We start from the raw sequence: 57,348 nt of genomic DNA, 5'->3' as shown, positions 1-57,348 counted from the left end.
CCCTCCATCGCGTCACCGAGCCAGGACTGCAGCGGCACCTGCGCGGACTTGCCGCACGCGGCGAGGAGCAGCATCAGCCCGATCGCCGTCAGCATGCCCTCCGACGCCCCGTCGGTCGCGCCGAGCACCGGCCCGAACGTGAACGTCCCGAACGTCGTGAACATCAGCATGATCGCCACGGAGAGGCCGATGTCGCCGACCCGGTTGACGAGGAACGCCTTCTTCGCGGCCGTGGCCGCGGAGGGCTTGTGCTGCCAGAACCCGATGAGCAGGTAGGACGCGAGACCGACGCCCTCCCAGCCGAAGTACAGCAGCAGGTAGTTGTCGGCGACGACGAGGAGCAGCATCGCCGCGAGGAAGAGGTTCAGGTAGCCGAAGAAGCGGCGGCGCCGCTCGTCGTGCTCCATGTACCCGACGGAGTAGACGTGGATCAGCGTGCCCACGCCGGTGATCAGCAGGACGAACGTCATCGACAGCTGGTCGAGCTGGAAGGCGACGTCGGCCTGGAAGCCCTCGACCGGCACCCAGCTGAACAGCCGCTGGTGCAGGGTCCGGTCCTCCGCGCCGCGGCCCAGCATGTCGGCGAAGAGGACCGCGGCGACGGCGAAGGAGGCGGCGGCGAGCAGCGTGCCGAGCCAGTGCCCGGCCCGGTCCAGCCGCCGGCCGCCGCACAACAGGACGGCCGCTCCGAGCAGGGGCGCCGCGACGAGCAGCGCGATCAGGTTCTCTGTTTCCACGGTTGCAGCGACCCCTTACAGCTTCATCAGGCTGGCGTCGTCGACCGAGGCCGAGTGGCGGGCACGGAACAGGGACACGATGATGGCGAGCCCCACCACGACCTCCGCGGCGGCGACGACCATCGTGAAGAACGCGATGATCTGGCCGTCCAGGTTGCCGTGCAGCCGGGAGAAGGCCACCAGCGTGAGGTTGCAGGCGTTGAGCATCAGCTCCACGCACATGAAGACGACGATCGCGTTCCGCCGGACCAGCACGCCGGCGGCGCCGATGGTGAACAACACGGCGGCGAGGTAGAGGTAGTTGACGGGATTCACTTGGCCGCCTCCTCTCCGTCCCGATCGCGGCCCAGCCGCTCCTCGGCGCGCCGCTCCAGCGCCCGCAGGTCCGCCAGCGCCTGCGGCGACACGTCGCGGACCTGGCCGCGCTTGCGCAGCGTGCGGCTGACGGTCAGCTCCGACGGGGTGCCGTCGGGCAGGAGGCCGGGGACGTCCACGGCGTTGTGCCGGGCGTACACACCGGGGGCGGGGAGCGGCGGGAGCTGCTTGCCCTCGCGCACCCGCTGCTGTGCCAGCTCCCGCTGGGTCCGGGCCCGTTCGATGCGCTCGCGGTGCGTGAGCACCATCGCGCCGACCGTCGCGGTGATGAGGAGCGCGCCGGTGATCTCGAAGGCGAAGACGTACTTGGTGAAGATGAGCGCCGCCAGCCCCTCGACGTTCCCCCCGGCGTTCGCCGTGCCGAGGCCGGTGAACGTGTCCAGGGAGGCGCGGCCGAGACCGGCGACCAGCAGCGCCCCGAAGCCGAGGCCGCAGAGCGCGGCCAGCCAGCGCTGGCCCTTCAGGGTCTCCGTCAGCGAGTCGGCGGCGGTGACGCCGACGAGCATCACGACGAAGAGGAACAGCATCATGATCGCGCCGGTGTACACGATGATCTGGACGACGCCCAGGAAGTAGGCGCCGTTGGCCAGGTAGAAGACGGCCAGGATCACCATCGTCCCGGCCAGGCACAGGGCGCTGTGCACGGCCCTGCGCATCAGGACGGTGCACAGCGCGCCGACCACCGCGACCGTGCCCAGCAGCCAGAACTGCACGGCCTCGCCGGTCGAGGTGGTGTAGGCGGCGGCCAGGGTGCTCGCGGTCATGCCCCGACCACCTTCCCGGACGCGGGCTCGGTCGGGCCGAAGTCCGTCGCCGCCTCCTGCGGCTCCTCGCCCTTGCTCACCGCGACCTGCCGGACCGTGTCCGGCGCGGCCCCGTGGACCAGGCCCCGGTAGTAGTCCTGCTCGTCCGTCCCCGGGTACATGGCGTGCGGCGTGTCGACCATGTCGTCGTCGAGACCCGCGAGGAGCTGCTCCTTGGTGTAGATGAGGTTCTCGCGGGAGCTGTCGGCGAGCTCGAACTCGTTGGTCATCGTCAGCGCCCGGGTCGGGCACGCCTCGATGCACAGGCCGCACAGGATGCAGCGGGCGTAGTTGATCTGGTAGACGCGGCCGTACCGCTCGCCGGGCGAGTAGCGCTCCTCGTCGGTGTTGTCCGCGCCCTCCACGTAGATCGCGTCGGCGGGGCAGGCCCAGGCGCACAGCTCGCAGCCGATGCACTTCTCCAGCCCGTCCGGGTGGCGGTTGAGCTGGTGCCGGCCGTGGAAGCGGGGCGCCGTCGTCTTCGGCTGCTCCGGGTACTGCTCCGTCAGCCGCTTCTTGAACATGGCCTTGAAGGTCACGCCGAAGCCGGCCACCGGGTTCTGGAAGGGGGTCCGTGGGGTGTCCCCCCGGGATGACTCAGTAGACACCGTCCGTCTCCTTTCCGTCACTCGCAGTGTCCCTCGGGCCACTGGCGATCAATTCGCGCTCACCGCGCGGCCGTCGGCGCGGGACCGGCGGCAGGGTCTGGCCGGGCAGCGGCGGCACCGGGAAGCCGCCCGCCATCGGGTCGAACCCGCCGTCCTCGTCCGCCTGCTCCGCCTCGGCCGCCGCCCCGGCCCTGCGTTCGCGGAACATGTCCGCGACGAAGGAGAGCAGCAGCACCGCGAGGACGCCGCCGGCGACGTACAGCACGATCGACTGGAAGGCGACGTTCTCGTTCCGCAGGGCGCGGACGGTGGCGACGAGCATCAGCCACACGACGGAGACGGGGATCAGGACCTTCCAGCCGAGCTTCATCAGCTGGTCGTAGCGGACGCGGGGCAGCGTGCCGCGCAGCCACACGAAGAGGAAGAGCAGCAGCACGACCTTGCCGACGAACCAGAGCATCGGCCACCAGCCGTGGTTCGCGCCCTCCCAGAACCCGGAGATCGGGTACGGGGCGCGCCAGCCACCCAGGAAGAGGGTGACCGACACGACCGAGACGGTGACCATGTTGACGTACTCGGCCAGCATGAACATCGCGAACTTGATGGAGCTGTACTCGGTGTTGAAACCGCCGACCAGGTCGCCCTCGGACTCCGGCATGTCGAACGGGGCGCGGTTCACCTCGCCGACCATCGTCACCATGTAGATGAGGAACGACACCGGCAGCAGCACCACGAACCAGCGGTCCGCCTGCGCCTCGACGATCGTCGAGGTGGACATGGAACCGGAGTAGAGGAAGACGGACGCGAAGGCCGCGCCCATCGCGATCTCGTACGAGATCATCTGCGCGCAGGCCCGCAGCCCGCCCAGCAGGGGGTAGGTCGAGCCGGAGGACCAGCCGGCGAGGACGATGCCGTAGATGCCGACCGAGGCGACCGCGAGGATGTACAGCATCGCGATCGGCAGGTCCGTCAGCTGCATCGTGGTGCGGTGGCCGAAGATCGAGACCTCGTTGCCTGCCGGCCCGAAGGGGATCACCGCGATCGCCATGAAGGCGGGGACGGCGGAGATGATCGGGGCGAGGACGTAGACGACCTTGTCCGCCCGCTTGACGATCACGTCCTCCTTGAGCATCAGCTTGACGCCGTCCGCGAGGGACTGCAGGAGGCCCCACGGGCCGTGCCGGTTGGGGCCGATGCGCAGCTGCATCCAGGCGACGACCTTGCGCTCCATCACGATGGAGATCAGCACGGTCACCATCAGGAAGGCGAAGCAGAAGACCGCCTTGACGGCCACGAGCCACCAGGGGTCCCGGCCGAACACGGAGAGGTCCTCGGCCGCGAGGAGGACCGGGTTCATGCGCGCACCTCCGACGAGTCGGTCGGGTCCGTCGAGTCCGTCGACGCCGGTGGGGAGGAGGGCGCCGGCGCGCCGGCGGCCGGGGCGAGGCGGACGAGCCCGCCGGGAACCGCGCCCAGGTCGGAGAGGACACCGCCGCCGGTCGACCGCAGCGGCAACCACACCACCCGGTCGGGCATCTCGGTCACCCGCAGCGGCAGCCGCACCGACCCGGCGGGGCCGGTGACCTGGAGGAGTCCGCCGTCCGCGACCCCGGTCTCCCGCGCGGTGGCGGCCGAGAGGCGGGCGGGCGCGGCGTGCCGGGTGCCGGCGAGCGCCTCGTCGCCCTCCTGGAGGCGGCCGAGGTCGAGGAGCATCCGGTGGCCGGCCAGGACGGCCTCGCCCGCACCGGCCCGCGGCAGCGGCCGGCCGGACTCGGTGGGGTCGCCCGCCGGCGTGCCGTCCCACCGGCCGAGCCGGTCCATCTCGGCGCGCACGGCCCGGACGTCGGGCAGGCCGAACGGCACGTCCATGACGTCGGCCAGCATGTGCAGGACGCGCGCGTCGGTCGGGGGCAGCGCACGGGTGAGCTGCTCCGGCTTCAGCGCCGCCTCGAACATCCGGACGCGGCCCTCCCAGTTGAGGAAGGTGCCGGCCTTCTCGGCGACGGCCGCGACCGGCAGGACCACGTCCGCCCGGTCGGTGACCTCGCCGGGGCGCAGCTCCAGCGACACCACGAACGCCGCGTCGAGCGCCTCCCGGGCGCGCGCCGGGTCGGGCAGGTCGGCGACCTCGACGCCCGCGACGAGCAGCGCGCCGAGCTCCCCGGCGGCCGCGGCCTCCACGATCTGCCCGGTGTCGCGGCCGTAGCGGTGCGGCAGTTCGCTGACGCCCCAGGCGGTCGCCGTCTCCTCGCGGGCGCGGGGGTCGGTGGCGGGCCGCCCGCCGGGCAGCAGCGAGGGGACGGCGCCCGCCCACACCGCGCCGCGCTCGCCGGCCCGGCGCGGGATCCACACCAGCTCGGCGCCGGTGGCGTTCGCGGCCCGGACGGCGGCGGTCAGCGCGCCGGTGACGCCCGCGAGCCGCTCGCCGACGACGATGACGGCGCCCGGTGCGCGCAGCGCCTCCACGGCGGCCGAGCCCGGCGCGTCGAGGCCGGTACCGGAGACCAGCGCGTCCAGCCACTCCGTCTCGGTTCCGGGCGCGGCGGGCAGCAGCGTGCCGCCCGCCTTCCGCAGACCGCGGGTGGCGTACGGGGCGAGGGCGTACGTGCGCTGCCCGTGCTTGCGCCACGCCTTGCGCAGCCGCAGGAAGACGCCGGGCGCCTCCTCCTCGGCCTCCACGCCCACCAGCAGCACCGCGGGCGCCTTCTCCAGCGAGCCGTAGGTGACCCCGCGGCCGTCGAGGTCACGGCCCCGGCCGGCGACACGGGCGGCGAGGAAGTCGGCCTCCTCGCTGCTGTGGACGCGCGCCCGGAAGTCGATGTCGTTGGTGGCGAGGGCGACGCGCGCGAACTTGGCGTACGCGTAGGCGTCCTCGACCGTCAGCCGGCCGCCGGTGAGGACGCCGGTGCGGCCGCGGACCAGGCCGCGCGCCGCCGCCTCCAGCGCCTCCGGCCAGGACGCGGGGGCGAGCGCGCCGTCGGCGCCCCGCACGAGCGGCGTGACGAGCCGGTCGCGGGCCTGCGCGTACCGGAACGCGAAGCGCCCCTTGTCGCACAGCCACTCCTCGTTGACCTCCGGGTCGTTCGCGGCGAGCCGCCGCATGACCTTCCCGCGCCGGTGGTCGGTGCGGGTGGCGCACCCGCCGGCGCAGTGCTCGCACACGCTCGGCGAGGAGACCAGGTCGAAGGGGCGGGAGCGGAACCGGTACGCCGCCGAGGTCAGCGCGCCGACCGGGCAGATCTGGATGGTGTTGCCGGAGAAGTACGACACGAACGGGTCGCCCTCGCCGGTGCCGACCTGCTGGAGGGCGCCGCGCTCGATCAGCTCGATCATCGGGTCGCCCGCGACCTGGTTGGAGAACCGGGTGCAGCGGGCGCACAGCACGCACCGCTCGCGGTCGAGCAGCACCTGCGTGGAGATCGGGACGGGCTTCTCGTAGGTGCGCTTGCGGCCCTCGAAGCGGGACTCCGCCTGCCCGTGGGACATGGCCTGGTTCTGCAGGGGGCACTCGCCGCCCTTGTCGCAGACGGGGCAGTCCAGGGGGTGGTTGATGAGCAGCAGCTCCATCACGCCCACCTGCGCCTTCTCGGCGACCTCCGAGGTGAGCTGCGACTTGACGACCATGCCGTCGGTGCAGGTGATGGTGCAGGAGGCCATCGGCTTGCGCTGGCCCTCGACCTCGACGATGCACTGGCGGCAGGCGCCGGCCGGGTCGAGGAGCGGGTGGTCGCAGAACCGGGGGATCTCGATGCCGAGCTGCTCGGCCGCGCGGATGACCAGCGTCCCCTTGGGGACGGAGGTCTCGATCCCGTCGATGGTCAGCGTGACCAGGTCCTCCGGGGGCACCGGGGCCGCCCCGCCGCCGGCGGGGTTCGACGCCATGACGGTCATGCCGTCACCTCCACGTGGTTGTCCGCCCAGGCCGTCGACCTGGCCGGGTCGAAGGGGCAGCCCTTGCCGGTGATGTGCTCCTCGTACTCCCCGCGGAAGTACTTCAGGGAGGAGAAGATCGGCGAGGCGGCGCCGTCGCCGAGGGCGCAGAACGACTTGCCGTTGATGTTGTCGGCGATGTCGGCGAGCTTGTCGAGGTCGGAGAGCGCGCCCCGGCCGGCCTCGATGTCGCGCAGCAGCTGCACCAGCCAGTAGGTGCCCTCCCGGCAGGGGGTGCACTTGCCGCACGACTCGTGGGCGTAGAACTCGGTCCACCGCGTGACGGCGCGGACGACGCACGTCGTCTCGTCGAAGCACTGCAGGGCCTTGGTGCCGAGCATGGACCCGGCGGCGCCGACCCCCTCGTAGTCGAGGGGCACGTCGAGGTGCTCGTCGGTGAACATCGGCGTCGACGAGCCGCCCGGCGTCCAGAACTTCAGCCGGTGGCCGGGGCGCATGCCGCCGCTCATGTCGAGCAGCTGGCGCAGCGTGATGCCGAGCGGGGCCTCGTACTGGCCGGGGCCGGCGACGTGGCCGCTGAGCGAGTACAGCGTGAAGCCGGGGGACTTCTCGCTGCCCATCGACCGGAACCAGTCCTTGCCCCGGTGCATGATCGCGGGCACGGAGGCGATCGACTCGACGTTGTTCACCACGGTGGGGCAGGCGTACAGACCGGCGACCGCGGGGAACGGGGGACGCAGCCGGGGTTGGCCGCGGCGCCCTTCGAGGGAGTCGAGCAGCGCGGTCTCCTCGCCGCAGATGTACGCGCCGGCCCCGGCGTGGACGGTGAGGTCGACGTCGAGTCCGCTGCCGAGCACGTCCTTGCCGAGGAAGCCCGCGGCGTACGCCTCGCGCACGGCCTCGTGGAGCCGGCGCAGCACGGGGACGACCTCGCCGCGCAGGTAGACGAAGGCGTGCGAGGACCTGATCGCGTAGCAGGCGATCACGATGCCCTCGATGAGCGAGTGCGGGTTGGCGAAGAGGAGCGGGATGTCCTTGCAGGTGCCCGGCTCGGACTCGTCGGCGTTCACCACGAGGTAGTGGGGCTTGCCGTCGCCCTGCGGGATGAACTGCCACTTCATCCCGGTGGGGAAGCCGGCGCCGCCGCGGCCGCGCAGACCGGAGTCCTTGACGTAGGCGATGACCTCGTCCGGTGTCATGGCGAGGGCCTTGCGGAGGCCCTCGTACCCGTCGTGCCGCCGGTAGGTGTCCAGGGTCCAGGAGCGGGGCTCGTCCCAGAAGGCGGACAGGACCGGCGAGAGGAGCTTCTCGGGGCTGGTCTCCCCGATCTCGGTGGCCAAGGTCATCACTCCCCCTCCTCGCTGACCGGCCCGGCCGGGTGCTTCGGGTCGGACGCGGAGGTCTGTTGTGGTGCGTCGTGCGAGCTGAGGTGCCCGGAGCCGGGCTGGGGGCCGCCGTGCGGGGCCTGGTCGCGGGTACCGGCGTCGGCGGACTCGCCGCGCGGGTGGACGACGCGCGGCGGCAGCGCCTCGCCCTTGGCGAGCCGGAGGCCGATGAGGGAGGCGGGGCCCGCCCCGCCGGTCGCCTCGACGGCGCCGGGGCGGGTGTCGGGGAACCCGGCGAGGATGCGGGCCGTCTCCTTGAACGAGCACAGCGGCGCGCCGCGGGTGGGCGCGACGGGGAGGCCGGCGCGCAGGTCGTCGACGAGCCGCTTGGCGCTCTGGGGCGTCTGGTTGTCGAAGAACTCCCAGTTGACCATCACGACGGGTGCGAAGTCGCAGGCGGCGTTGCACTCGATGTGTTCGAGGGTGACCTTGCCGTCGGCGGTGGTCTCCTGGTCGCCGACGCCGAGGTGCTCCTTCAGCTCCTCGTAGATGGCGTCGCCGCCCATGACCGCGCAGAGCGTGTTGGTGCAGACCCCGACCTGGTAGTCGCCGGAGGGCTTGCGCCGGTACATGGTGTAGAAGGTCGCGACGGCGGTGACCTCGGCGGTGGTCAGCCCGAGCACCTCGGCGCAGAACCGCATGCCGGTGCGGGTGACGTGGCCCTCCTCGGCCTGGACGAGGTGCAGCAGCGGCAGCAGCGCGGAGCGGGAGTCGGGGTAGCGGGCGATCACCTCCCGGGCGTCCGTCTCCAGCCGGGCGCGCACGTCGGCGGGGTAGTCGGGGGCGGGGAGTTCGGGCATCCCCAGCTGGACGTCGGTCACCGGTCGACGCCTCCCATCACGGGGTCGATGGACGCGACGGCGACGATGACGTCGGCGACCTGGCCGCCCTCGCACATCGCCGCCATGGCCTGGAGGTTGGTGAAGGACGGGTCGCGGAAGTGGACCCGGTAGGGGCGGGTGCCGCCGTCGGAGACGACATGGGCGCCGAGCTCGCCCTTGGGGGACTCGACCGCGGCGTACGCCTGGCCGGCGGGGACCCGGAAGCCCTCGGTGACCAGCTTGAAGTGGTGGATCAGGGCCTCCATGGAGGTGCCCATGATCTTCTTGATGTGGTCGAGGGAGTTGCCGAGTCCGTCCGGGCCGAGCGCGAGCTGCGCGGGCCAGGCGATCTTCCGGTCGTCGACCATGACGGGCCCGGGGGCGAGCCGGTCGAGGCACTGCTCGATGATCCGCAGCGACTGGTGCATCTCCTCCAGCCGGATCAGGAAGCGGCCGTAGGCGTCGCAGGTGTCGGCGGTCGGCACCTCGAACTCGTACGTCTCGTAGCCGCAGTACGGCTCCGCGCGGCGCAGGTCGTGCGGGAGGCCGGCGGCGCGCAGGATCGGGCCGGTGGCGCCGAGGGCCATGCAGCCGGTCAGGTCGAGGTGGCCGATGTCCTGCATGCGGGCCTTGAAGATGGGGTTGCCGGTGGCGAGCTTGTCGTACTCCGGCAGGTTCTTCCGCATGGTCCGCACGAACTCGCGGACCTGGTCGACGGCGCCGGGCGGCAGGTCCTGGGCGAGGCCGCCGGGGCGGATGAACGCGTGGTTCATGCGCAGGCCGGTGATCAGCTCGAAGAGGTCCAGGATCATCTCGCGGTCCCGGAACCCGTAGATCATGACCGTGGTGGCGCCGAGCTCCATGCCGCCGGTGGCGATGCACACCAGGTGCGAGGAGAGCCGGTTGAGCTCCATGAGCAGGACCCGGATCACCGTGGCGCGGTCGGGGATCCGGTCCTCGATGCCGAGGAGCTTCTCGACGCCGAGGCAGTACGCCGCCTCGTTGAAGAACGGCGTCAGGTAGTCCATGCGCGTCACGAAGGTGGTGCCCTGCGTCCACGTCCGGTACTCGAGGTTCTTCTCGATGCCGGTGTGCAGGTAGCCGATGCCGCAGCGGGCCTCGGTGACGGTCTCGCCGTCGATCTCCAGGATGAGCCGGAGCACGCCGTGGGTGGAGGGGTGCTGGGGGCCCATGTTGACGACGATCCGCTCGTCGTCGGCCTTCGCCGCGGACTGGACGACCTCGTCCCAGTCGCCGCCGGTGACGGTGTAGACGGTGCCCTCGGTGGTCTCGCGGGCATCGGCCGCGTCGGCGAGGTGCGTCCCGGAGGGACCCGGCGAGGCGTGGTGGCCGGGCGACGGGTGGGCGTGTGGGGTGGTCACGAGTACGACCTCCGCTGGTCCGGAGCCGGGATCTGGGCGCCCTTGTACTCGACGGGGATGCCGCCGAGGGGGTAGTCCTTGCGCTGCGGGAAGCCCTGCCAGTCGTCCGGCATCATGATCCGGGTCAGGGCGGGGTGGCCGTCGAAGACCAGGCCGAAGAAGTCGTACGCCTCGCGCTCGTGCCAGTCGTTGGTCGGGTAGACCGCGACGAGGGACGGGACGTGCGGGTCGGCGTCCGGGGCGGACACCTCCAGGCGGATCAGCCGGCCGTGGGTGAGCGAGCGCAGGTGGTAGACGGCGTGCAGCTCGCGGCCCTTGTCACCCGGGTAGTGCACGCCGCTGACGCCCGTGCACAGCTCGAAGCGGAGCGCGGGGTCGTCGCGGAGGGTGCGGGCGACCCGGACGAGGTGCTCGCGGGCGACGTGGAAGGTGAGTTCCCCGCGGTCGACGACCGTCTTCTGGATGGCGTTCTCCGGGACGAGCCCCTGTTCCTCCAGGGCGCCCTCGAGCTCGTCGGCGACCTCGTCGAACCAGCCCCCGTAGGGGCGGACGGCCGGGCCGGGGAGGCGGACGGGACGGACGAGGCCGTCGTAGCCGGAGGTGTCGCCGCCCCGCTCGGCGCCGAACATGCCGCGCTGGACGCGGATCTCCTCGCCGTGGTCGCCGCGCTGGCCGGGCAGGTTCTGCGCGGCGAGTTCCTTCTCGGGGTTCGGCTCGTCGGTCCGGTGCGGGTCACCGGGCCCGTTCGGCCGGTTCGGCTGGTCGGTCACCGGAGCAGCCCCTTCATCTCGATCGTGGGGAGCGCCTTGAGCGCCGCCTCCTCCGCCTCGCGGGCCGCCTCCCGGGCGTTGACGCCGAGCTTGGAGGACTGGATCTTCTCGTGGAGCTTGAGGATCGCGTCGAGCAGCATCTCGGGGCGGGGCGGGCAGCCGGGCAGGTAGATGTCGACGGGGACGACGTGGTCGACGCCCTGCACGATGGCGTAGTTGTTGAACATGCCTCCCGAGGAGGCGCAGACGCCCATGGAGATCACCCACTTCGGGGCGGGCATCTGGTCGTAGACCTGGCGCAGGACCGGGGCCATCTTCTGGCTGACCCGACCGGCGACGATCATCAGGTCGGCCTGGCGCGGCGAGCCGCGGAAGACCTCCATCCCGAAGCGGGCCATGTCGTACCGGCCCGCGCCGGTGGTCATCATCTCGATGGCGCAGCAGGCGAGGCCGAAGGTCGCGGGGAAGACGGACGCCTTGCGCACCCATCCCGCGGCCTGCTCGACCGTCGTCAGCAGAAATCCGCTCGGCAGCTTCTCTTCGAGTCCCATGAGTGTGTCCTTCAGCCCCTCAGTCCCATTCCAGGCCGCCGCGCCGCCACACGTAGGCGTAGGCGACGAAGACCGTGAGCACGAAGAGCAGCATCTCCACGAGCCCGAAGATCCCCAGTGCGTCGAAGGTGACGGCCCAGGGGTAGAGGAAGACGATCTCGATGTCGAAGACGATGAAGAGCATCGCCGTCAGGTAGTACTTGATCGGGAAGCGGCCACCTCCGGCCGGCGTCGGGGTGGGCTCGATGCCGCACTCGTACGCCTCGAGCTTGGCCCGGTTGTACCGCTTGGGGCCGATGAGCGTGGCCATGACCACGGAGAAGATCGCAAACGCTGCCCCGAGGGCGCCGAGCACGAGGATGGGCGTGTAGGCATTCACGCTCCTCGCTCCTTCCAGTCGTCCTTGACCGTTGGACCGCACCGGGCTTCCACGTCGCCGCCTCGGCACCTTCCGGCCCGTCGCGCTGAGCCCGGAAGATCGCTTACATGTGAGGCAGTTCACAAGCCCGTTTGGAACGCATCCTATGCCCGTCGATCTGTGATCTGCGACACGGGGTGCGTCAACGGCTTTGTGATCTCCACCACCTGGCGAACGATCATGTATTCGGATGAACGGTGATCTTGGCACCAGACGTGACCGAGTGGCGACGATACGTGACAACGGAGCCGGTCATCGCTGGTCGAGGCGGTCTTGCACTATCAAGCGCTGACCGCTACACGCAAATTCGAGTCGGACGCGTCCGAGTGATAAAGGGGCTCACCCCACTCGTGCGGGGGTGCCGCGGGACGGGAGTGGACGCGTGCGACGGCCGACGGCGGGTAGGCGTCGGCCGACGGGGCCACGCATGTGACCTGCGCCACTCGCTCCGGGCTGCCGGAAAAGCGGGGTTGGCCAACTGCGTGAACGAGTGGTAAGCGCACGGCAATTCGGGCGTTTCGCGGAAAACCCATGATCACGGGCATGATCACGAGGGTCTGAAATGTCCGTTACGGCGTCAATAAAGGGCCTACGGAAGCGGATTCGGCCCTTCCGACCCGAACTGTGGCGCAACACACGTTTCTTGATGGGAACCGCGATGCCCTGATAGCGGTTGTCCCATGTCCCACACCGCTCACATACCCAGCCACCGGAAGCCCCGCCGCAGCTCCTCGAAGCTCGCGCTGCGCGCCGGAGTTGCCGGTGGCGTCCTCAGCACCATCGCGGTGGCCGCGTCGCCCGCTCAGGCCGAGCCGGTGACCGAGACCATCGAGATGCCCACGCTCACCAACGTGGACCTGTCCGGTGCGCTCTCCTCCGCCGTCGCCGCCTCCGCCGAGGCGACCCAGCAGGACGCGCTGGTCCAGGACCTCCGGGCTCAGGAGGACGCCGCGGCCGGGAAGGCGGCCAAGGACGCCAAGACGGCCAAGGATCAGGCGGAGCGCAAGGCTGAGGCCGAGCGCAAGGCCCAGGAGGCCGAGGAGAAGGCCCGGGCCGAGGCCCGGGAGCGCGCCTCCCGCACCGCCGAGCGCACCACCCTGTCCGCGTCGTCGAACAGCGGCGACAGCGACGGCGGCAGCAGCAGCAGCGACAGCGGCTCGTCCCGCTCGACGGCCACCGGTTCCGCCGCCGCCATCGTCGACTTCGCGCGCGCCCAGATCGGCGACGCGTACGTCATGGGCGCCACCGGCCCCAACGCCTGGGACTGCTCGGGTCTCGTCCAGGCCGCCTACCGCCAGGCCGGCATCGACCTGCCCCGCGTCTCCGGCGCGCAGTCCAGCATGGGCACCTCGGTCTCGCTGAGCGACCTCCAGCCCGGCGACATCCTCTACTGGGGCAGCCGCAGCGGCTCGTACCACGTGGCGATCTACGTCGGCGGCGGCAACTTCGTCGGCGCGCAGAACCCCGGCACCGGTGTCGTCGAGCGGTCGCTCGACTACGACTCGCCGTCCGGCGCCGTCCGCATCCTCTGACGCGGCAGGGCGGCTGACGCGCCGCCGACCACGCACCGAAGGCCGTCGCTCCCCCGCTCGGGGCGGGAGCGACGGCCTTGGCGTGCGTACGGGGCGTCAGCGGCCGGGCAGCGGCCCGCCGGGGGGGCGACGGCCGGCGGGCGGGCACGGGCGCCCGGTGGGCCCCACGCGCCCCGGCCCGGCGGGCGGGGCTGCGGCTGCGGCTGGCCGACCCCGGCGGGTGGGGCTGCCGCGCCTGGCGCCTTGGCTGGCCGACCCCGGCGGGTGGGGCTGCCGCGCGTGGTGCCTTGGCTGGCCGACCCCGGCGGGGGCGGACCCCGGCCCGGCGCCCGGCGGGCGGGTGCCGGCGGGCCGACCCCCGGTCCGGTGCGGGCCCCACATGAGGTGCCTCGGTGGTTCGACCCCAGCGGGTGCGGCTGCCGCGCGTGGTGCCTCGGCGGCTTGCCTCAGCGGGTGGGGCGGAACGCCTCGATGAGCCGCGCGTAGCTGTCCCCGCCGTGCCCGTCGGCGACGGCCTTCGCCATCAGCTCCCGGTGCAGCTCGGGGAGGCGTCCGTCGACGCCCCGCAGCGCGCCCGCGTGCAGCAGGTGGTCGACCGTCGCGAGCTGCACGTCGATCGTGGCGTCGTCCCCCGGGTACCGCCCGGCGTCGATCTGCCCCGCGTACCGCTCCACGAACAGGCCCACGGTCGACAGCCAGCGCAGCGCGACCGGGGCGAACGCCCCCGCCGCCACCCCGTCGGCGCCCACGAGCGCGGTCGCGTGCAGCCAACCGCCGAACACCGACCACATCATCCCCAGCAGCCCCGCGTCGTAGAGCGAGGCGATCCCCGGGTCCTCGCCGAGGTCGATCGGGTCGCCCAGGACCGCCAGCGTCGCCCGGTGGGCCTCCAGCGCCTCGGTCGAGCCGCTGTACAGGAACATGCTGGCGGTGTCGCCCACCCCGGGCGGCGTCGTCATGATCCCGCCGTCCAGGTACCGCGCACCCTGCCCGGCGGCCCAGCGGGCCATCTCCCGCGCCTGCTCCGGCGAACCTGACGTGACGTTGACGAGCGTCCGCCCCGCGAGCCCGCCGGCGAGCGGTTCGAGCAGCTCCCGCACGACCCCGTAGTCCAGGACGCACACCACGACCAGCTCGCTCGCCGCCACGGCGTCCGCGACCGTCCCCGCCCGCCGCGCGCCGTCCGCGACCAGGTCGTCGGCCTTGGCGGGCGTACGGTTCCACACCGTGGTCGGGTGACCGGCCGCCAGGAACGCGGCCGCCAGGGCCGATCCCATCTGTCCCAGTCCGAGCACGGTGACGCTTTCACGGCTCATCGCCTTGTTTCTCCCTCTGCGCGTGGATTTCCTCTGCGTGATCCACCCTCGCAGCGCGCTCCGGGCCCGGACAGTGGCAGGACTGCCCCCGTCCGCAAAATTCCTGCCGTACGCTCCGGAGCATGCCCGCCGGAACCGTCGCCGTGGCCGTCGTCCAGGACGCCGGCCTGTCGCACTGGGAGATGTACGAACTCTCCATCGCCCTCGCCGTCTTCGGCATCCCGCACGAGGACCTCGCCGACCCCTGGTACCGCCTGCGCCTGTGCGCGGCCGAGGCACCGGACGTACCCGGCGGGCGGTCCGGACCGCCCGGGGACGGGCCGGGGGTGCCGGGGGCGGGCTTCTCGCTCCGTACGGACCACGGGCTCGACGGGCTCGTCGGCGCCGACACCGTCATCGTGCCGTCCGTACCGGAGGAGTGCGTCGACGACGGCCGGGAGGTGCCCGCCGAGCTGGTGGAGGCGCTGCGCGCGGCGGCCGCGTCGGGGGCCCGCATGGTGTCGCTGTGCACCGGCGCCTTCGCCCTCGCCGCGGCCGGGCTGCTCGACGGCCGGCGCGCCACCGCGCACTGGCAGCACACGGCCGAGCTGGCCGCCCGCCATCCGGGCGTGACGGTGGACGACTCGGTGCTCTACACCGACGACGGCGACGTCCTCACCAGCGCGGGCGCGACCGCCGCGCTCGACCTCTGCCTCCACCTGGTCCGCCGCGACCTCGGCGCGCGGGTCGCCAACCAGCTGGCCCGCCGCCTCGTGGTCCACGCGCACCGCGCCGGCGGGCAGGCGCAGTTCATCGACGCGCCGCTGCCGCCGAGCGACGACGAGGGCCTGGGGCCGGTGCTCCAGTGGGCGACCGAGCACCTCGCGCGGCCGCTCACCGTGGACGACCTCGCCCGCCGCGCCCGGATGAGCCCGCGCACCTTCCACCGGCGGCTGTACGAGGCGACCGGCACGACCCCGCTCCAGTGGCTGCTCCAGCAGCGCATCGCCCGCGCGCAGACCCTGCTGGAGTGCACCGACCTGCCCGTCGAACAGGTCGGTGAACGCAGCGGACTGGGCACGGCGGCGAACCTGCGCCGCCACTTCACCCGGACCGTAGGGGTCTCCCCCACGGTCTACCGCAGGTCGTTCCCGGCCGGCGGCCTCACGCCTTCGGGGCGACCTTCGACAGGCCGTTGATGATCCGGTCCATCGCGTCCCCGCCCGTGGGGTCGGTGAGGTTGGCGAGCATCTTGAGGGTGAACCGCATCAGCATCGGGTGGGTGAGCCCGCGCTGCGCCGCGATCTTCATGACCTTCGGGTTGCCGATCAGCTTCACGAAGGCGCGGCCGAGCGTGTAGTAGCCGCCGTAGGTGTCCTTGAGGACCTTCGGGTAGTTGTTCAGCGCCAGCTCCCGCTGGGCGTCGGTCGAGCGGGCGTGGGCCTGCACGATGACGTCGGCGGCGAGCTGCCCGGACTCCATGGCGTAGGCGATGCCCTCGCCGTTGAACGGGTTGACCAGCCCGCCCGCGTCACCGACGAGGAGCAGGCCGCGCGTGTAGTGCGGCTGGCGGTTGAACGCCATCGGCAGGGCGGCGCCGCGGATCGGCATGGTCATGTTGTCGGGGGTGAAGCCCCAGTCCTCCGGCATGGACGCGCACCACGCCTTCAGCACCTCGCGCCAGTCCAGCTCACGGAAGGCGGAGGAGGAGTTGAGGATGCCGAGGCCGACGTTGGACGTGCCGTCGCCCATGCCGAAGATCCAGCCGTAGCCGGGCAGGAGGCGGTCCGGGCCGGGACCGCGCCGGTCCCACAGCTCCAGCCAGGACTCCAGGTAGTCGTCGTCGTGCCGGGGCGTCGTGAAGTACGTCCGCACCGCGACGCCCATCGGCCGGTCCTCGCGCCGGTGCAGGCCCATCGCGAGGGACAGCCGGCTGGAGTTGCCGTCGGCGGCGACCACGAGCGGGGCGTGGAAGGTCATCGGCGTCTTCTCCTCGCCCACCTTCGCCTGGACGCCGGTGATGCGCCCGGTCCGCGCGTCGAGGACGGGCTCGCCGACGTTGCACCGCTCGTACAGCCGGGCGCCGGCCTTCTGCGCCTGCCGGGCGAGCTGCTCGTCGAAGTCGTCGCGCTTGCGGACCAGTCCGTAGTCCGGGAACGAGGCCAGCTCGGGCCAGTCGAGCTGGAGCCTGACGCCACCGCCGATGATGCGCAGGCCCTTGTTGCGCAGCCAGCCGGCTTCCTCGGAGATGTCGATGCCCATCGCCACGAGCTGCTTGGTGGCGCGGGGCGTGAGCCCGTCGCCGCACACCTTCTCGCGCGGGAAGGCCGTCTTCTCCAGCAGGAGGACGTCGAGGCCCGCCTTCGCGAGGTAGTACGCGGTGGTGGAACCCGCCGGGCCCGCCCCGACGACGATGACGTCTGCGCGGTGTTCGGAGAGGGTCTCGGTCACGGCGGCTTCTCCCGAGGCTCGAAATTGCGTGCCGACGGCACTGGACATGGGCAGTCTAGGGGGACCCGTTGTTCCCCGACCCGAAGGGCCACCCCCGATGCCCGAGCTGCTCGACGCCGCCGCGGTCCAGCCCGCCGACCGGCCGGCCTTCCGACTGAGGGTGCCCACGGAGGAGGACGCGTACGCCTGGCACCGGGCGTTCGACGACCCCGAGGTGATGGAGTTCCACGGCGGTCGCCCCGCCGAGCTGTCGGCCTACCACGAGTTCACCGCGCGGCAGCGCCGTCACGACGCGGAGCGCGGCTTCTGCCTGTGGACGCTGCTCGACGGGGACGGCGAGGTCGTCGGCTTCACCGGCGCCCAGCCCTGGCCGCACGCGTGGGGCCCGGTGGGCGCCATCGAGATCGGCTGGCGCCTGGCCCGCCCGGCGTGGGGCCGGGGGTACGCGACGGCCGCCGCACGGGAGACCCTGGAGCGGGTGCGGGCGGCGGGCGTCGACCACGTCGTCGCCATGGTCGACGTCCGCAACGCCCGCTCCGTCGCGGTGACCCGGCGCCTGGGCATGGCCCTCGAGGAGACCCTGCCGGTCCCGGGTCGCGACGGCGCATCCTGCCACCGGTTCGGGCTGCGGCTGTGACGGGCACCGGTGGCGGTGTGGGCTCCGGTGGCGGTGCCCGCACCGGTGGGAGTGCCCGTACCGGTGGGGGTGGCGGTACGGGCCGGGTGCCCGCACCGGTGCGGTGCGGGCCTCAGTCCACGTCGTTCAGCGCCCAGGTGGAGAGTGCGACGTCGAAGGTCTCGCGGGCCGACGACCAGTCACGCTCCCGAGCGGTGAAGTAGATCGCGAACTCGGTGCCGTCCTCGGCGACGTACGACTGGTCGACCGCGTGCACGGTCTCGCCCGACCTGTCGCGGTAGGTGTACTCCCAGATGGCGCCGGGCCGGCCCTGGAACGTGTTCGCCTCCAGCCGCACCCGCTGGTAGCCGGCGTTCCGCTTGCGGGAGTTCGCCTCCAGGCCGGTCAGGTTCTCCAGGGACGTGTACGGGGCGTCCCGTACGACCCCGACGAGGAAGTGGGCCATGCCGGTGGGGCCGGCGTAGGTGATCTGGCCCTGCTTCGCCGAGACGCGCTGCCACCCGGACGGCACGGCGAACGCGAACCCCTCGACGTCGCTGACGAGCGCGTACCCCGCCGGAACGGTCGGTTCCGCACCGCCCGCCGAAGGGTCCGGGGCGCCGGCCGAGGGCGCCGCGGAGCCACCGGGCGCCGTCGTCGCCTCCGGTGACGCCTCCGGGGCGCTCGCCGTCGGCGTCACCGCGGGGGCCGGCCCCCGCGTCGCCCCGGGCGTGGCACCGCCGCTCGCGCCCCCCACCGGCTTGGCATCCGGGTCGGGGGCGGGCTGGACGGTGGTCGCGGACCCCCGCTCGTCCCCGAGCATCAGCAGGCCCGTGGTGACGCCGCCGCCGACCGCGAACGCGGCGATGAGCGCCCCGCCCCACAGCAGCAGCGCCCGCCGCCGCGCCCTCGGGGCGGGCGGTGCGGGCACGGGCTCGGTCGCCGGGCCCCCGTCGGGATACGGACCGGGGTACGTGCCGCCGGGGTCGGCGGGGTACGGGTGGTGACCCGGCGCGGGCGCGGCCTGGCCGGTGGTGAACGCCGCGCCCGGGCCGCCGCCGGCGGGGCCGGGCACCGGGTCGTGGGCGGGGCTCGGGGCCGCGTCGTGGGCGGGGCCGGGGCCGGCGCCCCGGGCGGGCTCCCCCTCACGGGCCGGCTCCCCGCCCTGCGCGGGTACGGAGCCAGGGGACGGCGCACCGAAGCCGGGGGCCGCCGGGTCGGGCGCGGGAGCGGGAGCCGGGGCCGTACCGGCGGCCGGGGTGCTCCACGGAGCCGGCGGCGCCGGATGGGCGGCGCCCGGGGCCGCAGCGTACGGGCCGCCGCCGACACCACCGACACCACCGCCACCGCCGCCGCGCCCGGTGAACCGCAGCAGGTACGGCGCGACGAGGACCGCCGCCCCCACCCACAGCAGTCCGAGCAGCAGCGCGTCCGCCACGCTCGGCGCCACCTCGAACCGGCCCTGGCCGCCGAAGCCGTCGACCTCGCCCGCCATCCGGACGCCGATCCCGCTCATGCCGGCCACGAGCAGGTACGCCGCGAGGAACCCGCCACCCGTCAGCAGCCGGCCGCCCTGGTCGGGCGAGCGGCGCGCGGCCCACAGGCCGACCGTGAGCGCGGCGGCGACGCCGAAGGCGACCAGGCCGGTCATCGCCCAGCCGCCCCACTCCTCGCCGATCACCGACAGCCCCACGCCGCCGCGCTCCGCGCCGGAGCCGAGCATGCCGAGGCTGCCCTGCACGTCGTACTCCAGCGGCGCGCCCCAGGCGACGCCGAGGACGGCGGCACCGAGGTTGGGCAGGATCGCCAGGGCCGGCAGGATCGCCGCGCCGTCCACGCCGTCGGCGTTCGCGTACGTCACCAGGCCGATGACCGCCCCGACCGCGAGGACGGCGGCGAGTGCCCGTGCCGCCGTCCCGAGGGACCGCAGGGTCATGGCCGCGGCGGGCCGTGGGGCGGACCACCGGGCCAGCCCGTCGCGGTGCAGCACCGCGGCCGTCACCACCAGGGCCAGTACCAGCGCGACGAGCGCGGCGACCAGGGGCGAGCCGGAGACGGCGACGCCCTGGACCTCCGGCCGGCCGAACAGCCCGAGGAGCAGCACGGCCCCCGCGGCCGGCAGCGCGACGCGTACGGAGGCGTCGACCCCGGCACCACGGGCGCGCAGCGCGCGGGCGGCGAGCCACAGGGCGCCGACCCACAGCAGGGTGACCGTCAGGGGGACCATCGACAGTCCCGCGCCGCCCTGCGCGGCCCCCTCCCCGAAGCCGGAACCGAAGCCACCGGAACCGAAGCCGGCATCGGAGCCCCCGGCACCGGAGCCGAAGCGTCCGAAGCCCGAACCGGAGCCGAATCCACCGGGGCCGTACCCGCCACCGTCCCCTCCCGTACCGGTGCCGGAGCCGGGACCGTACGGCGCGGCCGTGGAGAGCTCGAAGCCACCGCCGAACGCCTGGAGGAGCAGGGCGAGCGCCACCCGGAAGCGGTCGCCCCAGCCCAGGGGCGCCTCCTCGCCCGGCTCCTGGCCGTACGAGGGCAGGGACGACGCGACGGCGAGCACCAGCAGCACGGCGGTCGGCCAGGCGGCGGCGCGCACGGCCGGGCCCCACGCCCCGCGGAAGGCCCGGCGGACGAACTCCGCGGCGGGCGAGGGCCCGACCGGCGCGGGCACGTACCCCGGCGGGGGCGGCGGTACCGCACCCGCCGTCGGTACGGCTCCCACCGTCGGTACGGCTCCCGCCGGCGGGACCGCCCCGGGCGCGTGGCCGGGCGGCGGGACCGCGGGGGCGGCCGGAGCCGCGGACGGCGGCGTCGCCGGCGCGGGCGGCGGCGGGGCGGCTGTGGGTGTGGGCGGCGCCGTGGCGGGCGCCGGCGGCGTGGACCGCTCCCGGCCGCAGTTCATGCAGAAGCGGGCCTCCGGGGGCGATGAGGCCCCGCAGTGCGGACAGGACGACGCCATGGGTGCTCCCGGTGCCGGTGGACGGGTCGGGCCCTTATCCTCCCGGCTCGGCACGGGTCGTCAAACTCGTTACGCGTCCAGGGGTTTGGTGCCGCGGTGCAGGGCGACGATGCCGCCCGTGAGGTTCCGCCACGCCACCTTGGTCCAGCCGGCCCGCTGGAGCAGGGCCGCGAGCTCCGGCTGCCCGGGCCAGCTCTGGATGGACTCGGCGAGGTAGACGTAGGCGTCCGGGTTGGACGACACCGCGCGGGCGACGGGCGGCAGCGCCCGCATCAGGTACTCCTCGTACACCGTGCGGAACGGCGCCCAGGTCGCGTGCGAGAACTCGCAGATCACGACGCGGCCGCCGGGCTTGGTCACGCGGTACAGCTCGCTCAGCGCCGCGTCCGTGTCCTGGACGTTGCGCAGCCCGAAGGAGATCGTCACCGCGTCGAACGCCCCGTCGCGGAAGGGCAGCCGGGTCGCGTCGCCCGCGGTGAGCGGGAGCCAGGGGTGCCGCCTCTTGCCCTCCCGCAGCATGCCGAGGGAGAAGTCGCACGGCACGACGTACGCGCCGTCCTCCACGAAGGGCAGCGACGAGGTGCCGGTGCCCGCCGCCAGGTCGAGGACCCGCTGGCCGGGCCGGGCGTCGACTGCCTTGGCGACCTGCCTGCGCCACCGCCGGTCCTGGCCGAGCGAGAGCACGTCGTTGGTGAGGTCGTAGTTCGCGGCGACGTCGTCGAACATCGAGGCGACTTCGTGCGGCTGCTTGTCCAGGGTTGCTCGCGTCACGCGCCCCATTGTGGCAGGCGGGCGGAACGGCGCCCCGGCGGGCACGGCCCCGACGCGGCACCGGACACACGGCGCTCCCGCCCCGGCCACGCGGCCGCTCAGAACCCCGGGCACGCGGCGCTCCAGCCCCCCGGCCACCCTGCCGCTCCGGCACGCGGCACCGGCCCGTACCGCCCGTGCGCCGCCCGCCCCCGCCCCGGGGCGCGGTCAGCGACGCCGGTGGAGCAGGCGGCCGGCCACCACGGTGGCCACGCACGTCGAGGCGCCCTGCCGCACGAGGGCGGCCCGGTCGGGCACGTCGAACACCGCGAACCGCGCGGGCGCCCCGGGCACGAGCGCCGGCAGCAGGACGAGCGGCACCGGCGAGAACGACGCGGGCCCCGGCAGCACCGCCGGGCGCCGGCCGACCGCGAGCCCGGCCCTGCGCACCACGTCCTGGGCGGCGCGGCCGCGCAGTTCGCCGGCGACGGCCACCGTCCCGTGCGCCAGCAGGCGCTGCACCCCGCGCCGGGCGCTGGCGCCCTGCCGCGACGGGTCGGCGCGGAACAGGGCCCGCGCCCGCTCCCCGGTGATCGGCTCGGTCCCGAGCTCGTCGGCCTCGCGCGGATCGGGGTGGTACGTCTGCTCCAGGAGCTCGGGCCCGTAGGGGTTGAGCAGCCCGGGGGTGAGGATGCCGGGCCACCGCCGCACCCGCGCCGTGGGGTGTGCGGCGGCCAGTTCGTCGTACGGGCCGACGGCGGCGACGTGCGCGCCGTCGACCAGGACCGCCGTGCCGGGCGACGCCTCGGCGACGTGGAGCGTCAGCATCGCGGGCTCAGTTGGCGCTCAGCAGCTTCAGCTCGGGGTGCGCGGTGCCGCCCTCGATCGCCGTGGACGAGATGTGCGACACGACGCGGTCGTCGACCGGGTCGTCCGCCGGGTCGTCGTGGACGACGACGTGCTCGTACGTCGTCGTCCGCTGCGCCGGGACGCGGCCCGCCTTGCGGATGAGATCGATGATCTCCATCCGGTTGGAGCGGTGCCTGGCGCCGGCGGAGGAGACGACGTTCTCCTCCAGCATGATCGAGCCGAGGTCGTCGGCGCCGTAGTGCAGCGACAGCTGACCGACCTCCTTGCCGACGGTCAGCCAGGAGCCCTGGATGTGGGCGACGTTGTCCATGAACAGCCGCGCGACGGCGATCATCCGCAGGTACTCGAAGATCGTCGCCTGCGTCCGGCCCTTCAGGTGGTTGTTCTCGGGCTGGTAGGTGTACGGGATGAACGCGCGGAAGCCGCCCGTGCGGTCCTGCACGTCCCGGATCATCCGCAGGTGCTCGATCCGCTCGGCGTTGGTCTCGCCGGTGCCCATCAGCATCGTGGAGGTCGACTCGACGCCGAGCCCGTGGGCGATCTCCATGATCTCCAGCCAGCGCTCGCCGGACTCCTTGAGCGGGGCGATCGCCTTGCGCGGCCGCTCGGGCAGCAGCTCGGCGCCCGCGCCGGCGAAGGAGTCGAGGCCGGCCGCGTGGATGCGGCGGATGGCCTCCTCGACGGAGACGTCCGAGATGCGCGCCATGTGCTCGACCTCGGACGCGCCGAGGGAGTGGATGACGAGCTGCGGGAACTCCTTCTTGATGGCGGCGAAGTGCTCCTCGTAGTACTCGACGCCGAAGTCCGGGTGGTGGCCGCCCTGGAACATGATCTGCGTGCCGCCCAGCTCGACGGTCTCGGCGCAGCGGCGCAGGATGTCCTCGAGGTCGCGCGTCCAGCCCTTGGCGGTGTCCTTGGGCGCGGCGTAGAAGGCGCAGAACCGGCACGCCGTGACGCAGACGTTGGTGTAGTTGATGTTGCGCTCGATGATGTACGTCGCGATGTGCTCCGTGCCGGCGTACCGGCGGCGGCGCGCGGCGTCGGCGGCCGCGCCGAGGGCGTGCAGCGGCGCGGAGCGGTAGAGGTCGAGCGCCTCTTCCGGGGTGATCCGCCCACCTGCGGCGGCACGGTCGAGAACGGACTGGAGGTCGGCCTTCTCGGTCACCGGTTGCGTACCTTTCGGCAGGTTGTGGACGGGCCGGACCAGCCTACGCCAGGGGGGTCGCGGTCGGTTCCCGCGGTCCCGGGGCGACGCGGGGCGACGGGTCCGTCCTTCGCCGGGGCGTACCGCGGGCGTCCGCCGCCGAGGGCCGGCCGCGCGGTGTCGGCGACCGGGGTGCGGATGCCGGCCGGACCCGCGCCCGCCGGACCCACCGGACCCGCGACCCACGGGCCCCCGACCCACCGGACCCGCGCCCGCCGGACCCGCGACCCCCGACCCGCCGGACCCGCGACCCACGGGCCCCGACCCGCCAGGCGTACGCGTACGCCCCCTCCCGACACCAGCGTGGCGGACGGGGATGCGCGGGATCACCGCGATTGGCCGCGCCGGACGGCCAACCCGTCCGCCCCTGGCGCCATCTACCTGGCCGTGGTCCGCGACGACCCCCGCCCCGTCCGGGACCCGACCACGACCCGACACCTCCACCGGAGTGCTCCCATGAAACGTCCCCTCACGGCGCTCGCGGCCGTCGCCGCCCTCGGCTCGCTCGTCCTGACCGCGGGCTGCGCGGGTGAACCCGTCTCCTTCGACACGCCGGCCGGCGCGTCCGCCCCGGCCGCCCCGGCCGACCCGTCCGCGTCGGGCGGGGCCACCGGCAAGGGCGGGGGTGGCGGGGCCGATCGGGCGGGCAGCGCCCCGAGGACGCTGATGCCGACGGGCCCGAAGGCCGAGTTCACCACCGAGAACACCGTCGACGACGGCACGAGGATCGGCGTGACGACGCTGGAGGGCGGGAAGTCCGGCTTCACGGGCAAGGTGTGGGTGTGGGCGCCGCCGCAGTATTTCGAGCCGAAGTACGCGAACAGCGGCTTCCCCGTGCTGATCGCCCTGCCCGGCGGCAACGGCTACCCGAAGAATTACTGGATGGGCACCGACCTGAAGTTGCAGAGCAGCATCAGCAGGTGGTCGAAGGAGGGCAAGAGCCTGCCGTTCGTCGTCGTGATGCCGGTGCTGAACCCGGACGACGAGTACTACTACGACGGCAGCGACATCCCGGGCCGGGAGAAGATGGGCACCTGGATGACGGAGGACGTTCCCGATTTCGTCAGGGCGAATTTCCGTACGTTCGACTCACGCGACGGCTGGGCGTTCATGGGATCGTCGTCCGGCGCGTTCGTGGGACTGAAGTCGGTGCTGAAGCACCCGGACAAGTTCAAGGCGGTCATCGCGTCCGGGCCGGACACCGTGCCGGACTCGCCGCTGTGGGCCGGGCACGAGGCCGAGAAGGCCGCCAACGACCCGGAGAAGCTCGCCAAGGCCCTCTCCGCGCAGCCCTCCGCACCCGACCGGGACGTGTACCTGGCCTTCCAGATCGGCACCCGCGAGTCCGGCCTGCAGAACCTGCGCTCCTTCATCCGCGACTACGGCAAGGGCCCGGTGAAGACCCGCCTCCAGGTCATCCAGGACGGCGGGCACAACGCGAAGACGTACGTGAAGGGGATGGAGGACGGCTCGATCCAGTGGATCAGCCGACACATGCAGGCCCCGATACCGAGCGCCTGACCACCCCGGCGGCCCGCACCCCGCGCGCCCCGTGGCCCGCACCCTGTGGCCCGCGTCCGACCCGGGCGCGGGCCACGGGCGGGCCCCCTCACGCGGGCCACGGGGTGGGGCTCCTCAGGGCTGGAGCAGGTCGATCCGTACGTCGGCCGGGTACCCGGTGGTCGCCCCCGTCCGGCGGGCGAACTCGCGCACCCCGGCCATCTGCGCCGGACCGAAGCGGAAGTCGAGGGTCGTGAAGTAGCGCTCCAGCAGGTCCGCGTCGAAGGACTCCCAGCGCGCGGCCTGCTCGGCGACCTTCGCGACCTCCTCCAGCGACAGGTCGCGGGAGGCGAGGAACGCCTCGTGGACCTTGCGCACGACGGCCGGCTCGCGCTCCGCGTAGTCGCGCCGCACGGCCCACACGGCGAAGACGAACGGCAGTCCCGTCCACTCCTTCCACATCCGCCCCAGGTCGTGGACCTGGAGGCCGAGCCGCGGCGCGTCGTGCAGGGAGGCGCGCAGGGCGGCGTCGCCGATGAGGACGGCCGCGTCGGCCTCCTGCATCATCACGCCCAGGTCGGGCGGGCAGGTGTAGTAGTCCGGGGTGACGCCGTACCGCTCGGCGAGCAGCAGCTGCGCGAGGCGGACGGAGGTCCGGGAGGTCGAGCCCAGCGCGACCCGCGCGCCGTCCAGCTGCTCCAGGGGCAGCTGGGAGACGATCACGCAGGACATGACGGGCCCGTCGCAGCCGACGGCGAGGTCGGGGAAGGCGACGAGCCGGTCCGCGTGGCGCAGGTACTCCACCAGAGTGACGGGCCCCAGGTCGAGCTCGCCGGCCACGATCTGCTCGCTGAGCCGCTCCGGGGTGTCCTTGGTCAGCTCCAGGTCGAGCAGCGTGCCGGTACGCGCGAGCCCCCAGTAGAGGGGCAGGCAGTTCAGGAACTGGATGTGCCCGACGCGGGGCCGGGTCCGCTGTGATTCGTCCACACTCGTGAGGCTAGACCCCCTCCTGTCTGCGACGTCTCACCGGGTGGACGGGGCCCGCGCCCATGATCCGGTTTCCGCCGGTTCAAACATCCGCATGACCTCTCGATGGAGTGATCTCCGCCTCTACCCATCTCCGCACTCTGCGTGCTACGCTCAACGCAAGTTGCAGTTTGGTTTCCCTTGCAGTACAGAGCCTGCGGAGCATGTAACCCGCAGGCTTTTGTAGTTTTCAGACTTGTTTGCAGGTTCTGGAGCAGGGCAACCCTTTGGCCCAAGGAGGGCTTATGGCTACCGGAACCGTCAAGTGGTTCAACGCTGAAAAGGGCTTTGGCTTCATCGCCCAGGACGGCGGCGGCCCGGATGTCTTCGTCCACTACTCCGCGATCAACGCGTCTGGCTTCCGCTCCCTCGAGGAGAACCAGCTCGTGAACTTCGACGTCACGCAGGGCCCGAAGGGCCCGCAGGCGGAGAACGTCACCCCGGCCTGATAAGCCAGGGTCGGCGATCGCGCTCGACTTAGCAGTACCCAAGGGTCCCCCTTCCCGCACCAGCCTGGTGCGGGAAGGGGACCCCTGCCTTTACCCGCCCGGGCGGCCCCGCGCGCCCCGACCGGCCTTCACCACCGCGCGCCCCGCCCAGGCGGTGCCCCGCGCGCCCCGACCGGTCCCGCCACCGCGCGCACGACCACGACCGGCCCCGCCCGCGGTCCGGCGCCGGCTCCACCACCGGCCCCGCCGACCCGGCCCGCCTCCCCCGGCCGCCCCATCGACCCGGACCGCTTCCCCCGGCGGCTCCGTCGACCCAGCCCTCCTCCCCCGCGGGGGCTGCCCGGCCGCGGCCTCCCTGCGTACGCTGGGCACCATGACCGAACGGAAACCCCCCGGGATCGGCTTCGAGTCATGGGTCGACCGGCAGATCCGCGAGGCGACGGAGCGCGGGGACTTCGCGCACCTCTCCGGTCTCGGCAAGCCGCTCCCCGACGACACCGCGCCCTACGACGAGCTGTGGTGGGTCAAGGGCAAGATGCACCGCGAGGGGCTCGCCGCCCTCCCCCCGACGCTCGCCCTCCGCAAGGAGGCCGAGGACGCCCTGGAGGCGGTGGGCCGCGCGGTCTCGGAGGCCCAGGTGCGCCGCATCGTGACGGAGATCAACGAGAAGATCACCGCCACCGTCCGCCGCCCACCCCCGGGCCCCCCGCTGAACCTGAGACCTTTCGACGTGGAAGCCGTACTGACCGACTGGCGCAGCACCCGCGACCATCAGTAAGCGGCCCTCACCCCACGGCACCAGCTCGACTCCCGTCGACACCGCCCGGTAACCGCACCCTGCCGTGCCGTCACGCCCCCTCCCGCCCCTGACAGGAGTCCGGCGTTACCGGCGCATCACCGTGACCCGCTCCCTGGTGCTTGCGGTGGAACTTCCTAGCGATGGCCCGCCTCAAGATCTACGACCTTCTGCGCACCCGCCGCCTGGCCTCGCTGACCATCAGTCGCGCCCGACGCATCCCCGCCCACGCCCTCTCTGACTACGTCCAGCGGCACCTGGAAGAGGCCGCCCGGTGACCGCCCCCGCGCAAGAAGGCCCGCGCCAACGGCGAAGGCACCATCTACCAGCGCAAGGACGGCCGCTGGGAAGCCGCCGGCTACGTCCTCACCGCCGACAGCACCCACAAACACGTCCGCGTCTACGGCAGCACGCGGAGAGAAGCCGCCGACAAACTCGCCGAGAAGATCGCCGACAGCAACCGCAGACTGCCCGTCGTCACCGCCGACAGCACCGTCGGTGACTACCTCACCTACTGGCTGAACGGCGTCGCCGTCCACCAGCTCCGCGAGAACACCCACACCCGCTACGCCGCTTGCGTCCGCCTCCACCTCATCCCCGGCCTTGGCGCCAAAGAAGATGGCGAGGCTGACCGCCAAGGACGTACGCACCTTCCTCGACCGGCTCCGCACCACCTGCCAGTGCTGCACCCTGGGCCTGGACACCGGACGGCAGGCGGGCTGCGCCATCGGCGAATGTTGCCAGAGCGGCTGTCCCCCTCGACTGTGATCTGCGTGCACTCGGTGCTCAAGTCGGCATTGGAACACGCCGTCCGGGAAGACTCGCTGCCCCGCAACGTCGCCCGGAACGTCAAGACCACTACGGACCGGCCCAGGCGCTTCCAGCCCCTAACCGCGACCGAAGCCCGCCAGTTCCTGGACGCGGCCCGCGCCGACCGGCTTCACGCGCTGTACGAACTCGCCCTACGCACCGGCCTCCGCAAAGGCGAACTCCTCGGCCTGCGCTGGGAAGACCTCGACCTCGACGGTGGGCACGGCCAGCATCCACCGCTCCCTCCAGCGCACCGGCACCGGCGGCCTGACCACCCTGCACACCAAGACCCGTGCCTCCGAACGCCGCATCGCCCTCCCCACCGAATGCCTCCACTCCCTCAAGGAGCACAAGGAGCGGCAGGACAGGGAGCGGGGACAGGCCGGGTCGGGGTGGAGCGACAGCGGCCTCGTCTTCACCACCCCGACCGGCAGCCCCCTCGACCCTGCCAACCTCACCCGCCGCTTCCGCAGCTTCCTCGACGGGGCCGGACTCCGACGCGTCCGCTTCCACGACCTCCGGCACTCCACCGCCACCCTGCTCCTGGAGCAGGGCGTTGATCTCGTCGTGATCAAGGAGCTACTGGGCCACGCCCACATCGGCGTCACAGCCAGCGTCTACGCACACGTAAGGCTCCGCCTCCAACGCCAAGCCATCGACACCCTCGGCAACGCCCTCGGCCCGACCGACGACGAACCCGACGACCCGCCCGCCACAGCCGTCGTCCGCTGACGTTGCCGTCAGCGTTGCCGTCAAGAACCGCAGAAGCCTCGCCAGAAAGCTCTGGCGAGGCTTCTCGCTTTTCACCTGACTTTCACATTCAGCCAGACTCCCGCCAGCGCGTTACGGCCCGCTGACACAGGGAGTACGCGAAGGACCCGAAATCATCCCCGAGCCTCTCCATGTTCTCGCGGTCCACAACTCCGGGATTCCAAACGAGAACGGGGTACTCGCCTTCCTGATCCACGTGAGAGGGATCGAGGACGACCAGGCCACCCATTCCATCGAACATCACAACGATCAGATCGGATGGCATTCCATATTTGCTGCGAGCATCCAGAGTTTCCGCTACGGAACCCAACAGCTTCACTCCCATTGCGAGTGTCTGATATACGCCGAGGAATTCCTCACCAGCGATATCCCAGGTCCCGAACTCTTCGATCAGACGGCGGTACGAGGGAGGGAAAGCCGCACCCAGAGCACTCTCAGCGGCTGCCATCGTCCCTGCGTCACAGCCGTCGGCGTGGTTCGCGATGTCATCGTTCCCGCGAACCAGCTCGATCAGTCGCTCACTCGCCTCGACAGCGCTCATCATCTACCAAATCCTGCCGCTCTGTCTTTCCAGTACTGGGATTTCCAGGCATTGAAGGCGTCGCGATTGATTCCACTGGGGATCTTGGTGCCCGCCTTCCAGTGCAGCTGATTGTAGTTTCCGAAGTGCATGGAATGCGTCACCTCGGCGATCGGCCCGTCCTGCGTCTGGAGCATGTGGTGAAGGTTCAGCGGCTTGCCGTCCGGGCCCATCGGGGCCAGCCCCTGCTGCATTCTCTTGAGATTGCTTCGACCGTACTTGTCCGCAGGCGAGAAGTGGTCCGGATTCACTAGATCATCCCGCTGATACATACGCTGACCGTTGTAGTCGGTCCGCGACCAGAACGTGGGGCAGTTCGAATTATGGACCAGGACCGGAGTGGCGCCCGCCAGCACATAGTACGTGTGCTAAGCGGCCCCTCTCCATCTGCGTATTCGCAGATCAGCGCCGGTTTCGGGTTCCACTGGTGTCCGTGGTTGTGCGGGGAAATCCGTGGGTGTTGCCGTCGCTACTGCCGTCAGCCAGTTCAGCCCAGGTGCGGCTTCTCGCGCTGTTCCAGGAAGTGCTGGAGCCTGAGTCGTTGGGTGTGGTGCATCGACAACTCCTCGATCTCTTCCGGCGGTACAAACCGGAGTTCGGTGGACTCGTCGGAGATTGCCAGTTGGCCGCCGGTGATGCGGGCGGTGAAGCAGACGTTGAACTGGCGGCGGACCTCGCCGTCGGTGTAGGCGATGATGTGTTTCGGGTCGGTGTAGGTGCCGACCAGGCCGGTGATCTCTACGTCGAGGCCGGTCTCTTCCTTGACTTCACGGACGGCCGTGCCTGGCAGGGAATCGGTGAGGTCCATACCGCCTCCGGGCAGGGCCCATAGGTCGTTGTCGCGGCGGCGCTGGAGGAGGATGCGCCCGTGGTCGTCGGTGACGACGGCGGACGCGGCGACGACCATGCTGTTCGGCTTGGGCGCGTTCGGGTCGTCGTAGTACTCGGTGCGGGCCACGGTCAGCCTTCCTCTCGTACGGGGGTTGCCGTCGTCCACACCGCGTCGAAGCTCTCGGCGTAGGTGTCGAACATGCCGCCTGTCTCGTGTCGGCGAAGATGCCATACGGGGGCGGCGTACGCGTTGACGCCCCAGACATGGGCGTTGACGAGTTGCTGGTCGTCGGCTCGGTAGAGGGAGTTGTAGAGCGTGGTGCCGTGGGAGCGAACTTCGATGCCGGGGGTGCCGGCGAGCGGCCTGTAGTGCATGAGTGCGAGGCGGCAGCGGGATTCGATGCCGTGGCCGAACCGCTCCTCCTGGCCGCGGGCTTGGACGTTGTCGCTGTCAGGGTCCCCGATCGCGATACGGACGGTGCAGCCTTCGGCGGCGCGTTCGGTGAGGAGTTCGTTCAGCCGCGGGTACGCCTCGTGGAGGAAGACTGCCGCGTAGACGAGGATGTCGATCCGTTCCCGGGCCTGGGCCATCAGGTCGGTGAACGTCGAAACGGGGAGGTCGGCCCGCTGCTCGTAGAGCGCCACCAGTTCAGGGCTGATGGCGCGGGCGGGGCGGGCCTGGCGGAGCGCCGGCCAGAGTGCGTGCACGTCTTCTCCCAGGGCCTTGGCCGCCTGGAGGGCGGTGGCACGACGTGGGATACGCCCGAGGTTCACCCAGCGCTCGACCGACTTGGGGTCGACCTCAACCTGCTGAGCGAGTGCGGCGTACGTCCAGCCTCCCGCCGCCATGACGGCTCGTAGTCTCTCGTTCGGCACGAGTCTCCCCCTTCGTCTCAGGACGGCACCAGGGACGTTCTACACGGTGCGGGACGTCCCGGAGTGGGGTTTGGTGGAGGTTTCTTCGTCCCGGTGACCGGCGTGAGGATCGGTGCCGACCCTGCGGCACCGACAGGCCCAGGGGCCCGCATCAACGCCGCCGAGGAGCGTCAACGTGCGAATGAGCGCCACCCCATGTGTTCCCGCCCTGCGACTGGACGCCCGGTCGCGCGCCGCCTCGCCGGGGTGGTCACGATGACGGTCCCCACCCCTGATGCCGACGGGCACACCGCCTCGCCCGACGCCGGCGCCCTGGTGGTCGACCGACGAAACGGCAAGGTGGGCGTGGTGATGGGGCATGTGGGACCGTACGTGCAGCTTCGGCCGCCGCGCGGCGGCCGGGAGTGGGACGTGCCGCCCGAGGACGTACGTATGCCGACTCCGACGGAGGAGCTGAGCGCGAAGGTGGCCGTGGCCAACCGGAGGTGGGGACGGTGACCCCTCGCTCGGTCCTGCGCTACGAGACCTGGACGCTCCAGCCCGACCGAGAGCCGGACGCGGAGCCGGTCCTTTACGCGATGCAGTGCGCCGTGGACGGAGAGACCTCGCCGACAAGCGAGGACTTCGCCGAACCGCAGGACTGGGTCCTGCGGCACTGCGGCCAGAACCCGTCCCACCACACCTATCGGGAGATCATCACCCGCCCCTGGCGGACCTGGCACCAGACGTGACCCGCCTCGCTCGCCCAGGCGCCGCACCGCGCTGACCCACCCGTCTCCCGTCCCTGCCGGGCGAATCCGATTGAGGCTCCCCCTCCTCATCAGCCCCGGCAGGGACGGGCCCTCCGTGCGTGCCGTGCTCTTGGCTGTGGGGGTTCTGGCCTCTGCCACAGAAAGTCAGCCACGACGGCGGGCGCGCCGACCGACCACCCGCCACGTGTGTCTCGCTCAACCCCGCACCGGCATCAGCCCAGTTATCTCCATCGTCACGGCCCCCAGCCAGGCAGCAAGCATGGGCGTCCGGGACGGCGCGAGCCCGCCGGGCGGCCTCTCAGCTGCCCGGCCAGTCTGCTGCTGAGCGGTCGGACCGGGGCTTCCGATTGGTAGTCCGGCCTACGCTCCCGGGCTCTGCGCGCCGAGCGGTCGGCGGCCGTCGCCAGCGGGGCGGCAGACAGGAGCGGGCGGCGGGCACCGACCGCCGGCGCGCGGCGGCCCGCGTCAGCGGGACGCCCTTGATCAAGTAAAGAAACTCTGAACAGCTCACCCACTGCGACGGCTGGACAGGGCCGCCTGATGGGATGTGGACCGCTTGTCAGCGGCGCTTCTTCGCCTGGGAGAGCTTGTCTTCGAGTTCCTTGCGGGCTGCTGCGGGGTCGTCGTGGAGCGGTGGCGCGAGTTGGCCTCGGCGGGCCAGTTCTCTGGTGATTTTCCGCCCCTTCTCGACCGCCGCCTTGTAGGCGTCGCGGGTTCGGTTGAGCTCGTCGTGGAGTTGGCTGGCGAGCGCCTTGAGCTCGGCGTCGGAAAGGTGTGAGAACTCGCCGGCCGTACTCCGGGCCTGGCGTTCGAGCTCCTCGCGCTGGAGGTGCTGAACGACCTTGGAGCTGTAGTGCTTGCCCGGCGTGGGGGCGGTGCGGACGAAGACGCCACGTCCCTTGACTGCGTAGATCAGCCCCTCGCTCTTCAGGAGGCGGAGGGCGTTCTGCGCGGTGGAGTTGGCGATGCCGAACCGCTCTTGCAGCTCACGCGCCGAGGGAAGTTGACTGCCCGGAGGGAAGACCCCTTCTTCGATCTCTTCGCGCAGGGTGTCCGCTGTTCGGACGAAAGGAGGACGGTTGTCCTCGGCTCGGGCCGAGCGCCACCCGGGCGGGAAGGGGCCATCCTCTTCTGCCTCCTCATCGGCCTCTCGCCCCTCGATGTCCTTCTCGTCGAGAGGCAGGCTGACGTAACTGCCCCGGCCGAGCACGGAGTAGACCAGCCCCTCCTGCCGCAGGACGCGCAGGGCGTTCTGAACCGTGGAACTGGCGACGCCGAACCGCTCTTGCAGGTCACGTGCCGACGGCAGGCGCTCGCCGGGCTGGAGTTCGCCGCCGAGGATGGCGGCCCGCAGCACTTCGGCAGCCTGGAGATAGGGGGGCCGCGGGTCCTCGTCCAAAGGCAGTGTCATGAGCCAACCGTAGCGGCCGTAGCGCCTACGACGCATGCCCGCGTGGCCGACCTGATCGACCGCCCCACCTAATCGAGCGTTGCGTCTGTATCGCCGTAGCGCTATGGTCATGGCGAGTCGATCAAGCGACTCCATCGAACAAGGGGTGTGATGGCATGGCCATGACTCGAATTCGTGTTGCTCTGCTGCCGTCGGCGGTGTGCATCGCGGGCACCGACCCGACGCTGAAGATCAAGGACCAGCAGACCGGGGAGGTCGCCACCGACCGGGAGACCGGGGCGTCGCTGTACACGGTGACCGTGATGCTCATGGAGGACGGCCGGGCCGAGGTCCTGAAGATCACCGTCCCGGAAACCGGCCTGGCCGCCGGGCTCAAGCCGGGCGCGATGGTGCGGCCCGTCGAGCTGTTCGCGACCCCGTGGGCGCGGATCTTCAACGGTCAGCTCTCCGACGGCGTCGCCTACCGGGCCGCCCGCCTGGAGCTGGTGACGGTGGAGGCGGCACAGTGATCCGCTTCGAAAATTCAGTGCTGGAGTACGCGCCGGACGTGCTGCTGGCCGTGGCCGTGCTGGTCGGTGTGTGGCTGCTGGTGAGGGTGGTGTGCTACGTACGGGCCGACCGGGGCACGCGGGTGAGCATGTGGCAGGCCGTGCGGGTGCGGTGGGGCTGGGTACGGCTCGCGCGGATGGCCGGGCTGACGGTCACCGACAAGACCCCGGGCCTGCTGGGGCAGATCACCGCGCAGAAGGACGGCCCCGTCCCCGCGCCCCGAGTCCTGACGCCGAAGATCAAGGTGAAGCCGGACCGGTTCGGTGTGATCGTGCGGGCCCGGACGCTGCCGCAGGTCGGGGTGGAGGAGTACCAGAAGTCGGCGCGGTTCCTGGCGGATGCCTGGCGGTGCACGCGGGTGTCCGTGCTGCCGGACGGCCCCGGCAGGGTGGTGATCCGGGGCGTGCGCTCCGACCCGCTGACCACGCCGACCACGCACCGGCCCACTGGCCTCCCGCCCGTGGACCTGACGCGCTGGGAGCTGGGCATCGACGAGTACGCCGCGAAGGTGTGCGTGTCCCTGGCCAACGTGCCCGGGGTGACGGTGGCCGGCGTCCCGGGTGCGGGCAAGACCTCGGGGGTCAACAAGTTCGTCTGTGACTTCGCGCCGTCTGCGTCCGTGCAGTTCGTGACGGCGGACGGGAAGGTGTCGCGGGCCTCGGAGGGCGACTACGCCGACCTGGTCAAGCGGATGTTCGCGTTCTGCGGAGACGATCTCGATGAAGCGAACGCGCTGTTCAAGCGCCTGGTGGAGCTGCGCAAGCGGCGCTCGGCGACCATCCGGGACGTGCTGGGCGTGAAGAACATGTGGCACGTCGGGCCCTCGCCGCAGTGGCCGCTCACGGTCCTGATCATTGATGAGGCGCACACGTACTTCCGTGAGTACAAGGGAAGCGACCCGGCCACGAAACGGCTGGCCGCGCTGACGGCGGAGAACGCCCGGCTGGTGGAGGACCTGGTCAAGAAGGGCCGCAGCGTAGGCATCCTGGTGATCCTGATCAGCCAGAAGACCACCGGCGACGCCATCCCCACCTTCATCCGCGACGTGTGCCCCATCGGGCTGTCCTTCGCGCAGAAGACCGTGGAAGCAGCGGTGGCCGCACTCGGTGACGACATCCGCAACTGGCCCGATGCCAGCCCGGTCACCTTGCAGGACCCCGCCTACGTCGGCGTCGCGGTCATGGCGATGCAGGGCCGCCCCGGCTACACCCGCATCCGCACCCCCTACGTCTCCGACGCCGACGCCGCCCGCGTCGCCGAAGCCACCTCGCACCTGACCGCCGATCCGGACCTGTGCCTGGACGCCCTCCTCGCCTCGACCGGCCGGACCACGGCACCCCGGCCGTCGCTCGCCAAGTAGCCCCGAAAGCCCACACCGGAAAGGAGGTTGAGGGCATGGCGGAGGAACGGTTCACCCGGCGCACCGTGACCGTGGTCATGGCGGTTATCGCGGCCCTGGCCTTCGTCTTCTCCTTCGGCAACGTCTGGGCCCTCGCCCTGCGGCTCGGCGTCCCCCACCCGATCGCGCCACTGATCGCCCCCATGGTCGACCTGTCCGTCGTCGGGCTCCTGGTCGCCCTGCGCTTCCTCGCTCTGCGCGGCGTCCCCAAGGCGGAGCTGAAGGCCGGCACCCGGCTGCTGCACCTGTGCGGCCTGCTCACCCTCGCGCTGAACACCGCCGAACCGCTGTTGGCCGGACGCTACGGACGGGCCTGCCTGGACACCGTCGCCCCGCTCCTGCTCCTCGGCTGGGGCCACGTCGGCCCCGCCTTCCTCGCCCAGTTCCACACCCACACCCGCCCCAACCTGCACCTGGAGGCCACCGCCGCCACCCTTGCCACCGAGCCGGTGCCCGACGTCGCACCATCACCCGAATCGGCACCCCCGACGCCCGCCCCGCAGATCGCCGCCTCCCTGATCGAGGAGCTGGAGCCCGCTCCGGCCGCCGCTCCGCCGGTCGCCGTCACCACGACGGGCCGACCCGCTTCCGGCCCTGCCCTTCCGGCCGCCCTGCTGGACGCGGCCCGGCGCATCGCGGACACCCACCGCGCCGAGCACGGAACACCGATCACCGCCGCTCACCTGGGCACACGCATGGGCATCGCCCTGCCGGTGGCCACCACCGCACTCGCTCAGCTCTGAGCACCGGCCCCCACCGGCCACATCCCCCTCGCTGAACCCACGCCCGCCCCTGGGCCTGGTTCGCCATGCCCCGAGCAGCACCAACAAGCCGACAGATCCGGCTGGTTGCTGCTCGGGGCCACCCACCCGAACCGAAGGGACACGCCCCGAATGGTCACCCTGGACCTGCGCCACGTGGCAAGCCCCGCCGTACGGGACCTGCTCCACCTCGTCAACCACCCCGACTTCGACCGCGCACAGCAGCAGATCGAACGCCTCGGCGGCTGCGCCGAACCCATCCGCCTGACCGGACAGACCACCACCGTCGACACCACGACCGGCGAAGCCCTTCGTGCCTATACCTCCTCCGACGAGCCGACGGGCAGCCTGCTCACCACGTGCGGCAACCGCCGCTCCTCCCGTTGCCCGGCCTGCTCCCGCCTCTACGCCGCCGACACCTACCACCTCATCCGCGCCGGCCTCTCCGGCGGCAAGACCGTGCCCGACACCGTCCGCACCCACCCCCGCGTCTTCGCCACCCTCACCGCACCCTCCTTCGGCCCCGTCCACAACCGCCCCACCACCCCCGGCGGCGACATCAGGCCCTGCCGCTGTCACCAGCTCCACGGACCCACGGACGCCCTACTGGGCACGCCGCTGAACCCGGCGACGTACGACTACGCGGGTGCGGTCCTGTTCAACGCCCACGCCTCCGCTCTGTGGGCCCGCTTCACCATCTACCTGCGCCGCGAGATCGCCGCCCGGCTCGGCCTCACCCAGAAGGCCGCCCGCGCCGTGCTGCGGATCTCCTTCGCCAAAGTCGCCGAGTACCAAAAGCGCGGCCTGGTCCACTTCCACGCCGTCATCCGGCTCGACGGCCCCGACGGCAACACCACGCCCCCGCCCCCGTCTGCCACCGTCACCGTGCTCACGGACGCCATCCGGGCCGCAGCCCGCCGTGTCCGAGTGGCCCTCACGTCGGACGCGATCGGGGAGCGCGAACTCACCTGGGGAACACAGCTCGACGTGCGCGAGATCGCCGCCTTCGGCACTGACGCCGAACTCACCGACCAGGCCGTGGCCGCCTACGTGGCCAAGTACGCCACCAAGTCCGCCGACGCCTCCGGCACCCTCGATCACGCCCTGTTCTGCCGCCCCTGCCAGGGACGCGGCGCCACCCTCCTGCCTCATGGAACCCCGCTCCCGTGCACCGCTTGTGACGGCACCGGGCAGGCCCGTCCCCTGCCCCGGCTCGCCGTCGCCCGGCATGTGCGGCAGATGATCCGCACCTGCTGGGAGTTGGGCAGGCTGCCGGAATTCACCGGCCTCAAGCTCTGGAAGTGGGCGCACATGCTCGGCTTCCGGGGCCACTTCTCCACCAAATCCCGCCGCTACTCCACCACCCTCGGCGCGCTGCGCGACGCCCGCCGCACCTGGCGCACCGAACAGGCCCGCACCCACGCCGGCCTGCCCGAGTCCGACCCGACCACCACGCTCGTCGTCAGCCACTGGGACTACCTCGGCTCGGGCTACAGCCCCGGCGCCGCACTCCTCGCCGCACACGTCTGGCACCGCAGGGAACTGGAACGACAGTTCGCGGCCGAAGGAGGCTGTTGATGGCCTCGCCTCCGCTCGCTGTTTCCCCTGCGGAGGCGGCACCGGTACTGGACCTGCTCACGGTGCCCCAGGTGATGGTCCGCCTCCAGCTCGGCCGCTCCGCCGTCTACGACCTCCTCCGCTCCGGCCAACTCGCCTCGATCACCCTCGGCCGCGCCCGCCGCATCCCCACCCACGCCCTCACCGACTTCATCCACACCCGCCTCGACCAGGAAGCCGCCGCCTGATGACCATGCCCCGCGACACCCCCGCCTCCCGCCGTGCCCGCGCCAACGGCGACGGAACCGTCTACCAGCGCAAGGACCGCCGCTGGGAAGCCGCCGGATACGTCCTCGCCCCCGGCAACACCCGCAAGCGCATCCGCGTCTACGGCACCACCCGCAAGGAGGCCCTGTCCAAGCTCACCGAGAAGATCGCCGCCAGCAACCGCGGCCTCCCCATTCCGTCCGCGCAGGGCAGCGTGGCCGCGTACCTGACGTACTGGCTCGACGCTGTCGCTGTCCACCAGCTCCGCGAGAACACCCACACCCGCTACACCGCCGTCACCCGGCTCTACCTCATCCCCGGCCTCGGACGGAAGAAGCTCGCCAAGCTCACCGCCAAAGACGTCCGCACCTGGCTCAACCAACTCCGCGCCACCTGCCAGTGTTGCACCCGCGGCCTCGACACCGCCCGCCACCAACCCCTCTGCTGCGCCGCCGGAACGTGCTGCTCCAAGCGGCTCTCACCCCTGACCCTGGCCTACGTGCACTCCGTGCTCAAGTCCGCCCTGGAGCACGCGGTGCGCGAGGAGGAGATCCCGCGCAACGTCGCCCGCAACGTCCGCACCGGCACACCCCGACCCCGCCGCTTCGAACCCCTCACTGCCGACGAAGCGCGCACGTTCTTGGCCGCGACGAGCGGTCACCGGTTGCAGCCGCTGTTCGAGCTTGCCCTGCATACCGGGCTCCGCAAGGGCGAACTCCTCGGCCTGCGCTGGGAAGACCTCGACCTGGCCGGCGGAACCGCCAGTATCAGACGCACTCTCCAGCGCACCAACTCCGGCGGCCTGACCGCCCTCCCGACGAAGACCAAGAGCTCGGAGCGGCGCATCGTCCTGCCGACGCCGTGCCAGCGCTCCCTCGAACAGCACCGCGACCGGCAACTCCAGGAACGTGAGGCGGTGGGGACGGCCTGGCAGGACAGCGGCTACGTCTTCACCCGCCCCGACGGCGCCCCGATCGAAGGGTCCACCCTCACCCGGCACTTCAACACCCTGCTCCGCCAGGCCAGACTCCGCCGCATCCGGTTCCACGACCTCCGCCACTCGACCGCCACCCTCCTCCTGGAACAGGGAGTGGAACTCGTCGTGATCAAGGAGCTGTTGGGCCACGCCCACATCGGCGTCACCGCCACCGTCTACGCCCACGTCCGGCTCCGCCTCCAGCGCGACGCCATCAACCTCCTCGGACTCGCCCTCCGCGCTCCCGCTGACACCGGAAACCGGCCCGACGACGGTAACGAACCGCCGCTCTGCGCAGCCCCCGTCCGCTGACGTTGCCGTCAACTACTGCCGTCACGGCACGCTGAAGCCCCGCCCAGCATTGCCTGACGGGGCTTCAGATTTGCGTGTGTACGTGAGCTACTGGCCCCCGATGGACTCGCGGAACCGCCGCACCTCAGAGATGGTCGTCGACCACTCAGAAATTTGGTTCCCGTCCTCGTCAACCAAACTTCGAGCCTCCACATATCGCCAAGGCTCTTGCGGATTAAACTCTTCTTCGAGGCCATCCAGGAAGATGATCGAGTTTTGCACGTGGACAGCTTCCCCTTCCCGGTAAATGGGCCAGCAGAAGATGAAGTTAGCGGTCTCCGGGTCCGTGATCGAAGAGATGAGGCACGAGGTCGAATTCTCGCTCGCCTCAAGCTCCCTCAGGGCTCTCTCCCAACTTCGAGAGTAGTAAGCCAGCGTCCAGAAGCTCAGGTCCATCGGGAATGATTCTGAGAAATCCCCGACCGTGACCCTACCGGCGGCCTCGGAAGGCAACGAGACGCCACCCTCCGAGGCGGGATCACCGATCACTTCGATCGCGAATCGGTTATTCCTTGAGATAGCCGCCGCCCCGCCTCGCCCCTCACCCCTCACCAGGGCTCTCCCATACCGCTCTGACTACGCCGTCTGAATCCGGCACCACGGCGCACCACCCAGCCAAGACCACATCCGCCAGCATGAACGACGATCCCCTGCCCGTTACTTCGGCGAGACTATCGGCCCCCCCTGGGTGGGCGCGGTAAATGAGCTGGCCAGGCGTGAGCGGGGCTTCGAACGCAGTGAAATCTTCGTCCAATAGCCCCGCGTCGAGGCGCAGGTCCGGGTTTGCGACAACGCAGAGGAGCGAGCGAGGCCGTACAGCCTGTGCCACCTCCGCTACATTTCCCGCAGTCACCCGGAACCATCGGCAGCCGTAAGCGCCGTGCGCCCAGCGCTCACACAAGAGCACTAGCCCATCGGCCGCCGCTCGAACCAAGCCCCAAAACTCGTCATCCACAACGTCATCGACAAGTCTTGGCTCCTCCTCAGGATCCGGTTCCGAGGAACGCCACTCAAGAGACAGGTTGTCGCCAGCGAGCCCGGTAAGCGAATTGGCTACCGCTGGATCCATTGAGAGATGGATCGCCCCATCCCATCCCGACTCGACGCGAAGCCGCCCCGGTGTGATCAGTCGGCAGTACGGTCCGAACCCAGCCGCCATCCGCTCAGCGAGATCTATCGCCTCCGCCGGGTTGGCCTGCATCCCGTTCCGGAGCCTCCAGTACCGGTCAGGGAGCGGTTCGCTGACCAGCAACTCACTGACCTCAAGACGGTCAGCTCCGCATTCCTCGATCACCACGTTGAGCAACCTCCGCAAATCCGCCGCGTAGGCACTCCAGGCCGGCGCCTCTGCCAGGGAGGCTCGCACATGCTGGTCGCTCGGGCTGACGACAAGCTCGGCTGTCATTTGGCTAGCCACTTAAGACCCAACACCTCTCCTGTCGGGGATACATCCAGCCCATACGTTCCGTCCCGAGCCGAATCCTTCGTCGACTGGAAAGGATTACGGAAGCTGGCACCCTTGAATACCGCCTGCTTGTTATGCCCGGTCCGATCGTAGGTGATATACCGAGGTTGACCGCCTCCAGCCTTCTTGTTCTCCCAAATTGGGGCCCCGCCTGCAGACTTCATTTTGGTCCTCGTGTACCCCAGGAAATTCGCAACATCGTCAGACTGTGCACGCGTGAGCGAGTTGCAGTTGCTGTTGCTGTTGTGAACGAGTACCGGCGTCTGCCCAGCGAGTACATAGTACGTGTGCAGGTCTGCCACGGTGAGGTTGTAGGTGCGGGCGCGCTGTGTGAAGGGGCGATTGGCTGCGACGATGACCGTCTGCCCCTGCTCGGTCCGGAGAGTCATACCGGCACGGAGTGCGCCCGCCTCCACCCAGTCCTCTTCGGAGGGTGACCAGAAGGGGTGCTCGTGTGTCGCCGTGAGATTTTCGGAGCCTTCGGCCGTGACTACCGTCAGCTCGTTGAACTGCTTGTCGTCCTCGGTAGTGATCAGCTGCGTTATTTCGCGGCTGCCGGTTTCGCCGGTCACAGGGTCGGTCGCGAGGACCTTGTCACCGAGTTGGACCTGTTCGATCTTTTTCGCCGTACCGTCCGCCATCAGGACATCGGTGCCGGCGAGGAAGCACTTGCAGTCCGGCTTCTTGGGCTTGGAGCCACCAGGACTCTTCGACCGCTTCCCGAAAAGGGAGACGAGGAGTCCGGGCATCTGATAAGCGTCGCTGGTGACGTCATAGCCGTGACTCGCCATGTATTCGTCGTACTGCCGGCCGTAGTCGCATCCTTCGCTGCCGGGCCCACCGTTCCAGCAGTCTCCGTCACCGAGCCACCCGAAGTACTCGGCGGTATACGGGACGTTGCTAATCGTGCCGTAGAAGACTTCTCCGACTCCGTAGTAAACGGTGTCGAATGCTCCTCTCTCCTCGGTCTTGTTCCCCTTCACCTTGACCGTCGGCGGTTCACAGCCGCTGTTGCACGGATGGGGAGCAGGGGGCTTCGAGTAGTCGACGGCCTCATTCGGGCGGCCATTGCCACGCGAGCCGTCCGGCCGATTCGGGCAGCCCTCGTACGGACCGCCGCATGCCACCTTGAGGCCCGTGGGGTCGGACAAGTTGACGGGGTCCGCGTTCGCGTACGTGTACCCGTTCATCTGGAGCGGGTCCGTGATGTCCATGAGCGGGTCGACCGAGATGAAGCGGCCCGTCGACGCGTCGTACTCGCGGGCGCCGATGTGGGTCAGGCCCGTGGTCGGGTCGTCGATGCCGACGCCCAGGTACGTCCGGCGATCGGGCCAGGTGGTCGGTTCGGTGCCGCGCGGGTTGCCGTACGGGTCGAAGCGGCGGTGGGTGACAGCCTGGGCGGCGGAGAGGTCGACCGACGTGGTCGCCGTGCTGTGGTGGTCCGCCAGCATGACCGTCAGCTTGTGGCCCGTGGCCTTGCCGCCCGTCGTGCGGACGGTCGTCGGGGCGCCGGGGCTGCCGTAGTAGCGGCGGGCGTCCAGGGGCTGGCCGGCCGTGTTGACCACGACCTCCGCCTCGCCGAGGAACAGGGTGCGCGTGGTGCCGTCGTCCTCCACCAGGCGGTTGCCCGACGCGTCGTACAGGTACGACACGTCCGCCGTGCCGTCGTCGTTCGTGTCGACCGAGGTGAGCTTGTTGCGGCGGTCCCAGCTGAGGTTCTGCCGGTCGCCGCCCAGGACGCGTGCCGTGGTGTTGCCGGACGCGTCGTAGGCGTAGGTGGACCGGGGCTGGAACGTCGAACCCGGCTCCTTCACGACCGCGTCCACCTGGGTCAGGGTGTGCGGCTGGATCCGACGGGCGTCGGGCAACGTCGTGCCGTACGTGTAGGTGTACGTGTCGTCCAGGGCCGCGTCGGTGCGGTCGTGGACGGTCATGCTCGTGCGGTTGCCGATCGTGTCGAACCCGTACGAGTGCCAGTAGCCGCCGCCGTCGACGCCCGCCGAGACATTGGCTCGGGCGGGGCCGGCGCCCGGTGCCGTCGACGTCCTCGGGCAGACGGCGGACGCGTTGCCGTCGGTCCACGCGTGGACCAGGCGGCCCATCGGGTCGTAGGCGAAGCACTGCTCCTCGGTCCCGGCCGGCTGCTGGGCGGTGATCGAGGTGACGGTGCCGACCGGGTCGTAGCCGTAGCTCGTCGTCGAGACGGGGGTGGGGGCGGTCTCCCGGTTCGTCGTTGTCCGGTGCAGGCGGCGGGTGTTCTCGTCGTAGACGTTCGTCGTCCACACCCGGCGCGGTGCCTCGCCCGACGCCGTCCGGAGCACCTGGCCGTACGGGCTGAGGAAGGTGTCCGCGGTGTACCAGGAGAGGCCCGACACGGTGGTCGGTGAACCCTCGCCGTCGTAGCGGGTGACGACCCTCTCCGCGGCGAGGCCGCCCGGTGCGGCGGGCAGGTCGACCGTCTGAACCTTGCCGGTCGGCGTGTAGGTGGTGGCGTAGGCGTACGTGCCGGCCAGGCCCGTGGTCTGGGGGGTGCTGGGGATCGTCGTCTTCGATCCCGTGGGCCGGTACTCGGTGTCGTAGCCGGTGACCTCGCTGGTGAACGCGGCACCGGAGTGGTACCGGGTGGACGCCACCGGCTGCCCCTTGGCGCCGGGCAGGGTGTCGAAGGTCCACTCGGCGACCAGCGGGCCCGTCGCCGAGTCGTCGCGCAGTTCCGTCTGCCGGCCGAGCACGTCGTACGCCGAGTACTGGTGGCGGCCCTGGTTGTCGCGGGTCCAGACCTGCTGGTCGAGGGCGTTGTGGCCGAAGTACGCCGCGCCGGCGTCCGGGTCGGTCGCGGAGGTCTTGCGCCCGCGGGCGTCGTAGGTGTAGCTCCACGTGTTGCCCTGCGCGTCCGTCACCCCGACGAGGTGACCTCGGGCGTCGTAGGCGTACGTGGTGTCGATGCTCTCCGCCGACACGTTCTGGCTGGTGAAGTGCCGGGTCAGCGTGGTGCGTCCGAGGGCGTCCGTCGTCGTCTTCACGGCCCGGCTGCCGGAGAGCGGGGTCGCGCCGTCGGCCGACATGGCCGTCCGGGTCAGCGTCCAGTCGCCGCCGTACGCCGTGGTGCTGGAGTGCTGGGGCGCGCCCTCGTGGAGGGTCGTCGTGCGGGTCGGGCGGCCGAGTCCGTCGTAGGCGGTCCTGGTGGCGCTCGGCACCTGGGTGAGCGAGAGCGGAACGAAGATTTCCGGTTCGGGTTCGCCCTCCGCCAGGTACGCGTCGCGCGTCTCCTGCGGGGCGCCGCTCGCGTTGTAGGACGTCTCCGTCACGATGCGGCCGCCGCCGAGTGCCTCGCTCTGCGTCTGGCGCGGGCGGAGCAGGCCGTCGAAGAGGGCGTACGAGTCCTCGTAGGTGCCGTTGTCGCGCAGGACGCGGGTGTGGACCGCCGGGACCTTGCTGTCCTCGATCCGGTACGCGAAGCGTGCGGACGCGTCCTGGTTCACGGGGCGGGACGGGGACCAGATGCCGGTGATCCGGCCCAGTGCGTCGTACGTGGTCGTCGTCTTGCGGTTGTTGGGGTCCGTCACCGAGAGGGCGGAGCCGCGGGCCGGGTCCACGACGGTCGTCGTGGCATGGCCGGCGGCGTTGGTCTGGGTGACCTCGAACGCCGGCCCCGTCGCCGGGGTGTACGTCGTGGTGGTGGAGTCGCCCGCCGCGTCAGTGACCTTCGTGGCCCGGCCCAGCGCGTCGTAGGAGGTGCGCGCGGAGGTGATCCAGCCGGTGCCGCTGCCCGAGACGGTGTCCACCTGGTACGGCAGGCCCTTGGTGGGGGCCGCGCCGAAGGCGTTCAGCGCGTCGTAGGAGGTGCGGCTGTCGGAGACGATCCGGCCGGTCGGGGCGGTGGCGGCGTCGGCACATCCCCCGGCCGTGGTGCGGACCCGGTCGGGCAGGCCGATGAGATGCAGTGCCGTGTTGTGCACGTACGTGGTGACCGTGCACTTCTCGTCGGTCACGGTCTCGCCGCCCGTGGTGTTCGGCGAGGTGGTGAGCGAGTGGACCGTCGTGGGCAGCCCGTAGGTGTCGTCATGGGCGGTCAGCGTGCGGACGGTGCGGGTGCTGCCCCCGTCGAGGTACTGGATCGAGTCCGTGCGCAGCGTGCCGGTGCGGTACGCCTCCAGGGCGGGCAGGCCGGGGCGCGCCCGGGACGCGGTCAGTTTCGCGTACGGCCAGGACACCTCACGCACGGCGAGACTGCCGCCCGCCTTGGTGTAGGTGAGGGTCTCCGCGGCGCGGCCCTGGTGGGCAAGGACGTCCTCACCCAACTCCAGCGTGCCGGTCGAGTCCTTGACGAGGACCTGGGCTCCGCCGGCGTCGCGGGACATGCCGCGGAAGTAGCGCGTCGTGACCTGGGACTGCTCGGTGGCTTCCGCGCTGCCCGTGTGGGCGGTGGCGCCCTTCCTGACGGTGACGCTCGCGTAGCCGCGCCACTGGTCGTAGGTGCGCAGCGCGGGCTTGGTGAACTCGTCGGTGTTCTTGGCCCAGGCGGCGCCGGTCTGCTCGTCGTACGCGTAGCTCGTCACGACGTCGGGCTGGCGGGCCACCGCGTCCTTCTCGGTGACCTTCTCCACGACGTACTTGTTGAACCACTCGACCGGCTTGGTGTAGCCGCTCTTCTGCAGGTTCTCGTCCGAGAACGCCTCCGGGTCGGGAGACCAGTGGACGGGGAAGCAGCGGCTCTTGTTCGAGGCGGAGACTGCGCGATCGCCCATCGGGCAGGGGTCGGAGTAGTCGACGTGGATCTCCCCTCCCGTCTCCGTGCGGATGGTCTCGATGCGCAGCCGGTCGAAGTCCGGGGTCTGGTCCGATGTGCTCCTGAGAACGCGGTTCGGCATGTCGGCCACGTTCGGGACGAACGACACCGGCGGCAGGTCCTTGTCGGTCTGCCGGCCCAAGGCGTCAGGCTTGCCGAAGCCGACGCGGGAGAGTGACTCGAGCCACAGGGGCGGATGCGTGTCCGTGCGCTGCCGGGGGAAGGACTGGTGCAGGGTCCAGCGGTCCACCAGGGAGAGGGCGGTCGAACCGGGGGTGCGCTGGCCGTGCGTCTCGATCGACGACAGGCGGACCCGGCTCCAGAAGGTGGGGGCGCTGACGTAGCAGTTGTCGGCCGTGGCCTTGCAGTGCAGGGTGGACGGCGTGTCCCACCACGGCTGCTTGTCCTGGTGGTTCTTCGACTCGAACTTGGTCTCGGAACAGGTCGTGGCGCTGCCGATGCAGCGCGGGGCGGCGTTGAAGACGACCTTCCCGGCGGGCGGGGCGGTCAGGGCCCCGGCGCGCAGGCCGTACAGGATCTGCGTCGGGTAGCCGTCACGGTCGTAGGAGACGGCCGCCGTGGACTTCTCGTTCTTCGCGTACCGGTTCTGCTCCTTCTTCCAGTCGACGACCATGGCGTTGCCGTGGACGTCCTCGACGTAGTCGAGGTTCCAGCGCCACACCTGGGTGCAGGAGGAGGCCGCGTACGTGGCTGCGTGGCAGGGCTCGCCGCCGTGGTTGCCGAAGACGGGCACGGTGAGGGCGGAGTTCGTGGGCGCGGTGCGGCCCGGCAGGGTGTTGCGGCCGAACCAGTACCGGGTGCCGTCGCGGGTCGTCACGACCCAGTGCTCGCCGTCGTGGCCGGCGGTCTGCGCGCTCTTCCCGGAGCCGTTCTTGTCCCGGTACTCGATCGTGGCGCCCGTGTCGTTCGACGCGGTCCAGGTGGAGGTCCCCGCCTCGTGGACGAGTTCGGTGGAGGAGCCGCCCAGCGACATGACGACGTTGTCGGCCGCCCAGCACAGGTCGGACTTCTTCTTGTCCGTGCTGTTGCCGTTGTTCGGGGTGCCGGAGCGGTCGTCGTTGCAGGAGCGGTAGCGGCGCTCGATGAAACCGGGGTGGTAGTCCCAGCCGTCGCCGATCCAGGACGCCTGGCCGTTGGCGACGGAGGTGCGGCCGTCGACGGACTGCGAGGAGTAGCTGAGGGTGATGCTCGGGGCCGGCCCGGCCGGCGGCGCCGGCACCGTGACGGGGTACGACCAGGAGAAGCCGCCGCCGCTGCCGCCGGCGGTCCAGCTACCGGTGGTGGAGAGGCTGGTCGCCTTGTACGTGCCGCCCGCGCCCGACGCCGAGTCGGTCGCGGCGAGGACGACGGGGCCGCCGCCCGCCTGGGTGGACAGTCCCTGCGCCTGGCCGGCGGCGGGGTCGACGGTGGCCCGGACGGTTCCGGTGGCGGGATCGTTGCTGCTGGGCATGGCGACGGGGGTGGCGCACTCGTCCAGCTGCGGGTCGGTGAGGAAGCACTCGGGGAGCTGGACGAGCTGGAGGCGCGTCGACCACTCGTTGCCGAAGAGGTCCTCGAACCGGCCGTAGTCGAGCTCGACGTCGACCGGTGTGGAGCCCGCCTCGGGCGGGGTCAGCTTGATGAGGGCGCCGTCCACCGCCGTGTCCTCGGTGGTGGTCCGGGGTTCGACCGTGACGTCCCAGGTGCCCGCGGGGGCCGGGGGTGCCGGTGTCTCCTCGGTCGGTGACGCCTGGCCGATGCGTACGGGCAGGGTGCCCGCCTGCACCAGCTGCTCGCCCGCGCCGTCGAGCGGCACCGGGGTGGTGCCGCCGGCCGGGGGCGTGACCTCGGTGGGTTCGTAGTCGGCCGGGGGTTCGACCGGTCCGCCGGCCCAGCTGGAGAGCTCCTCCATCCGGGCCTGGTCCGGGTCGATCACCTCCTCCTGCTGAAGCTCCTCCAGGACCGGCCCGGTGCGCGGGGCCGGAGGGGCAATGGCCCACGCCTCGGCCGGCGGCAGGGTCACCGACAGGATCGCCGACAGCAGGACGCCGAGCCCGCGGGCCCGGGTCGGCCGGCCGGTACGGCGGCGGGGTTGGCCGGAGCGCCGCGTCGAGCGCGTCGACGCGGCCGGGTTTCCGGGCAGACCGAAAGTGCGTCCGGCATCGGACGAGGACATGGAACCCCCCACTTCCGCTGCGGGCCGGGAAACACGGGAGGCGCGCAGGGAATTCGACAAATAGCCCGGCGATTGTGCAGGGGCGGCGAACACGAAATCCACAAGCCCGGGGCAGCTGTGACATCAATCACCTGCGAAAGCGCGGGAATTCGTGGCAAAGGTGCCCTACGGGTCATTTGGGGGTACGTGATCCCCGGCCGTCGGAGAAGCGGCGAGAGCGCCGATCCCGCCATCAACGTGAACCAACAGCCCTGGATGGCGCGCCTTTTCGGGGCGTCTGCGGCTTTTTCCCGACCGACCTCGGAGGAGGAGTCCTGCACGGACTGGAGAGCGGCACAGGAAGGACGCTTCCGACGCTTCTACGGTTCCCCCGGAAGCCGGGTGACGAAAGCGTGAAGATGGTCCATGCTCTGCTGGCGCACTTCTGCGCGAAGCAGTAATTCCGAGGGTCGCTCAGCATCCAGGCACCCGCGGGGGGAAAGGGAGTCATGGACGCCTCGAAGGCTGCCGGTAACAACGAGAATTCACCGCCGGAGGGGCGTGCCGTGGTGGCGGCTGGGCCCGTATCCCCTTGGGCGGAAAGGGAATTGGGGCGCACCCGTGGGCGGCGCGGTCGCTTCGCGGCGCTCGCCGCCGTGTTGGCGCTCGCGGTGGCCGTTCCCCTCGGGCTCCGGCCGGACGGGCGGGCGCCCGACGCCCCCGCTCCGCGCGCGGACGCCGACCGCGCGCCCACGCGGGCTCTGCCCGCGCCGGACGCCGTACGCGAGGCCCGGCGCACCGGGAAGGACGTCGAGGTCACGGGGCGACGGACCGCCACCTCCACGACGTGGGCGCAGCCGGACGGCATGCTGCGGACCCGTACCCACGGCGCCGCCATCCGCGCCAGGGTCGGCGGCGAGTGGAAGCCGGTCGACACCACGCTCCGGCGGGTGGCGGGCGGTTACGCCCCGAAGGCGGTCAACGACCCGCTCCTCTTCAGTGCGGGCACCCCGGCGGGCGGAGGCTCCGGGGCCCGCGCGTCCCGTTCCGTGCGTACGGCGCTGGTCGCCGACGGGCGGGCCGACGACGCCGGCTGGCACGACCTGGTCCGGCTCACGACCGGCGGGCACGACCTCGTCGTCCGCTGGCCCGGCCCTCTGCCCGCCCCCGTGGTGGACGGGCCCCGTGCCCTGTACGAGGACGTGCGCCCCGGCATCGACCTGGTCCTCACCGCCCGCGACAGCGGCTACTCGCACGTCCTCGTCGTCAAGGACCGCGCGGCGGCCGGCGACCCGCTCCTCGAGCGGCTCCGCTACCGCCTGGCCTCCCCCACCCTGAGCTTCCACCTGGACGCGAAGACCAAGGCGGTCAGCGCCCTGGACGCGGCAGGCCAGGAGGTCGCCGCGGCCCCCACGCCCTACATGTGGGACTCCGCCGGGCCGGTCAGGGCCACCGTCGGCGAACCGGCCCCGAGCGTCGACCCGGAGGTGCGGGACACCGCGCTCGCCTTCCCCGGCCTCGCCGGGCCGCAGCCCGGGACCCGTGACTCCGTGCTCGACGCCTCCCTCGGCGAGAGCCAGGCACTGGACATCGTCGTCGACAAGGGAATGCTTTTTGACCCGGCGACGGTCTACCCCGTCTTCGTCGACCCCTCCTTCAAGGGGCACAGCGCCAACTGGACCCTGCTGTACAAGAAGTACCCGAGCTCCAGCTTCTACAATGGGCAGAACTTCAACGACGGATCGAACGAGGCGCGCGTCGGGTACGAGGCCGACTCGGGTGGCCTCTCCCGCTCCGTCTTCACCTTCGAGTTCGACCCCGCGATCCGCAACGTCTCGAAGGCGTACTTCCGCGGCCTGCAGACGTACTCGTGGGGCTGCTCCACGCGGCAGTACAACCTGTACCTGACCAGCTCGATCTCCCCCACCACCACGTGGAACAGCCAGCCGAGCTGGATCCGGCTCCTGGACGACCAGACCAACGGGCACGGGTACAACACCACCGACTGCCCGGACCAGTGGGTCGCCATGGACATCACGTCGGCGGCGCAGGAGGCGGCCCGCAAGGGATGGCAGAGCCTGCCGCTCGGACTGCGCGCCGCCAACGAGGGCGACACCCACTCCTGGAAGAAGTTCGGGGTGAACGCGGAGACCGCCCCGTACATCGAGGTCCTGCACAACGACCCCCCGACCGAACCGCCGGCCACCTCGATGCGGACGTCGCCGGGGACCACCTGTGACACGGTGTCGCCGTTCCCGGCGGTCGGCCGGTCCGACATCACGTTCGCCGTCTCCGCCACCGACCCCAACGGCGACCTGAAGTCCGTCACGCTCAGGGTCTGGCCGACCGGCAGCCCCACCACCCCGGTGGTGAACGTGACCCTCACGCCCACCAGCCGCGGCAGCATCAACCACCTGGTCCCCTGGACGTCGTTCGGCAACGGCAAGACGTACTCCTGGCAGGCGCTGGCCACCGACGCGGGCGGCCTCTCCTCCGCCTGGGGTCCCGCCGGGACCACTGCCGCCTGCCAGTTCACGGTCGACCACTCCGCACCCGCGGTGCCCGGGGTCTCCTCCGACGCTTTCCCGGCCGCCGAGGACGACGGCTCCGTCTGGTCCACGGTCCCCTTCGGCACGGCCGGGCTGTTCACCTTCTCGACCGGCGGCGCGACCGACGTCAAGGAGTACCAGTACAGCTTCGACACCGCCTTCGACATCAAGGCGACTCCCAACCCCCTGCGTGAGGGGCGGGCCGTCGTCTCCCTGTCGCCGCTCCACGCCGGGCCGAGCGTGCTCTACGTCCGCGCCGTGGACGACACGGGCAACATCTCCAAGGCGCGGGTCTACGAGTTCTACGTCCGCCCGGCACCCGTGCTCGACAGTCCGATGGACGTGACCGGCGACAAGGTGCCGGACGTCTACACCGTCACCGCCGAGGGCAACCTGGAGCTGTACGCGAAAACCCTCGGCACGGACCGGCTGCACCGCGGCATGCCCGCCGCGTACACCACCGAGGGTGGCGCGGCGAGGCTCGTGGCGCCCGGCTACTGGTCCGGGGCGGCCCTCTCCCACAACGGCGACTGGCTCCCGGGGGACGGGGTCCAGGACCTGGTGGCCCGCATGGCCGACGGCCGGCTGTACCTCTACCCGGGCGACGGATACTCCGGCTTCGACGTCCACAAGCGCGTCGAACTGCTCCTGCCGGCCGGCTCCCCCTCGCCGGCCGCGATCCGGCAGGTCCTCTCCACGGGCGATGTGACCGGTGACGGTCGCCCCGACCTGCTGGCCATCGCCGGGAACGACCTGTGGGCCTTCACCGGCTACACCGGGGGCGCCTTCGCCAAGGCGACGAAACCAGCCGGTGAGGCGTGGGCCGAACGTGATCTGGTGCAGCTGGTCAACCTGGGCGGGGACGCCGCGCCCGACCTGGTATTCCGGGAGAACTCCGTCGGCCAGGTGAGGGTGCGGTACGGGAGGAACGCCGCGAGCGGCGGCCTCGACTTCGCCTCCCTCGGCACGCGGACGGCCTCCGCCGGACAGTTGGACACCTACGGTGCCTCCTCCTGGTCACGCACCAACATCCCCGTCCTCGCCGGCACGCCCGACGTGAACGGCGACGCGGTGCCCGACGTGTGGGCCCTGCTCGCCAACGGCGACGTGCGGATCTACCCCGGCCGCACCGCCGGGCAGCCGCTCAACGTCACGGATGCCTTCTACGTCGTGATGAGCACCGTCGGAACCAGCTGGGCCGGACACGGCACCATCGGCTGACCGCGCACCCGCTCGCGGGCCCGACCGCCCCGGCTCGGCCGCTCGCCCGCGCGCCCCGGTCCCACGCTCCCCGCACGGGGCGTGGGGCCGGGGCGGCGGTGGTCAGGGGGCGTACAGGCGGTCGATCTCGGCGGCGAAGTCGCGGGTGATCGCCGCGCGGCGGAGCTTCAGGGACGGGGTGAGGTGGCCGGCGGCCTCGGTGAAGTCGCCCGTCAGGACGTGGAAGCGCCGGATGGACTCGGCGCGGGAGACCAGGCGGTTGGCGTCGTCGACCGCGCGTTGCAGGGCAGCGCGGAGGGTGTCGTCGTGGACCAGGTCGGCGAGGGGGACGTCGGTCTTCTTGTGCATGCGGCGCCAGTGGGCGAGGCCGTCCGGTTCCAGGGTGATCAGGGCGGTGACGTACGGGCGGTCGTCGCCGACCACCATGCACTGGCCGACGAGCGGGTGGGCGCGCAGCCGGTCCTCCAGCGGGGCCGGGGCGACGTTCTTGCCGCCGCTGGTGATGAGGACGTCCTTCTTGCGGCCCGTGATGGTGAGGTAGCCGTCCTCGTCCAGGGCGCCCAGGTCGCCGGTGGGGAGCCAGCCGTCGGCGGAGGTGGCGGAGCCAGCGGTGGCGGCGGGGCCGGCCGGGGCGGCGGTGGGGCCGGTGGTGGTCGCGCCGGTGGTGGGGCCGTCGGGGTTCCAGTAGCCGGTGAAGACGTGGCCGCCCCGCAGCAGGATCTCGCCGTCCTCCGCGATGCGCACCGCCGTGCCGGGCAGGGGCCAGCCGACCGTGCCCAGCCGGGGGCGCTGCGGGGGCGTCACGGTCGACGCGGCGGTGGTCTCCGTCAGGCCGTACCCCTCGAAGACGGAGATGCCCGCGCCCTCGTAGAACGCCGAGAGGCGGCGCCCCAGCGGTGATCCACCGCAGATCGCGTACCGGACGTGCCCGCCGAGCGCCGCCCGGATGCGGCGGTAGACCAGCGGGTCGTACAGGGCGCGGGCACCGCGCAGGGCGTACGAAGGGCCCGGTCCGGTGCCGTGGTGGGCCGCCTCGACGGCTTCGCCGTAGCGCCGGGCGACCGTCGCCGCCCGGTCGAAGGAGGCGGCCCGGCCCATCTTCTCGGCCGTCGCCCGCGCGGTGTTGTACACCTTCTCCAGGACGTACGGGATCGCGACCAGGAAGGTCGGGCGGAAGCCGGCGAGGTCGGCGAGGAGGTCGTCCGTCGCGATCGACGGGGCGTGACCGAGGCGGACGCGGGCGCGCAGGCAGCCGATCGCGACCATCCGGCCCAGGACGTGGGAGAGGGGCAGGAAGAGGAGCGTGGACGCCGGTTCCCTGCTGACGGACCGGAAGACGGGGTGGAGCAGTTCGACGGCGTTGTCGACCTCGGCGAAGAAGTTGCCGTGGGTCAGGACGCAGCCCTTGGGGCGGCCGGTGGTGCCGGAGGTGTAGACGAGCGTGGCGACGCGGTCCGGTGAGAGGCCCGCGCGGCGGGCGGTGACCACTTCGTCGGGGATCCGCTCCCCGGCCTGCCGGAGGGTGGCGACGCCTCCGGTGTCGAGGGCCCACAGGTGCGCCAGGCCGGGGAGCGCGCGGCGCTCGGCGCTGATGAGCCGGGCCTGTTCCGTGTCCTCGACGACGCAGGCGGCGGCGCCCGAGTCCTGGAGTATCCAGCGGGCCTGGTAGGCGGACGAGGTCGGGTAGAGGGGCACGGTGACCAGTCCGGCCGCCCAAGCGGCGAAGTCGACGAGCGTCCACTCGTAGGTGGTGCGGGCCATGAGGGCGAGGCGGTCGCCGGGGCGCAGGCCGTGCGCGATCAGGCCCTTCGCCACGGCCAGGACCTCGGCGGCGAAGTCGGCGGCCGTGACGTCCCGCCAGACGCCGTCGCGGTCCTTGCGGGCGAGGACCGGCGCGGCGGGTTCCGCGCGGGCGTTGTCGAAGGGGATGTCGGCGAGCGAGCCGTCCGTGACGGGCGGGGCGAGGGCGGGGACGGAAGCCTCGCGTACCGCGCCGTCCACGAGGACGCGCTGCGGGGGGACCGGTTCCACTGTCACGTGCGGCTCCTTGCGGTCGGCTGCCGTGGTGCTGTGGGTGGGGTCGTGCGGTGGAGGGGGCGCGGGGGACGGAGGGGGGTCCGGGGGAAGCGGGTCACGCCGGGGCGAGGGGCGGTGCGGGCCGGGCGGCGCGGGGTCGTACCGGGGTGCGGTCGTCGGGGCGCTCGGGGATACGCGTCGGGGGCGCGCGGGGGTTCGCGTCGGAGCGTGCGGGGGCACGCGTCACGCCGCTTGTTGACGGGCAAGTCAACTTACTTGTTGGTAAGTTAGCCGCCCCCCGCCCCCTTCGGCAATGCCTCGTCCGCTCTCGCCGCGCCGGCGTTCAGACGGCCCCCGGGGACCAGCCCTCACCCCGCGCCAGGTCGCCCAGGCCCGACCAGGCGAGGCGCATGAGGGTCGCGGCGGCCTCGCGGGCGTCCACGCCCGGCGTGGCGTTGGCCCAGTCGGCCAACGACTCGGCCGCCCCCACCAGGGCGTGCGCGAGCCCGGCCACGTCCCCGTCCGCGAGCCCCGGGTCCCGGTGGACCTCGCGGGCCGCGGCGCCGATGAGGGACGTGACGTACGCGACGATCTCCTCCCGCAGCGCCGCCACCTCCGCGGCGAACGGCTCGCCGTGGGTGCGGGCCTGACGGTGCAGCACCGCCCAGCCGTCGGGGTGGTCCGCGGTGTGCGCGAAGAACGCCGTCAGCCCCTCCCACAGCCGTCGCTCGACGGGTACGCCGGGTCCGGGGGCGCCCGCGCCCGCCCGTACGGCCGCCGTCAGCGCGGCCGCCTCCCGACGTATGCAGGCGCTGAACAACTCCTCCTTCGAGTGCAGGTAGAGGTAGACGAGCGGCTTGGACACGCCCGCGAGTTCGGCGATCTCCTCCATCGACGCCGCCCGGTACCCGCGCCTGCCGAAGGTGCGCACGGCGGCGTCGAGCATCTGCTGCTCGCGTTCCGCCCGCGGCAGCCGCCTCGGCCGTGCGCCGCCACCGGCCACGCCACCCGTCCCACCCGTGCCGGTCGCGGCACCCGCGCCGGCCGTGCCACCCGTGCTCTCCACCGGCGCCCCGCCTCCTCATGATCGGCAGCCCGTAAGCCTACGGGCCGCTGCCCCGTACCCGAACGCCCGTGCCCCCCACCGGAATCGGCGGGGGGCACGGGTCGGGGTACGGCGGTGGCGGCGGGGGCGTCAGGCCGCGACCGGCGGCAGCGACACCTTCCGCTCCGCCTCCCGCGACTCGTCCTCGTCGACCGGGGAGGCCGACGCCGAGTGGTACGCGTCGAGGTCGAGGATCTTCTCACGCGCGGCGACGATGACCGGGACGAGCGCCTGGCCGGCGACGTTGGTGGCGGTGCGCATCATGTCGAGGACCGGGTCGATCGCCATGAGCAGGCCGACGCCCTCCAGGGGCAGGCCCAGGGTGGAGAGGGTCAGGGTCAGCATGACGGTGGCGCCGGTCAGACCCGCGGTGGCGGCCGAGCCGATCACGGAGACCAGTGCGATCAGCACGTACTCCTTGACGCCCAGCTCCACGCCGAAGATCTGCGCGATGAAGATCGCGGCGAGGGCCGGGTAGATCGCGGCGCAGCCGTCCATCTTGGTGGTGGCGCCGAACGGGACGGCGAAGGAGGTGTACTCCTTCGGCACGCCGAGGCGCTCGGTGACCTTGACCGTGACCGGCATGGTGCCGACCGAGGAGCGGGAGACGAAGGCCAGCTGGATGGCGGGCCAGGCACCCTTGAAGAACTGGACCGGGTTGACCTTGGCGACGGTCGCGAGCAGCAGCGGGTAGACGCCGAACATCACGAGGGCGCAGCCGATGTAGACGTCGGCGGTGAAGGTCGCGTACTTGCCGATGAGGTGCCAGCCGTACTCGGCGATGGCGTAGCCGATGAGGCCGACGGTACCGATCGGGGCGAGGCGGATGACCCACCACAGGGCCTTCTGGAGCAGTTCCAGCACCGACTCGGCGAACGTGAGGATCGGCTGGGCCTTCTCGCCGAGCTTGAGGGCGGCGATGCCGGCGACGACGGCCATGAAGACGATCTGGAGGACGTTCAGCTCGGTGAACGGGGTGATGACGTCCGTCGGGATGATGCCGGTGAGGAAGTCGAGCCAGGAGCCGGCGTGCTCGGGCTTCTGCCCGTCCTTCGGCGTGAGGCCGGTGCCGGCACCGGGGTTGGTGAGCAGGCCGATGACGATGCCGATGACGACCGCGATCAACGACGTGATCATGAACCAGAGGAGGGTGCGGGTCGCCAGCCGGGCGGCGTTGTTCACCTTCCGCAGGTTGGTGATGGACACCAGGATGGCGAAGAAGACGAGCGGCGCGACGGCCAGCTTCAGCAGCTGGACGAAGATGTGGCCCACCTTGTCCAGGGTGGTGTGCAGCCACAGGACGTCGTGGCTGCGGGTGATCCAGCCGAGGACCACGCCGAGGACGAGGCCCGCGACGATCTGCACCCAGAAGGGCGGCAGGGACATGCGGCGCGCGGGCGGGGACGTGGGCGCGGAAGCGGGCGCGGACACGGACACACTCCAGAAGGGCGTGAAGGGGTACGGACTGGGGGTTCGGGGTGGCGCCCGCGCGCGGGGGCGGCGCGGCCGCGTGGTGCCGGGCGGGGCGGGTTCCGGGCGGGAACCGGGCGCCGGGCGTGAGCGGGAGGCTCAGACCTCGCGGCGACAGGCCGCGGACACACGGCGGCAGAGGTCGACGTGCAGGCGCGCCACGAGCGGGACGCTCGTGGTCGTGTGGCGGAGGCGCACTGCGGTCTTCATGCCCAGAACGTTAACACCTGAACTTTGAGGAACCCAAAGCCGTACTTTGACAGGCGCGCGGACGGGTCGGCCTGGGAAAACGACAACACCCCAGGCCGGAACGAGCGTTCCTGGACCCGGGGCGGGAGGGTGTCGCGTGCCGTGTGACGAACGTTATACGCCGTCCTCCTGCGTGCGGTTGGCCTCCAGGCGCGCCTTGGCCTGGCCGACCTTCTCCACGATCTGCTCGGACATCGCCTCGCGCTGCCGGCGCAGCAGGACGAAGCTGAGCGGCGCGGAGACGACGATCGAGAGCAGCAGCACCCAGAGCGCGTTGGACTCACCGAGACCACGGGGGATCAGACCGACGTACACCAGCGCGTACAGGACGACGAAGCAGCCGGCGAAGACGCCGATCCGCATGAGCGTGTACTTGAGGGCGGCGGTCGACCTGGTGGTGGCGGTCACGATGGGCCTTCTTCCTTCTCCGTACTCGTGCTGCGTGCGGCTGCGCGGTTCTGCCCGACTAGTGAAGCACGCGGCGGAATGGATCACTTCAAGGGGAGGAGCATGACGATGTCGTCCCGGTACTCGTCGTCACCGAGCCGGATGGCGTCGGGGACGCGGCCGACCTCCTTGTAGCCGCACGAGGCGTAGAACCGCTCCAGCCCCAGGCCGCCGCGGCAGGTGAGGCGGATCGCCTCCATGCCGTCCATGCCGCGCACGGCGTCCTCGGCGGCGGCGAGCAGCGCCCGGCCGTGGCCCATGCCGTGGTACTTGGGGTGGACCATGACGGTGTACAGCCACACCCAGTGGTTCATGAGGCGGTGGGTGTTGAAGGTGACGAATGCCGTGGCGGCCACCGCGCCGTCCGCGTCGTACCCCGCGAGGAGCCGCATGCGGCCCTCGTCCATCGCGTTGAGGTGGCTCACCCACTGCGGGCGGATGTCGTCGGGCGTCACGGGCGGGACGAAGCCGACGGCGCCGCCGGCGTTGGTGACGTCCGCCCACAGGTCGAGGACACCGTCACGCAGGTGCCGGTCGACGGGTGGGTCCAGTACGAAGTCGAGCGTCATGCCCCGACGATAGGCGGACCGGGCGAGGGCCCGGGCGGGGGCCTGGGCGAAGGACCCGGGCGGGGGACAGGGCGGGCAGGGCCCGGGCAGGCCCCGGACGGAGAACGGGCCAGGGATGCCCGGGCGGGCGCCCGGGCGGCGGCCCCGAGGCCGCGGGGCCCGGGCCCCGGCCCCGGCCCCGGCCCGGGCAGAGGGTGCGTCAGAAGCGCATCGGCTGCGGGGCCTCGCGGCGA

The 57,348-nt window shown here is 71.6% G+C and carries 48 protein-coding genes and 1 pseudogene (2 of these 49 only partly in view); 16 read left to right on the top strand and 33 right to left on the bottom strand.

Annotated elements, in window-relative coordinates; translation table 11 throughout:
- The 12 genes in view from nuoL to NRO40_RS17540 are tightly spaced (at most 19 nt apart) and all read right to left on the bottom strand, a layout consistent with a single transcriptional unit that may run on beyond the window.
- On the bottom strand, positions 1-737 hold the start of the coding sequence (nuoL, locus tag NRO40_RS17595) for an NADH-quinone oxidoreductase subunit L (RefSeq protein ID WP_058945131.1). 1,207 nt of this gene lie to the left of the window's left edge; 737 of the gene's 1,944 nt are visible here — the first part of the coding sequence; it begins with the start codon at positions 735-737; its stop codon lies beyond the left edge, outside the window.
- Between the two features lie 15 nt (positions 738-752).
- Positions 753-1,052, bottom strand: coding sequence for an NADH-quinone oxidoreductase subunit NuoK (gene nuoK / locus NRO40_RS17590; RefSeq protein ID WP_058945132.1), 300 nt, complete (start codon positions 1,050-1,052; stop codon positions 753-755).
- On the bottom strand, positions 1,049-1,876 hold the full coding sequence (locus NRO40_RS17585; RefSeq protein WP_058945133.1) for an NADH-quinone oxidoreductase subunit J: 828 nt from the start codon (positions 1,874-1,876) through the stop codon (positions 1,049-1,051). The genes nuoK and NRO40_RS17585 overlap by 4 nt, the downstream gene beginning before the upstream one ends.
- Positions 1,873-2,523, bottom strand: coding sequence for an NADH-quinone oxidoreductase subunit NuoI (gene nuoI, locus NRO40_RS17580; protein ID WP_058945134.1), 651 nt, complete (start codon positions 2,521-2,523; stop codon positions 1,873-1,875). The genes NRO40_RS17585 and nuoI overlap by 4 nt, the downstream gene beginning before the upstream one ends.
- The gene (gene nuoH / locus NRO40_RS17575; protein WP_058945135.1) at positions 2,513-3,880 is read right to left on the bottom strand and encodes an NADH-quinone oxidoreductase subunit NuoH; all 1,368 of its coding nucleotides are present in this window, start codon (positions 3,878-3,880) and stop codon (positions 2,513-2,515) included. Before nuoH ends, nuoI begins: the two co-directional genes overlap by 11 nt.
- Complete coding sequence (locus NRO40_RS17570) at positions 3,877-6,414, bottom strand: NADH-quinone oxidoreductase subunit G (protein ID WP_058945136.1); 2,538 nt, start codon at positions 6,412-6,414, stop codon at positions 3,877-3,879. Before NRO40_RS17570 ends, nuoH begins: the two co-directional genes overlap by 4 nt.
- On the bottom strand, positions 6,411-7,760 hold the full coding sequence (gene nuoF, locus NRO40_RS17565; protein ID WP_058945137.1) for an NADH-quinone oxidoreductase subunit NuoF: 1,350 nt from the start codon (positions 7,758-7,760) through the stop codon (positions 6,411-6,413). The genes NRO40_RS17570 and nuoF overlap by 4 nt, the downstream gene beginning before the upstream one ends.
- Positions 7,760-8,599, bottom strand: a complete 840-nt coding sequence (gene nuoE, locus NRO40_RS17560) for an NADH-quinone oxidoreductase subunit NuoE (protein ID WP_058945144.1) — start codon at positions 8,597-8,599, stop codon at positions 7,760-7,762. Before nuoE ends, nuoF begins: the two co-directional genes overlap by 1 nt.
- A 17-nt stretch (positions 8,600-8,616) precedes the next feature.
- On the bottom strand, positions 8,617-10,002 hold the full coding sequence (locus tag NRO40_RS17555) for an NADH-quinone oxidoreductase subunit D (protein ID WP_058945138.1): 1,386 nt from the start codon (positions 10,000-10,002) through the stop codon (positions 8,617-8,619).
- Positions 9,999-10,772 carry an NADH-quinone oxidoreductase subunit C gene (locus NRO40_RS17550; protein WP_058945139.1) on the bottom strand — a complete coding sequence of 258 codons (774 nt, stop codon included), beginning with the start codon at positions 10,770-10,772 and terminating at the stop codon, positions 9,999-10,001. Before NRO40_RS17550 ends, NRO40_RS17555 begins: the two co-directional genes overlap by 4 nt.
- Positions 10,769-11,323, bottom strand: coding sequence for a NuoB/complex I 20 kDa subunit family protein (locus NRO40_RS17545; protein WP_058945140.1), 555 nt, complete (start codon positions 11,321-11,323; stop codon positions 10,769-10,771). The genes NRO40_RS17550 and NRO40_RS17545 overlap by 4 nt, the downstream gene beginning before the upstream one ends.
- Before the next feature lie 19 nt (positions 11,324-11,342).
- Positions 11,343-11,702 carry an NADH-quinone oxidoreductase subunit A gene (locus NRO40_RS17540; RefSeq protein WP_058945141.1) on the bottom strand — a complete coding sequence of 120 codons (360 nt, stop codon included), beginning with the start codon at positions 11,700-11,702 and terminating at the stop codon, positions 11,343-11,345.
- Positions 11,703-12,421: 719 nt separating this feature from the next.
- On the opposite strand from NRO40_RS17540, the gene NRO40_RS17535 reads away from it, so the two are divergent.
- Entirely contained in the window at positions 12,422-13,273 is an 852-nt protein-coding gene (locus tag NRO40_RS17535) for a C40 family peptidase (protein ID WP_058945142.1), read from the top strand.
- Positions 13,274-13,719: 446 nt separating this feature from the next.
- Here NRO40_RS17535 and NRO40_RS17530 read toward each other — a convergent pair whose 3' ends face one another.
- Positions 13,720-14,589 carry an NAD(P)-dependent oxidoreductase gene (locus tag NRO40_RS17530; protein ID WP_058945284.1) on the bottom strand — a complete coding sequence of 290 codons (870 nt, stop codon included), beginning with the start codon at positions 14,587-14,589 and terminating at the stop codon, positions 13,720-13,722.
- Positions 14,590-14,711: 122 nt separating this feature from the next.
- On the opposite strand from NRO40_RS17530, the gene NRO40_RS17525 reads away from it, so the two are divergent.
- Positions 14,712-15,767, top strand: a complete 1,056-nt coding sequence (locus NRO40_RS17525) for a helix-turn-helix domain-containing protein (protein WP_058945285.1) — start codon at positions 14,712-14,714, stop codon at positions 15,765-15,767.
- Here NRO40_RS17525 and NRO40_RS17520 read toward each other — a convergent pair.
- Entirely contained in the window at positions 15,733-17,019 is a 1,287-nt protein-coding gene (locus tag NRO40_RS17520) for a geranylgeranyl reductase family protein (RefSeq protein ID WP_058945286.1), read from the bottom strand. The genes NRO40_RS17525 and NRO40_RS17520 overlap by 35 nt on opposite strands.
- A gap of 97 nt (positions 17,020-17,116) precedes the next feature.
- Between NRO40_RS17520 and NRO40_RS17515 the strand changes: the two genes are divergently transcribed.
- The gene (locus NRO40_RS17515; RefSeq protein WP_058945287.1) at positions 17,117-17,656 is read left to right on the top strand and encodes a GNAT family N-acetyltransferase; all 540 of its coding nucleotides are present in this window, start codon (positions 17,117-17,119) and stop codon (positions 17,654-17,656) included.
- Between the two features lie 112 nt (positions 17,657-17,768).
- Here the strand turns inward: NRO40_RS17515 and NRO40_RS17510 are convergent, their stop codons facing one another.
- From NRO40_RS17510 to mqnC, 4 genes are all read right to left on the bottom strand, one after another.
- Positions 17,769-20,357, bottom strand: coding sequence for a hypothetical protein (locus NRO40_RS17510; protein ID WP_058945288.1), 2,589 nt, complete (start codon positions 20,355-20,357; stop codon positions 17,769-17,771).
- A 306-nt stretch (positions 20,358-20,663) separates the two neighbouring features.
- A complete protein-coding gene (locus NRO40_RS17505) occupies positions 20,664-21,365 on the bottom strand; it encodes a demethylmenaquinone methyltransferase (protein WP_058945293.1) in 702 nt (233 codons plus the stop codon).
- A gap of 207 nt (positions 21,366-21,572) precedes the next feature.
- Positions 21,573-22,172, bottom strand: a complete 600-nt coding sequence (locus NRO40_RS17500) for an imidazolonepropionase-like domain-containing protein (RefSeq protein ID WP_058945289.1) — start codon at positions 22,170-22,172, stop codon at positions 21,573-21,575.
- Positions 22,173-22,179: 7 nt separating this feature from the next.
- Complete coding sequence (gene mqnC, locus NRO40_RS17495) at positions 22,180-23,379, bottom strand: cyclic dehypoxanthinyl futalosine synthase (RefSeq protein ID WP_058945290.1); 1,200 nt, start codon at positions 23,377-23,379, stop codon at positions 22,180-22,182.
- A gap of 495 nt (positions 23,380-23,874) precedes the next feature.
- On the opposite strand from mqnC, the gene NRO40_RS17490 reads away from it, so the two are divergent.
- Positions 23,875-24,939, top strand: a complete 1,065-nt coding sequence (locus NRO40_RS17490; protein ID WP_058945291.1) for an alpha/beta hydrolase — start codon at positions 23,875-23,877, stop codon at positions 24,937-24,939.
- A gap of 114 nt (positions 24,940-25,053) precedes the next feature.
- Here NRO40_RS17490 and NRO40_RS17485 read toward each other — a convergent pair whose 3' ends face one another.
- Complete coding sequence (locus tag NRO40_RS17485; protein ID WP_058945292.1) at positions 25,054-25,905, bottom strand: menaquinone biosynthetic enzyme MqnA/MqnD family protein; 852 nt, start codon at positions 25,903-25,905, stop codon at positions 25,054-25,056.
- Between the two features lie 284 nt (positions 25,906-26,189).
- On the opposite strand from NRO40_RS17485, the gene NRO40_RS17480 reads away from it, so the two are divergent.
- The 3 genes and pseudogenes from NRO40_RS17480 (at position 26,190) to NRO40_RS17465 (ending at position 28,731) form a co-directional block, all read left to right on the top strand.
- A complete protein-coding gene (locus NRO40_RS17480) occupies positions 26,190-26,393 on the top strand; it encodes a cold-shock protein (RefSeq protein ID WP_008738468.1) in 204 nt (67 codons plus the stop codon).
- Between the two features lie 373 nt (positions 26,394-26,766).
- Positions 26,767-27,171, top strand: a complete 405-nt coding sequence (locus NRO40_RS17475; RefSeq protein ID WP_058945529.1) for a DnaJ family domain-containing protein — start codon at positions 26,767-26,769, stop codon at positions 27,169-27,171.
- 338 nt (positions 27,172-27,509) lie between these two features.
- Positions 27,510-28,731 (top strand): annotated as a pseudogene (locus NRO40_RS17465) (tyrosine-type recombinase/integrase).
- Between the two features lie 88 nt (positions 28,732-28,819).
- Here NRO40_RS17465 and NRO40_RS17460 read toward each other — a convergent pair.
- From NRO40_RS17460 to NRO40_RS17445, 4 genes are all read right to left on the bottom strand, one after another.
- Entirely contained in the window at positions 28,820-29,311 is a 492-nt protein-coding gene (locus NRO40_RS17460; protein WP_157901975.1) for an SMI1/KNR4 family protein, read from the bottom strand.
- Entirely contained in the window at positions 29,311-29,622 is a 312-nt protein-coding gene (locus NRO40_RS17455) for an HNH/ENDO VII family nuclease (RefSeq protein WP_157901976.1), read from the bottom strand. Before NRO40_RS17455 ends, NRO40_RS17460 begins: the two co-directional genes overlap by 1 nt.
- Before the next feature lie 215 nt (positions 29,623-29,837).
- On the bottom strand, positions 29,838-30,308 hold the full coding sequence (locus NRO40_RS17450; RefSeq protein WP_058945458.1) for an NUDIX domain-containing protein: 471 nt from the start codon (positions 30,306-30,308) through the stop codon (positions 29,838-29,840).
- 2 nt (positions 30,309-30,310) lie between these two features.
- Positions 30,311-31,030: a helix-turn-helix domain-containing protein gene (locus NRO40_RS17445; protein ID WP_058945459.1), complete on the bottom strand. Its 720-nt coding sequence runs from the start codon at positions 31,028-31,030 to the stop codon at positions 30,311-30,313.
- A 282-nt stretch (positions 31,031-31,312) separates the two neighbouring features.
- Here NRO40_RS17445 and NRO40_RS17440 point away from each other — a divergent pair, with 282 nt between their 5' ends.
- A complete protein-coding gene (locus tag NRO40_RS17440) occupies positions 31,313-31,555 on the top strand; it encodes a hypothetical protein (protein ID WP_058945463.1) in 243 nt (80 codons plus the stop codon).
- The gene (locus tag NRO40_RS17435; protein ID WP_058945460.1) at positions 31,543-31,788 is read left to right on the top strand and encodes a DUF7848 domain-containing protein; all 246 of its coding nucleotides are present in this window, start codon (positions 31,543-31,545) and stop codon (positions 31,786-31,788) included. Before NRO40_RS17440 ends, NRO40_RS17435 begins: the two co-directional genes overlap by 13 nt.
- Positions 31,789-32,368: 580 nt before the next feature.
- Here NRO40_RS17435 and NRO40_RS17430 read toward each other — a convergent pair.
- Positions 32,369-33,220, bottom strand: coding sequence for a GntR family transcriptional regulator (locus tag NRO40_RS17430; RefSeq protein WP_079047561.1), 852 nt, complete (start codon positions 33,218-33,220; stop codon positions 32,369-32,371).
- Between the two features lie 155 nt (positions 33,221-33,375).
- Between NRO40_RS17430 and NRO40_RS17425 the strand changes: the two genes are divergently transcribed.
- From NRO40_RS17425 to NRO40_RS17400, 6 genes are all read left to right on the top strand, one after another.
- A complete protein-coding gene (locus NRO40_RS17425; RefSeq protein WP_058945461.1) occupies positions 33,376-33,729 on the top strand; it encodes an SCO3933 family regulatory protein in 354 nt (117 codons plus the stop codon).
- Positions 33,726-35,129: an FtsK/SpoIIIE domain-containing protein gene (locus NRO40_RS17420; protein WP_306674875.1), complete on the top strand. Its 1,404-nt coding sequence runs from the start codon at positions 33,726-33,728 to the stop codon at positions 35,127-35,129. Before NRO40_RS17425 ends, NRO40_RS17420 begins: the two co-directional genes overlap by 4 nt.
- Positions 35,130-35,164: 35 nt before the next feature.
- A complete protein-coding gene (locus NRO40_RS17415) occupies positions 35,165-35,911 on the top strand; it encodes a DUF2637 domain-containing protein (RefSeq protein ID WP_058944481.1) in 747 nt (248 codons plus the stop codon).
- A gap of 150 nt (positions 35,912-36,061) precedes the next feature.
- On the top strand, positions 36,062-37,507 hold the full coding sequence (locus NRO40_RS17410) for a replication initiator (protein WP_058944480.1): 1,446 nt from the start codon (positions 36,062-36,064) through the stop codon (positions 37,505-37,507).
- The gene (locus NRO40_RS17405) at positions 37,507-37,734 is read left to right on the top strand and encodes a helix-turn-helix domain-containing protein (protein WP_058944479.1); all 228 of its coding nucleotides are present in this window, start codon (positions 37,507-37,509) and stop codon (positions 37,732-37,734) included. Before NRO40_RS17410 ends, NRO40_RS17405 begins: the two co-directional genes overlap by 1 nt.
- A complete protein-coding gene (locus tag NRO40_RS17400) occupies positions 37,734-39,041 on the top strand; it encodes a tyrosine-type recombinase/integrase (RefSeq protein ID WP_058944478.1) in 1,308 nt (435 codons plus the stop codon). The genes NRO40_RS17405 and NRO40_RS17400 overlap by 1 nt, the downstream gene beginning before the upstream one ends.
- Before the next feature lie 87 nt (positions 39,042-39,128).
- Here the strand turns inward: NRO40_RS17400 and NRO40_RS17395 are convergent, their stop codons facing one another.
- Genes NRO40_RS17395 through NRO40_RS17385 form a run of 3 tightly spaced genes read right to left on the bottom strand, consistent with a single transcriptional unit; the run spans position 39,129 to position 47,510 of the window.
- Positions 39,129-39,632 carry a hypothetical protein gene (locus NRO40_RS17395; RefSeq protein ID WP_232791233.1) on the bottom strand — a complete coding sequence of 168 codons (504 nt, stop codon included), beginning with the start codon at positions 39,630-39,632 and terminating at the stop codon, positions 39,129-39,131.
- Complete coding sequence (locus tag NRO40_RS17390) at positions 39,622-40,485, bottom strand: hypothetical protein (RefSeq protein WP_058944477.1); 864 nt, start codon at positions 40,483-40,485, stop codon at positions 39,622-39,624. Before NRO40_RS17390 ends, NRO40_RS17395 begins: the two co-directional genes overlap by 11 nt.
- Positions 40,482-47,510 (bottom strand): polymorphic toxin-type HINT domain-containing protein, encoded by a 7,029-nt coding sequence (locus tag NRO40_RS17385; protein ID WP_058944476.1) that lies wholly within the window; start codon positions 47,508-47,510, stop codon positions 40,482-40,484. Before NRO40_RS17385 ends, NRO40_RS17390 begins: the two co-directional genes overlap by 4 nt.
- 587 nt (positions 47,511-48,097) lie before the next feature.
- Here NRO40_RS17385 and NRO40_RS17380 point away from each other — a divergent pair.
- On the top strand, positions 48,098-51,259 hold the full coding sequence (locus NRO40_RS17380; RefSeq protein WP_058944475.1) for a DNRLRE domain-containing protein: 3,162 nt from the start codon (positions 48,098-48,100) through the stop codon (positions 51,257-51,259).
- A gap of 102 nt (positions 51,260-51,361) precedes the next feature.
- Here the strand turns inward: NRO40_RS17380 and NRO40_RS17375 are convergent, their stop codons facing one another.
- From NRO40_RS17375 to mqnE, 6 genes are all read right to left on the bottom strand, one after another.
- Positions 51,362-53,296, bottom strand: coding sequence for an AMP-dependent synthetase/ligase (locus NRO40_RS17375; protein ID WP_058944474.1), 1,935 nt, complete (start codon positions 53,294-53,296; stop codon positions 51,362-51,364).
- 322 nt (positions 53,297-53,618) lie between these two features.
- Entirely contained in the window at positions 53,619-54,221 is a 603-nt protein-coding gene (locus NRO40_RS17370) for a TetR/AcrR family transcriptional regulator (protein ID WP_058944483.1), read from the bottom strand.
- 249 nt (positions 54,222-54,470) lie between these two features.
- The gene (locus tag NRO40_RS17365) at positions 54,471-55,766 is read right to left on the bottom strand and encodes a dicarboxylate/amino acid:cation symporter (protein ID WP_058944473.1); all 1,296 of its coding nucleotides are present in this window, start codon (positions 55,764-55,766) and stop codon (positions 54,471-54,473) included.
- A gap of 447 nt (positions 55,767-56,213) precedes the next feature.
- Positions 56,214-56,507 (bottom strand): DUF4229 domain-containing protein, encoded by a 294-nt coding sequence (locus NRO40_RS17360; protein ID WP_232791232.1) that lies wholly within the window; start codon positions 56,505-56,507, stop codon positions 56,214-56,216.
- 83 nt (positions 56,508-56,590) lie between these two features.
- A complete protein-coding gene (locus NRO40_RS17355; RefSeq protein ID WP_058944472.1) occupies positions 56,591-57,115 on the bottom strand; it encodes a GNAT family N-acetyltransferase in 525 nt (174 codons plus the stop codon).
- A gap of 199 nt (positions 57,116-57,314) precedes the next feature.
- On the bottom strand, positions 57,315-57,348 hold the 3' portion of the coding sequence (gene mqnE / locus NRO40_RS17350) for an aminofutalosine synthase MqnE (RefSeq protein WP_058944471.1). 1,130 nt of this gene lie beyond the right edge of the window; the window shows 34 of its 1,164 coding nt (coding positions 1,131-1,164); its start codon lies off the right edge, out of view; its stop codon occupies positions 57,315-57,317.

Source organism: Streptomyces changanensis (genome assembly GCF_024600715.1).
GTDB lineage: Bacteria > Actinomycetota > Actinomycetes > Streptomycetales > Streptomycetaceae > Streptomyces > Streptomyces changanensis.
Note: the sequence above shows the minus strand (reverse complement) of the source record. Positions and strands in the feature narration are given on the sequence as shown.

What these genes read in the sequence shown, in the direction of transcription:
- NRO40_RS17390 (WP_058944477.1), bottom strand. Translation starts at nt 40,485, where the DNA reads ATGACAGCCGAGCTTGTCGTCAGCCCGAGCGACCAGCATGTGCGAGCC.
- NRO40_RS17570 (WP_058945136.1), bottom strand. Translation starts at nt 6,414, where the DNA reads ATGACCGTCATGGCGTCGAACCCCGCCGGCGGCGGGGCGGCCCCGGTG.
- NRO40_RS17430 (WP_079047561.1), bottom strand. Translation starts at nt 33,220, where the DNA reads ATGACACTGCCTTTGGACGAGGACCCGCGGCCCCCCTATCTCCAGGCT.
- NRO40_RS17455 (WP_157901976.1), bottom strand. Translation starts at nt 29,622, where the DNA reads ATGTATCAGCGGGATGATCTAGTGAATCCGGACCACTTCTCGCCTGCG.
- NRO40_RS17460 (WP_157901975.1), bottom strand. Translation starts at nt 29,311, where the DNA reads ATGAGCGCTGTCGAGGCGAGTGAGCGACTGATCGAGCTGGTTCGCGGG.
- NRO40_RS17425 (WP_058945461.1), top strand. Translation starts at nt 33,376, where the DNA reads ATGGCCATGACTCGAATTCGTGTTGCTCTGCTGCCGTCGGCGGTGTGC.
- NRO40_RS17405 (WP_058944479.1), top strand. Translation starts at nt 37,507, where the DNA reads ATGGCCTCGCCTCCGCTCGCTGTTTCCCCTGCGGAGGCGGCACCGGTA.
- nuoF (WP_058945137.1), bottom strand. Translation starts at nt 7,760, where the DNA reads ATGACCTTGGCCACCGAGATCGGGGAGACCAGCCCCGAGAAGCTCCTC.
- NRO40_RS17490 (WP_058945291.1), top strand. Translation starts at nt 23,875, where the DNA reads ATGAAACGTCCCCTCACGGCGCTCGCGGCCGTCGCCGCCCTCGGCTCG.
- NRO40_RS17365 (WP_058944473.1), bottom strand. Translation starts at nt 55,766, where the DNA reads ATGTCCCTGCCGCCCTTCTGGGTGCAGATCGTCGCGGGCCTCGTCCTC.
- NRO40_RS17445 (WP_058945459.1), bottom strand. Translation starts at nt 31,030, where the DNA reads ATGGCGGCGGGAGGCTGGACGTACGCCGCACTCGCTCAGCAGGTTGAG.
- NRO40_RS17585 (WP_058945133.1), bottom strand. Translation starts at nt 1,876, where the DNA reads ATGACCGCGAGCACCCTGGCCGCCGCCTACACCACCTCGACCGGCGAG.
- NRO40_RS17515 (WP_058945287.1), top strand. Translation starts at nt 17,117, where the DNA reads ATGCCCGAGCTGCTCGACGCCGCCGCGGTCCAGCCCGCCGACCGGCCG.
- NRO40_RS17415 (WP_058944481.1), top strand. Translation starts at nt 35,165, where the DNA reads ATGGCGGAGGAACGGTTCACCCGGCGCACCGTGACCGTGGTCATGGCG.
- NRO40_RS17500 (WP_058945289.1), bottom strand. Translation starts at nt 22,172, where the DNA reads ATGCTGACGCTCCACGTCGCCGAGGCGTCGCCCGGCACGGCGGTCCTG.
- NRO40_RS17530 (WP_058945284.1), bottom strand. Translation starts at nt 14,589, where the DNA reads ATGAGCCGTGAAAGCGTCACCGTGCTCGGACTGGGACAGATGGGATCG.
- NRO40_RS17545 (WP_058945140.1), bottom strand. Translation starts at nt 11,323, where the DNA reads ATGGGACTCGAAGAGAAGCTGCCGAGCGGATTTCTGCTGACGACGGTC.
- NRO40_RS17385 (WP_058944476.1), bottom strand. Translation starts at nt 47,510, where the DNA reads ATGTCCTCGTCCGATGCCGGACGCACTTTCGGTCTGCCCGGAAACCCG.
- NRO40_RS17400 (WP_058944478.1), top strand. Translation starts at nt 37,734, where the DNA reads ATGACCATGCCCCGCGACACCCCCGCCTCCCGCCGTGCCCGCGCCAAC.
- NRO40_RS17525 (WP_058945285.1), top strand. Translation starts at nt 14,712, where the DNA reads ATGCCCGCCGGAACCGTCGCCGTGGCCGTCGTCCAGGACGCCGGCCTG.
- NRO40_RS17480 (WP_008738468.1), top strand. Translation starts at nt 26,190, where the DNA reads ATGGCTACCGGAACCGTCAAGTGGTTCAACGCTGAAAAGGGCTTTGGC.
- NRO40_RS17355 (WP_058944472.1), bottom strand. Translation starts at nt 57,115, where the DNA reads ATGACGCTCGACTTCGTACTGGACCCACCCGTCGACCGGCACCTGCGT.
- NRO40_RS17440 (WP_058945463.1), top strand. Translation starts at nt 31,313, where the DNA reads ATGACGGTCCCCACCCCTGATGCCGACGGGCACACCGCCTCGCCCGAC.
- NRO40_RS17410 (WP_058944480.1), top strand. Translation starts at nt 36,062, where the DNA reads ATGGTCACCCTGGACCTGCGCCACGTGGCAAGCCCCGCCGTACGGGAC.
- NRO40_RS17475 (WP_058945529.1), top strand. Translation starts at nt 26,767, where the DNA reads ATGACCGAACGGAAACCCCCCGGGATCGGCTTCGAGTCATGGGTCGAC.
- nuoH (WP_058945135.1), bottom strand. Translation starts at nt 3,880, where the DNA reads ATGAACCCGGTCCTCCTCGCGGCCGAGGACCTCTCCGTGTTCGGCCGG.
- NRO40_RS17370 (WP_058944483.1), bottom strand. Translation starts at nt 54,221, where the DNA reads ATGCTCGACGCCGCCGTGCGCACCTTCGGCAGGCGCGGGTACCGGGCG.
- nuoE (WP_058945144.1), bottom strand. Translation starts at nt 8,599, where the DNA reads ATGCCCGAACTCCCCGCCCCCGACTACCCCGCCGACGTGCGCGCCCGG.
- NRO40_RS17535 (WP_058945142.1), top strand. Translation starts at nt 12,422, where the DNA reads ATGTCCCACACCGCTCACATACCCAGCCACCGGAAGCCCCGCCGCAGC.